General features: G+C 63.8%; 47 protein-coding genes and 7 pseudogenes. 30 read left to right on the top strand and 24 right to left on the bottom strand.

Annotated features, from left to right (window positions below):
- Positions 1-203: 203 nt before the first annotated feature.
- Entirely contained in the window at positions 204-968 is a 765-nt protein-coding gene (locus H040_RS23570) for a hypothetical protein (RefSeq protein ID WP_027918869.1), read from the bottom strand.
- Positions 969-1,057: 89 nt separating this feature from the next.
- A complete protein-coding gene (locus tag H040_RS23565) occupies positions 1,058-1,546 on the bottom strand; it encodes an isochorismatase family protein (protein ID WP_027918868.1) in 489 nt (162 codons plus the stop codon).
- A 119-nt stretch (positions 1,547-1,665) separates the two neighbouring features.
- Between H040_RS23565 and H040_RS23560 the strand changes: the two are divergent.
- Together H040_RS23560 and H040_RS23555 are read left to right on the top strand one after the other, a co-directional pair.
- Positions 1,666-2,290: pseudogene (locus tag H040_RS23560) on the top strand (diguanylate cyclase domain-containing protein); the annotation flags it as partial.
- A gap of 90 nt (positions 2,291-2,380) precedes the next feature.
- Entirely contained in the window at positions 2,381-2,677 is a 297-nt protein-coding gene (locus tag H040_RS23555; RefSeq protein ID WP_027918867.1) for a DUF3144 domain-containing protein, read from the top strand.
- Between the two features lie 3 nt (positions 2,678-2,680).
- Here H040_RS23555 and H040_RS23550 read toward each other — a convergent pair whose 3' ends face one another.
- Entirely contained in the window at positions 2,681-4,306 is a 1,626-nt protein-coding gene (locus H040_RS23550; RefSeq protein ID WP_027918866.1) for a methyl-accepting chemotaxis protein, read from the bottom strand.
- Positions 4,307-4,815: 509 nt separating this feature from the next.
- Here H040_RS23550 and mtlD point away from each other — a divergent pair.
- On the top strand, positions 4,816-6,990 hold the full coding sequence (gene mtlD, locus H040_RS23545) for a bifunctional mannitol-1-phosphate dehydrogenase/phosphatase (RefSeq protein ID WP_050437215.1): 2,175 nt from the start codon (positions 4,816-4,818) through the stop codon (positions 6,988-6,990).
- 59 nt (positions 6,991-7,049) lie between these two features.
- On the opposite strand, the gene H040_RS23540 is transcribed toward mtlD, so the two are convergent.
- The 3 genes from H040_RS23540 to H040_RS23530 all read right to left on the bottom strand — a co-directional run bounded on the left by H040_RS23540 (position 7,050) and on the right by H040_RS23530 (position 9,277).
- On the bottom strand, positions 7,050-7,523 hold the full coding sequence (locus H040_RS23540) for a pyridoxamine 5'-phosphate oxidase family protein (protein ID WP_081784284.1): 474 nt from the start codon (positions 7,521-7,523) through the stop codon (positions 7,050-7,052).
- Between the two features lie 60 nt (positions 7,524-7,583).
- Positions 7,584-8,288, bottom strand: a complete 705-nt coding sequence (locus tag H040_RS23535; protein ID WP_027918865.1) for an SDR family oxidoreductase — start codon at positions 8,286-8,288, stop codon at positions 7,584-7,586.
- A gap of 101 nt (positions 8,289-8,389) precedes the next feature.
- Positions 8,390-9,277 carry a LysR substrate-binding domain-containing protein gene (locus H040_RS23530; RefSeq protein WP_027918864.1) on the bottom strand — a complete coding sequence of 296 codons (888 nt, stop codon included), beginning with the start codon at positions 9,275-9,277 and terminating at the stop codon, positions 8,390-8,392.
- Positions 9,278-9,580: 303 nt separating this feature from the next.
- On the opposite strand from H040_RS23530, the gene H040_RS23525 reads away from it, so the two are divergent.
- A complete protein-coding gene (locus tag H040_RS23525; RefSeq protein ID WP_027918863.1) occupies positions 9,581-10,513 on the top strand; it encodes a LysR family transcriptional regulator in 933 nt (310 codons plus the stop codon).
- A gap of 10 nt (positions 10,514-10,523) precedes the next feature.
- Here H040_RS23525 and H040_RS23520 read toward each other — a convergent pair whose 3' ends face one another.
- Together H040_RS23520 and H040_RS23515 are read right to left on the bottom strand one after the other, a co-directional pair.
- On the bottom strand, positions 10,524-11,714 hold the full coding sequence (locus tag H040_RS23520) for an MFS transporter (protein ID WP_027918862.1): 1,191 nt from the start codon (positions 11,712-11,714) through the stop codon (positions 10,524-10,526).
- A gap of 103 nt (positions 11,715-11,817) precedes the next feature.
- The gene (locus H040_RS23515) at positions 11,818-12,213 is read right to left on the bottom strand and encodes a tetratricopeptide repeat protein (RefSeq protein ID WP_027918861.1); all 396 of its coding nucleotides are present in this window, start codon (positions 12,211-12,213) and stop codon (positions 11,818-11,820) included.
- Between the two features lie 124 nt (positions 12,214-12,337).
- Here H040_RS23515 and H040_RS23510 point away from each other — a divergent pair, with 124 nt between their 5' ends.
- The gene (locus tag H040_RS23510) at positions 12,338-12,511 is read left to right on the top strand and encodes a DUF2986 domain-containing protein (RefSeq protein WP_081784283.1); all 174 of its coding nucleotides are present in this window, start codon (positions 12,338-12,340) and stop codon (positions 12,509-12,511) included.
- A 4-nt stretch (positions 12,512-12,515) separates the two neighbouring features.
- On the opposite strand, the pseudogene H040_RS23505 reads toward H040_RS23510, so the two are convergent.
- Positions 12,516-12,777 (bottom strand): annotated as a pseudogene (locus H040_RS23505) (DUF3077 domain-containing protein).
- Positions 12,778-12,933: 156 nt separating this feature from the next.
- Positions 12,934-13,166, bottom strand: a pseudogene (locus H040_RS27895) (hypothetical protein).
- 406 nt (positions 13,167-13,572) lie between these two features.
- Here H040_RS27895 and H040_RS23495 point away from each other — a divergent pair.
- Positions 13,573-13,902 (top strand): hypothetical protein, encoded by a 330-nt coding sequence (locus tag H040_RS23495; RefSeq protein ID WP_027918860.1) that lies wholly within the window; start codon positions 13,573-13,575, stop codon positions 13,900-13,902.
- Positions 13,903-13,975: 73 nt separating this feature from the next.
- On the opposite strand, the pseudogene H040_RS23490 reads toward H040_RS23495, so the two are convergent.
- Positions 13,976-14,337, bottom strand: a pseudogene (locus tag H040_RS23490) (chorismate mutase).
- Positions 14,338-14,567: 230 nt separating this feature from the next.
- On the opposite strand from H040_RS23490, the gene H040_RS23485 reads away from it, so the two are divergent.
- Together H040_RS23485 and H040_RS23480 are read left to right on the top strand one after the other, a co-directional pair.
- Positions 14,568-23,213, top strand: a complete 8,646-nt coding sequence (locus tag H040_RS23485) for a GH36-type glycosyl hydrolase domain-containing protein (protein WP_027918859.1) — start codon at positions 14,568-14,570, stop codon at positions 23,211-23,213.
- Between the two features lie 92 nt (positions 23,214-23,305).
- Positions 23,306-24,025: a Crp/Fnr family transcriptional regulator gene (locus H040_RS23480; protein WP_027918858.1), complete on the top strand. Its 720-nt coding sequence runs from the start codon at positions 23,306-23,308 to the stop codon at positions 24,023-24,025.
- A gap of 688 nt (positions 24,026-24,713) precedes the next feature.
- On the opposite strand, the gene H040_RS23475 is transcribed toward H040_RS23480, so the two are convergent.
- The 5 genes and pseudogenes from H040_RS23475 to H040_RS23455 form a co-directional block, all read right to left on the bottom strand.
- Positions 24,714-25,331, bottom strand: a complete 618-nt coding sequence (locus H040_RS23475) for an alpha/beta fold hydrolase (protein ID WP_027918856.1) — start codon at positions 25,329-25,331, stop codon at positions 24,714-24,716.
- Positions 25,332-25,375: 44 nt separating this feature from the next.
- Entirely contained in the window at positions 25,376-26,005 is a 630-nt protein-coding gene (locus H040_RS23470) for a LysE family translocator (RefSeq protein WP_027918855.1), read from the bottom strand.
- A gap of 53 nt (positions 26,006-26,058) precedes the next feature.
- A complete protein-coding gene (locus tag H040_RS23465) occupies positions 26,059-26,259 on the bottom strand; it encodes a DUF1289 domain-containing protein (protein ID WP_027918854.1) in 201 nt (66 codons plus the stop codon).
- A gap of 173 nt (positions 26,260-26,432) precedes the next feature.
- A complete protein-coding gene (locus H040_RS23460) occupies positions 26,433-28,595 on the bottom strand; it encodes a methyl-accepting chemotaxis protein (protein WP_027918853.1) in 2,163 nt (720 codons plus the stop codon).
- Positions 28,596-28,725: 130 nt separating this feature from the next.
- Positions 28,726-28,947: pseudogene (locus H040_RS23455) on the bottom strand (MFS transporter); the annotation flags it as partial.
- Between the two features lie 4 nt (positions 28,948-28,951).
- Between H040_RS23455 and H040_RS23450 the strand changes: the two are divergent.
- Positions 28,952-29,149 (top strand): annotated as a pseudogene (locus H040_RS23450) (GNAT family N-acetyltransferase); the annotation flags it as partial.
- A gap of 119 nt (positions 29,150-29,268) precedes the next feature.
- On the opposite strand, the gene H040_RS23445 reads toward H040_RS23450, so the two are convergent.
- Both H040_RS23445 and H040_RS23440 read right to left on the bottom strand, forming a co-directional pair.
- Positions 29,269-30,015, bottom strand: a complete 747-nt coding sequence (locus H040_RS23445; RefSeq protein WP_027918851.1) for a PDC sensor domain-containing protein — start codon at positions 30,013-30,015, stop codon at positions 29,269-29,271.
- Between the two features lie 42 nt (positions 30,016-30,057).
- On the bottom strand, positions 30,058-30,807 hold the full coding sequence (locus H040_RS23440) for a FadR/GntR family transcriptional regulator (RefSeq protein ID WP_027918850.1): 750 nt from the start codon (positions 30,805-30,807) through the stop codon (positions 30,058-30,060).
- A gap of 216 nt (positions 30,808-31,023) precedes the next feature.
- Between H040_RS23440 and H040_RS23435 the strand changes: the two genes are divergently transcribed.
- From H040_RS23435 to H040_RS23400, 8 genes are all read left to right on the top strand, one after another.
- A complete protein-coding gene (locus H040_RS23435; RefSeq protein ID WP_027918849.1) occupies positions 31,024-32,448 on the top strand; it encodes a gamma-aminobutyraldehyde dehydrogenase in 1,425 nt (474 codons plus the stop codon).
- 143 nt (positions 32,449-32,591) lie between these two features.
- Positions 32,592-33,197, top strand: a complete 606-nt coding sequence (locus H040_RS23430; protein ID WP_027918848.1) for a dimethylamine monooxygenase subunit DmmA family protein — start codon at positions 32,592-32,594, stop codon at positions 33,195-33,197.
- Positions 33,194-34,162, top strand: coding sequence for a PDR/VanB family oxidoreductase (locus tag H040_RS23425; RefSeq protein ID WP_027918847.1), 969 nt, complete (start codon positions 33,194-33,196; stop codon positions 34,160-34,162). The genes H040_RS23430 and H040_RS23425 overlap by 4 nt, the downstream gene beginning before the upstream one ends.
- Before the next feature lie 17 nt (positions 34,163-34,179).
- Positions 34,180-35,226: a heme-dependent oxidative N-demethylase family protein gene (locus H040_RS23420; protein ID WP_027918846.1), complete on the top strand. Its 1,047-nt coding sequence runs from the start codon at positions 34,180-34,182 to the stop codon at positions 35,224-35,226.
- A 73-nt stretch (positions 35,227-35,299) separates the two neighbouring features.
- On the top strand, positions 35,300-36,505 hold the full coding sequence (locus tag H040_RS23415; RefSeq protein WP_027918845.1) for an MFS transporter: 1,206 nt from the start codon (positions 35,300-35,302) through the stop codon (positions 36,503-36,505).
- A 176-nt stretch (positions 36,506-36,681) separates the two neighbouring features.
- Positions 36,682-37,359 (top strand): histidine phosphatase family protein, encoded by a 678-nt coding sequence (locus H040_RS23410; RefSeq protein WP_027918844.1) that lies wholly within the window; start codon positions 36,682-36,684, stop codon positions 37,357-37,359.
- A gap of 2 nt (positions 37,360-37,361) precedes the next feature.
- A complete protein-coding gene (locus H040_RS23405; protein ID WP_027918843.1) occupies positions 37,362-38,183 on the top strand; it encodes a phosphatase PAP2 family protein in 822 nt (273 codons plus the stop codon).
- Between the two features lie 27 nt (positions 38,184-38,210).
- Complete coding sequence (locus tag H040_RS23400; RefSeq protein ID WP_027918842.1) at positions 38,211-38,873, top strand: class I SAM-dependent methyltransferase; 663 nt, start codon at positions 38,211-38,213, stop codon at positions 38,871-38,873.
- 131 nt (positions 38,874-39,004) lie between these two features.
- On the opposite strand, the gene H040_RS23395 is transcribed toward H040_RS23400, so the two are convergent.
- Positions 39,005-39,883 carry a hypothetical protein gene (locus H040_RS23395; protein ID WP_027918841.1) on the bottom strand — a complete coding sequence of 293 codons (879 nt, stop codon included), beginning with the start codon at positions 39,881-39,883 and terminating at the stop codon, positions 39,005-39,007.
- Positions 39,884-40,075: 192 nt separating this feature from the next.
- Here H040_RS23395 and H040_RS23390 point away from each other — a divergent pair, with 192 nt between their 5' ends.
- The 5 genes and pseudogenes from H040_RS23390 to H040_RS23370 all read left to right on the top strand — a co-directional run.
- Positions 40,076-41,047 carry an aliphatic sulfonate ABC transporter substrate-binding protein gene (locus tag H040_RS23390; protein ID WP_027918840.1) on the top strand — a complete coding sequence of 324 codons (972 nt, stop codon included), beginning with the start codon at positions 40,076-40,078 and terminating at the stop codon, positions 41,045-41,047.
- 16 nt (positions 41,048-41,063) lie between these two features.
- Positions 41,064-42,428 carry an LLM class flavin-dependent oxidoreductase gene (locus H040_RS23385; RefSeq protein WP_027918839.1) on the top strand — a complete coding sequence of 455 codons (1,365 nt, stop codon included), beginning with the start codon at positions 41,064-41,066 and terminating at the stop codon, positions 42,426-42,428.
- 132 nt (positions 42,429-42,560) lie between these two features.
- Entirely contained in the window at positions 42,561-43,397 is an 837-nt protein-coding gene (locus H040_RS23380; protein ID WP_027918838.1) for a bifunctional allantoicase/(S)-ureidoglycine aminohydrolase, read from the top strand.
- Positions 43,398-43,488: 91 nt separating this feature from the next.
- A complete protein-coding gene (locus tag H040_RS23375) occupies positions 43,489-44,088 on the top strand; it encodes an START domain-containing protein (RefSeq protein ID WP_027918837.1) in 600 nt (199 codons plus the stop codon).
- Positions 44,089-44,110: 22 nt separating this feature from the next.
- A pseudogene (locus H040_RS23370) lies at positions 44,111-44,173 on the top strand (LysR family transcriptional regulator); the annotation flags it as partial.
- A gap of 48 nt (positions 44,174-44,221) precedes the next feature.
- On the opposite strand, the gene sodC reads toward H040_RS23370, so the two are convergent.
- Entirely contained in the window at positions 44,222-44,737 is a 516-nt protein-coding gene (gene sodC, locus H040_RS23365) for a superoxide dismutase family protein (protein WP_027918836.1), read from the bottom strand.
- A 127-nt stretch (positions 44,738-44,864) separates the two neighbouring features.
- Here sodC and H040_RS23360 point away from each other — a divergent pair, with 127 nt between their 5' ends.
- The 4 genes from H040_RS23360 (at position 44,865) to H040_RS23345 (ending at position 48,422) form a co-directional block, all read left to right on the top strand.
- Positions 44,865-45,728: a LysR substrate-binding domain-containing protein gene (locus tag H040_RS23360; protein ID WP_027918835.1), complete on the top strand. Its 864-nt coding sequence runs from the start codon at positions 44,865-44,867 to the stop codon at positions 45,726-45,728.
- Between the two features lie 99 nt (positions 45,729-45,827).
- A complete protein-coding gene (locus H040_RS23355) occupies positions 45,828-46,745 on the top strand; it encodes an AEC family transporter (RefSeq protein WP_027918834.1) in 918 nt (305 codons plus the stop codon).
- 48 nt (positions 46,746-46,793) lie between these two features.
- Positions 46,794-47,405, top strand: a complete 612-nt coding sequence (locus H040_RS23350) for a cell wall hydrolase (protein ID WP_027918833.1) — start codon at positions 46,794-46,796, stop codon at positions 47,403-47,405.
- A gap of 165 nt (positions 47,406-47,570) precedes the next feature.
- Entirely contained in the window at positions 47,571-48,422 is an 852-nt protein-coding gene (locus H040_RS23345; RefSeq protein WP_027918832.1) for a CAP domain-containing protein, read from the top strand.
- 115 nt (positions 48,423-48,537) lie between these two features.
- Here the strand turns inward: H040_RS23345 and H040_RS23340 are convergent, their stop codons facing one another.
- Positions 48,538-49,515 (bottom strand): GlxA family transcriptional regulator, encoded by a 978-nt coding sequence (locus H040_RS23340; RefSeq protein ID WP_027918831.1) that lies wholly within the window; start codon positions 49,513-49,515, stop codon positions 48,538-48,540.
- Positions 49,516-49,617: 102 nt separating this feature from the next.
- Between H040_RS23340 and H040_RS23335 the strand changes: the two genes are divergently transcribed.
- Complete coding sequence (locus H040_RS23335; protein WP_027918830.1) at positions 49,618-50,229, top strand: LysE family translocator; 612 nt, start codon at positions 49,618-49,620, stop codon at positions 50,227-50,229.
- A gap of 86 nt (positions 50,230-50,315) precedes the next feature.
- Here the strand turns inward: H040_RS23335 and H040_RS23330 are convergent, their stop codons facing one another.
- Both H040_RS23330 and H040_RS23325 read right to left on the bottom strand, forming a co-directional pair.
- On the bottom strand, positions 50,316-51,515 hold the full coding sequence (locus H040_RS23330) for an MFS transporter (RefSeq protein WP_027918829.1): 1,200 nt from the start codon (positions 51,513-51,515) through the stop codon (positions 50,316-50,318).
- Positions 51,516-51,628: 113 nt separating this feature from the next.
- Positions 51,629-52,528, bottom strand: coding sequence for a LysR family transcriptional regulator (locus H040_RS23325; protein ID WP_027918828.1), 900 nt, complete (start codon positions 52,526-52,528; stop codon positions 51,629-51,631).
- A 117-nt stretch (positions 52,529-52,645) separates the two neighbouring features.
- Between H040_RS23325 and H040_RS23320 the strand changes: the two genes are divergently transcribed.
- From H040_RS23320 to H040_RS23310, 3 genes are all read left to right on the top strand, one after another.
- Positions 52,646-52,999 carry a cupin gene (locus H040_RS23320; RefSeq protein ID WP_027918827.1) on the top strand — a complete coding sequence of 118 codons (354 nt, stop codon included), beginning with the start codon at positions 52,646-52,648 and terminating at the stop codon, positions 52,997-52,999.
- Positions 53,000-53,217: 218 nt separating this feature from the next.
- The gene (locus H040_RS23315) at positions 53,218-55,635 is read left to right on the top strand and encodes a glucose/quinate/shikimate family membrane-bound PQQ-dependent dehydrogenase (RefSeq protein WP_027918826.1); all 2,418 of its coding nucleotides are present in this window, start codon (positions 53,218-53,220) and stop codon (positions 55,633-55,635) included.
- 110 nt (positions 55,636-55,745) lie between these two features.
- Positions 55,746-57,014, top strand: coding sequence for a carbohydrate porin (locus tag H040_RS23310; protein WP_027918825.1), 1,269 nt, complete (start codon positions 55,746-55,748; stop codon positions 57,012-57,014).
- Positions 57,015-57,197: 183 nt separating this feature from the next.
- On the opposite strand, the gene H040_RS23305 is transcribed toward H040_RS23310, so the two are convergent.
- Positions 57,198-57,671, bottom strand: a 474-nt coding sequence (locus H040_RS23305; protein ID WP_146746759.1) for a transposase, incomplete at its 5' end; no start/stop codon positions are given.

Here is a 57,671-nt window from a genome sequence, read left to right as displayed (position 1 = left end):
GTTTCTCCTGATAGTCATACGGTCATGCCTCAAGGGCGAAAGAGCCAGGGAACGCGGGCCGTAAGGCGTGTTCGTTCGGGCTGGCTCATTTGGCCCCAGGCATGTATCCCGGGCGTATCAGGCGAGCGCAGGATTTGTAAGCGAGTAGCGGTGGCAGGCGCATTGATACAAAGCGATACACGCACCCGCCCGATGTGCAGAAGTCAGCGGCGGTCGAGCAACTTGGCCAGGGCGAAGGTTGCCACCACGGCCAGCACCACGGCGACGGCAATGGACGGCACGCTGCCCCACTGTGCGATGGTGCTTTTGACCGCCAGGTAGAAGCCCAGTACGCCTACCGCCCCAATGGCGTTGCCACGCACGATGGCCCCCAGTTCCTGGTGCCCACCTTGAACATGGGCGAACACCGCCAGCGGCCAGGCAATCACCGGGATCGGCGCCAACAGGCCGCTGGCCACCGGCCCCAGCCACTCGGCGCTGGCAGTGATCGCCACCAGCAGCGCGGTGGCCGTGAGCATGCGCATCGGGATCACCCAGCGCGGCAGTTGCACCACCTTGGCATTGCCGGTGGGCGCCGGTTGCGAGGTGACGACGATGATCAGGCACAGCAGCACCAGCGTCACCGCCACCGACAACCCCACCCAGCCCAGATGGCTCATCAGTGCTGCCGTCGCGGCATACACCGCCAGCGCAGTGATGCAGCCGGGCAAGGCGCCAACCCGTCGCGTCACCAGGTAGTAGAACAGGTAGGTCGCCTGCACTGCCGCCAGGCCTGCCAGTGCCCCGGGCACCGCCTGCAAGGCAAAACCCGGGCCCTGCTCAAGGCTGAGAAACAGCACAACCAAAGCTGACGTGACCGGCAGCCCGGAAAGCAGGCCGCCAATTTGCGGCCCCCAGCGCCTGGCTGCCAACGAGATGGCCAGCATGAGCGTGGGGGTGATGAGGAACTTGAGGTAGAAGGCAGTCATGGGGAGCTAACGCGTTTCGACAAGGATGGGGGGCCAGGTGCATCGGCGCCCCCATGCTAAACGATGCGCGCTGGCTTTTCGCAGTTTTCTCAGTAGCCCGACTGTGCGACCTCGGCCATCACCTCGGCCCGTGTGGTCACGTTGCCGAAGTGGTGCTTCCAGAGGTCGGTGCCCAGCTTGCCGGAGCGGTCCAGCGATGAACCGACGGTGAGGTCGGTCACCAGTGTCGGGCACAACCCGGCATCGAACAGCGCAAAGCCTGCCGCCAGCACGCAAGTCTCGGTCTGCATGCCGCAAACCAGCACGCGTTCCACGCCCAGTTGCCTGATATGGGCGATGGTCTCGGCAGTCTGGCCATAGCCATGCTTGATGAACACCTGGTCCACTTCGACCAGGCACTCGTCTTCGGCCGCTGGGTGCCAGCCGAGCTGGCGCTGGAACGGCGTCACCTGTTCATCGTGCAATTCGACCGAGGCAACCGACGGAATCCTCGCTGACAAAAGACGAATGCCGTCCACCAGCCACTCGGGGGGGCTGAAGGTGGACTGGACATCGACGATGAGCAGAACCTGCTGCATGAACGACTCCTGAATACTCAAAACGACCGCGCAGTATATCTGCATCAATGGCCGCGGGTGGAACCTGCCCGCCACTGTGTAGGCTGGCCACGCCCGAGCCCGACGCACCGGACGCCCCTATGCCCGTTGACCTGCAAGCTCTTTACCCCAAGCTGATCCAGCTGATGCTGGACACCGTGTTCGTGGTCGACCGGGACAACACCATCGTGTTCGTCAGCAATGCCTGCAAGGCGTTGCTCGGCTACCGCGCCGACGAGCTGATCGGCACCCCGATCACCCCCTACATGCACCCCCGACGACCTGGAAACCACCCGCGCCTCGATCATCCGGGTGATGAACGGCCAGCCGCATTGCAACGTCCGCAATCGCTACCTGCGCAAGGACGGTGGCGTGGTGCACATCCTCTGGTCGGCCTTCTGGTCCGAAGAAGTGGGCGCGCGCATCGGCGTGGCGCGCAACGCCACGGCACTGGCCCAGGCCGAACAGGAACTGCGCTTTCTCGCTCACCACGACCCGCTGACCCGGCTGCGCAACCGCTCGCTGTTCAACCAGCGGCTGGCCAGTGCGCTGCACCATGCCCGCCCGTTCTCGCGGCTGTTCCTCGACATCAACGACTTCAAGGGCATCAACGATGTGCACGGGCATGCCGTCGGTGACCGGGTGCTGCGCGCGATCGCGCGGCGCCTGGAAGACTGTGTCAGCCAGCAGGACACGGTGGCGCGCAGGGGCGGCGACGCGTTCACCCGGATAAACCGCCACCGGTAAATGCTGCCGGCGGGGTACCCGCTGTGGCATGCTTTGCGCCCTGCACGACACGCCCACACAGGTATTCCCATGACCCAAGCCACCGACCAGGCATTCTACGACCGCGCCGATGCGCATATCGACCTGGCCAACCAGCAGATCGACACACTTGCCGACGTCGGCAAGGTCAGCGCCTCGATGACCTTTGCCACCAGCCGCTTCAGTGCCTGGCTCAGCGCCCGCAACTTCAAGTCCGGCGCCGAAATGGCTGCGGCCCGCGAGGAAATCCTGAAGTACTTCAGCGAGCAGTACCGGATGATGCTGGAAGACAACGTCGACGAGTACATCGAGCAATTCGACCGTTACGTATTGGGCAAGCAAAGCTGAGCCTCAGACCTTGAACCGCCCCACCAGCGCCGTCATCTCCCCGACCAGCCCGGACAACGCCTGGCTGGCCTCGCTGGTCTGCTGCGCTCCCGCCGCCGAATAGCTCGACAGCTCGCGGATGTTCAGCAGGTTGCGGTCCACCTCGCGCGCCACCTGCGCCTGTTCTTCCGCTGCGCTGGCAATCACCAGGTTGCGTTCGTTGATCTCGCCGATGGCGCTGTAGATGCCTTCCAGTACCTGGCCTGAGGCCAGGGTGACGTCGAGTGTCGACTGGGCCCTGCTGGTGCTGGCTTGCATCGAGGCGACAGCCGCTTCGGTGCCCTGTTGCACACGGCCGATCATTTGCTCGATTTCCTGGGTCGAAGCCTGGGTGCGGTAGGCAAGCGTACGCACTTCATCGGCCACCACGGCAAAGCCGCGCCCGGCATCCCCGGCGCGGGCCGCCTCGATGGCTGCGTTGAGCGCCAGCAAATTGGTCTGCTCGGACACCGAACGGATCACTTCAAGCACCTTGCCGATATCCCGGACCTGGCCCACCAGCTGCGCCAGGTGGGTGCTGCTGGTCTGGATCTCTTGGGTCATGGCCTGGGTGCCGTCGATATTTTCGCTGACTTGCTGACGGCTTTTTTCCGCCAGCTGGTTGGACGCGTGGGTAGCCTGGGAGGTGGTGACGGCATTGCGCGCGACCTCCTCCACCGCCGTGGTCATTTCGGTGACGGCGGTGGCGGCCTGCTCCAGCTCCTGGCCCTGCTGGCGCAGGTGGTTGGCGCTTTGTTCGGTGACCGTGTTCAAGGCAGTCGCTGCATCGGCCAGTTGCCGGGTGCAGCTGCTGATCCCGCTCAGGGTCTCGCGCTGGCTCTGCTGCATGCGCTGCAGTTCATGGAACAACTGGCCGATCTCGTTGCGCCGATGCCCTTCGACTGGCACGCTCAAGTCGCCGCCGGCAATCCGCTGAAAGTGCCGGGCAGCCTCGCGCAGTGGCTGCAGCACGCGCTGCGCGATGAACGCCCAGCACAGCCCGGCGAGCAGCAATGTCGCCGCCAGCAGCCCCAGGCTCAGCAGTTGCGCACGCCCAAGGCGGCGGTCGGATTCCAGCATGATCTGCTGGCCGCGCTCGCTCAAGGCGGCGACCAGTTGCTGGCGCAGCGCCTGCAGCCGGCCCATGGCGTTACCGGCATCGGTGTTGACCTTGAAGTATTGCTCCAGCGAACGTTGCTGCGTGGCTGCGCGTTGGCCGGCCACTGCCTTGGCATACTCACCGAACGTGGCTTGCAGCTCCTGGGCCACCGCGTGCAACGCAGGCTCCTGCACCTGGTTGACGAATTCATCGATCAGCTGCTGGCTCTTGTCGTTCAGCTCGACCGAGAGCGCCATGCGCTTGTTCGCGCTGTCGTCGTGGCCACCCAGTTGCTCGATAAAGCCCGAAGACACGTTGGCACTGGAGCGGATGGCCATCAGCAGGGCATTGTTCAACCGATCCGACTGGTGTGCGGTCTGGTCCAGCTCGGTGATCTGCTCGTCGCTGCCCAGCGCCGCCCGCCAGGCACTGACGGTGGAGAACAGCAAGGTCAGGCTGAACAGCAACAGCACCCAGAACATTCCGGTACGGATCTTCAGGTCGGCAAACATGCGGGCAGTACTCCTCTTGTGCTTGTTGGCGCCACGTCTGGTCGAGGTTTCGACGGCGGGTGAGCAGCTATCGGAGTTGCCGCTAAAGGCTTGAGTGCGCGAATGCGGCTTCTGTTCGGTAACCGAACGGATGTTGCTTGCGCCTTGCATCTGCTTGCGCATACATGCAAGGGTAAAAAAGGAACGTCAATCACCAGAAAAGGAAGAACAGCACCTCATGCTTGGAATCACACGTATCCATCGCTATGTGCGCCCATTGTCTGCCAGCAAGGCTGCAGCCAGTGGGCGTGAATCCAAAGTCAAACGCAGCCCCCGCATTGCCTCGAAGCTCGTCACCCTCCTCTGCACGCCCCGCGCCGTACCGCCCTACCTCTGGGTCAATCCCGAGCGCCCCCCTGTAGATCGCATGCCCCCTACCTGACTGCCCACACTGCAGTCGACGCGCATTGACTCGCCATTCAGTTGCTGGAGGCGAAGGATTTCACGCAAATAATCAGGGGCAACCACCAATGATCTTGTTTCAGGGTAAAAAAATTCTCAGCGCCATCTTCGATATGGATGGCACGATGTTCGACACCGAGCGCTTGCGTTTCAAGACGTTGAAACAGGCCTCACTGGAAATCTTCGGCAAGGCCTTGAGCGAGCAGACGCTGATCGGCTCGCTGGGCTTGAGTGCGAAGAAAGCCGAAGCCCTCGCCAAGGCCCACAATGGCGAAGACTTCCCCTATGCACAGATTCGCCAGCGAGCCGATGAGCTGGAGCTGGAATACGTGCGCAGCCACGGCGTGCCGCTGAAGGCTGGCTTGCTGGAAGTACTGGAGCGGCTGCGCAAGTCCGGCCTGACCATGGCGGTGGCCACCTCCAGCCGCCGGGCGATTGCCGAGGAGTACCTGATCAACGCCAACGTGCTCAAGTACTTCGACATCACCGTCTGTGGCGATGAAGTCAGCCAAGGCAAGCCGCACCCGGAAATATTCCTGCGGGCGGCCCGCGCACTCAATTGCGACCCTGCCCAGTGCTTCATGATCGAAGACTCGGAAAACGGCCTGCTGTCGGCCATCCGCGCCGAAGGCCAGGCCATTCTGATCGAAGACATCAAGCCGCCTGCACCTGAGGTGAAGGCAGGCGCGCTCAAGGCCTACCGCAGCATGCCCGAATTCCTCGCCGACCTGAGCGAGTGCGTGCCCGACCTGGGCATGCCGGAACTCACCGAGCCCTTCCCGGCCTCTCTCAACCAGTTTCGTGTGGGCATCCATGGTTTCGGCGCCATCGGCGGCGGTTACCTGACCCAGGTATTCGCCCACTGGGACGGCTATACCCGGCCCTGCGAAATCATCGCCGCGACCCGCTCGCGCATGCTCCGGGAAACCGTTGCCGCGTTCGGCAGCTACAGCGTGCGTTACGGCGCCAGCGCGTTCGACCAGACCCTTGAAAATGTGCGCATGATCGACATGGACGATGAGCACGCGGTGATCGAGATGTACAACGCCGCTGAAATCATCGGCCTGAGCCTGCCCGAGCAGGCGATCCAGCAGCAAGCCAAGGTGATTGCCAAGGGCTTGCTGCAACGTTTCGAACGCCGAGGCCGCGAGCTGACCCTGTTGATCGTGCTGAACAAGATCGGCGGCGCCGCGTTTGTGCGCCGGCAGGTACAGGCACAACTGGCGTTGCTGTGCGCACCCGATATTGCCAGGCAGGTGCTGCAGAAGACCCATTTCGCCGAAACGGTGGTCAGCCGCATCGTCTCGAAAATCAGCAATGACGCCCTGGTTCGGCAATTGCGTATCAAGTCGCAGATGTTCCAGAACAGCCTTGAGGATGAACCGGCACCTGCGGCGCCGACGGCTGAATACCAGCGCCTGATCAGCCGCTTCCGGCCCTTCACCCAGTCCAGCAATGCCCTGAGCCAAATGCATCTGGTGCTGTTTAACAGCGAACCCGACATGCCGCTGTATGTCGAGCGTGGCGGCGACCTGCTGGAACGGCTGCGGCAGGTGAAAACCGTCACCGACATCACCCAGATCCAGATCATCAAGAACCGCTTGTGGAATGGCCCACATGCCATCATCGCCTGGTACGCCAGCCTGCTGGGCTACACCTGGGTTGGCCAAGGCATGGGCGACGCCCGCGTGAGCGCGCTGGCCGAGCGCCTGATCCACCAGGAAGTAGCGCCTGCGCTGGTGGCCGAGTACCCACAGATGGCCGAGGTGGTCGAGCGCTTTGCCGCTGCCTTTCTTGATCGCTGCAAGCGTTCGTTCAAGGACCCATGTGCCCGCGTGGGCCGCGACCCGATGCGCAAGCTGCAGCGCAACGAGCGCATCCTGAGCAGCATCGACCTGGCCCGCAAGCATGGCATCGACACGCCGGCCCTGGCCTTGGGTGCGGCGCTGGCCATCCACTATGCGTTGCACTGCAGTTCCAGCAAAGACCGCGAGGCGCAATGGATCAAGCAGCTGTACAACACCAGCGGCGAGCAGGTCGAGGCTGTGCTGGCCCATGACGGCGACTACCACGGCAAGCCCTATCCGGGGCTGGACCCGATCAATGATGCGCCGATCATCGACAGCATTGCCGCCAGCTTCCGTCGCCTGCAGCGACGCGAGAGCGCCGAGTGGAACACAGCACCTGCAGCGAACAGCGGCGCGGCCAGGCACGCAGCCGGCCCTGGCGCCGTGCGCAGCTAAAAGGCTGCAGCGCCAATGCCGCGCAGTCTTGCCGAACTGCGCGGCGATGGCGGGTCAGCTCAACTCGCCAGCGCCGTCGCCTTGATCTGCATCATTGCAAAGTGCTCGAAGCCATCCACGGTGCTTGCGCAAGCGCTTTCTAGGCTTTCAATCACCTGCCCCGGCACAGCGCCATGGCGGAACAACGCCTGAGTCTTGTCACGCGCCGCCCCCCAGCAGCGTTGAAGCTGCCCGGCATCTTTCACCAGGTTGGCCAGCCCCTGCAGGCGGATCTGCATCACGCCGCAAGGGCTCAGTGCGGTCAGCGCCACGCGTGGCTCAGCAGTTATCTGAGCGCACTTGGCCGAGCGCTTGTCCACGTAGAAGTACAACGCACCCGCACCGGCATCGACGCTTCGCAGCACCACCGTGCGGGACACCGGCCAGCCTTGCTGGTCAAGCGTAGCCAGCTGCATCAGCCTGAAAGGGTGGCGTACCGGGCCGACCGGGATTGCCAACTGCGCCCAGATGCGCTTGAGCAGATCGTCCAGCATGGGGAACTCCCTGTTGCATGACGTGCAGGCCGCAGCAGCGCTGGCTGCGGCCATGGGTAGTCAGACGCTGCGTGTCACGCCACCGTCGACCCGGATGTTCTGCCCGGTGATGTAGGCAGCGCCGTCGCTGGCGAGGAAGGCGATGGTGGCGGCAATTTCCTCGCTGGTGCCATAGCGCTTGAGCGGTACGCTGTCGCGGCGCTGCTCGGTGGCCGGCAGGCTGTCGATCCAGCCTGGGAGCACGTTGTTGATGCGCACGTTATCGCCAGCGAAATTGTCGGCGAAGATCTTGGTAAAGGCGGCCAGGCCCGAGCGGAACACGGCCGAAGTGGGGAACAGGTCAACAGGCTCGAATGCCCAGGCAGTGGAGATGTTGATGATCACCCCACCCTTCTGTTTTTGCATGTACGGCGTCACCAGCCGCGTCGGGCGGATGACATTGAGCAGGTAGGTGTCCATGCCCTTGTGCCAGTCTTCGTCGCTGATTTCCAGGATCGCGGCGCGCGGGCCGTGGCCGGCGCTGTTGACCAGCACGTCGATGCGGCCCCATTTCTCGACCACGGCATCCACCAGCCGCTGCAGGTCTGCAACCGACTGGTTGCTGCCGGTGACGCCGATGCCACCGAGCTCGGCGGCCAGTGCCTCGCCCTTGCCTGAAGAAGACAGGATACCGACCTTGAAACCGTCAGCCGCCAGCCGACGTGCCGCTGCCGCGCCCATGCCGCTGCCACCGGCGGTGATGATTGCCACTTTTTCTACAGACATGTTGCCTCCTTCGATGATGGAACTGCTGTGTTGCAAGTTTCATCACACTAGCAGCCATCCATTGGACGAGGGAGGCAGGGGAAGTTTGCCTAGCCAGTAGTTTATCTTTCGCCTACCTGGGCTTTCAGCCATCCTCTGACAAGGCCCAGTGCGGGTGCCTCCTTGCGAGGCCATACCAGGTAGAACGCCTTGTCCAGCCTCAGCTGCTGGGGGAACACCTGCTGCAGCCTGCCGGCCGCGATGTCATCCTTGACGAAGGCGTAGCTGGCAAGGGTGATGCCCTGCCCGCCTATGGCGGCGTCGATGGCCAGCGAGGTCTGGTTGAAACGGACATTTTTCGACGTCGGTTTCGGATGATCGGGGAATAACGCGGCCGTGAATTGGGGCCAGAAGTTGTGGCCATCGTGCAAGGCGACATAGCCCTGCAAGGCGGCAAAGCTCTCTGGCGTGCCCATTTCAGCCAGCAATGCCGGGCTCGCCACCGCAACGATGCGTTGCTCCATCAGCAGCTCGACGTTCAGCCCGCCACCGAACGGCGGCTGACCGTAGCGCACCGCGATGTCGACGCCATCGGTCTGGAAATGGGAAAGACGGTCGGTGGCCAGCAGGCGCAGATCGATGTCGGGGTGCGCCTCAGCGAAGTGGCCGAGCCTTGGAATCAGCCACTTCGAGGCAAAGGTAGGTGTCACGCTGACCGTGAGCTGGGAGGGTGCCGGGCGCAACTGCCGGGTGGCTTCGTCGATCATCACCAGGGCACTGCGGATGCTCGCAGCATAGCCACGCCCGGCATCGGTCAGGCCAACGCCCCGTGGCAGGCGCTCGAACAGGCGCACCTGCAGGCTGGCTTCCAGCCCGCGCACCTGCTGGGCGACAGCCGCCTGAGTCACGCCCAGCTCCTCGGCGGCGAGGCGGAAATTAAGCTGACGCGCCACCACTTCGAATACACGCAGCGCATTGAGTGACGGCAACCCGGGGAAACCTGGAGGCATGGAATGGAATTTCTATCGGCTAACGTCTCCCGAGGCTACCGCCATCACGGCGGGTTGGGAAGCGATACCCGTCGATGATCCATCGCAAAGGCCCCGACTAGGGGTATTCTTCCCCCGAGGCTGGGTTTCAGGGTTTGCTGCGCCAATACAGGGTGACCGCCACCACATCCACGGCCAGTACGGTCGCGACAATGAAGTACATGAAGTAGTGGTCATGCATGAGCATTGGCCTATCCCCTGCCAGGTCAGGTTTTCAGTGTTGCGAGCAATTCCTGTTCCAATGGCACTCAAAAGGAGCAACGCATGTTTTCATCCGAACGGCTGAAGGGTCTCGACGTGTTCGTCACCGTCGCAGACCTGGGCAGTTTCACTGCAGCGGCCGAACGGTTGAACCTCACAGGCTCTGCGGTGAGCAAGAGTATCGCGCGCCTCGAGCAACGCCTGAATGTACGACTGTTCAACCGTACCACCCGCACCCTGGCGTTGACCGATGCGGGTGTCACCTTCTACCGTACCTGCACGTCGGTACTGGCCGACCTGGAGCAGGTAGAGCATGCGCTCAGCGCCGAAGGCGACGAGCCGCACGGTAAGGTGCGGATAGACCTGCCGGCCTCCTACGGCCGCTTGCATGTACTGCCATTGATCCTGGATTTCATCCATCAGCATCCGCTGCTGCAACCGCACATCTCATTTACCGACCGCTTTATCGACCCGGTACACGAAGGCATCGACATCGTTGTGCGCATCGGCGGCCCGGATGCCTGGCCTGTCGGCTTGGGCCACCAGTATTTCGGCGCCCAACGCCTGATCTTCTGCGCCGCACCCGGCTACCTTGCGCAGCACGGTGCCCCGCAAAACGAGCGTGATCTCGATCAGCATCACTGTGTCGGCTATGGGCACGGTGATGGCCAGGTCAGCCCATGGTTCTTCAAAGGCCGCCAGCCGGGGGAGATGGAGCGACGCACGCTACAGGCGCGCATCGCTGTTGGTGATGGCGAGGGCGAAGTGGCCGCAGTGCTCGCCGGGCATGGCATCGGCCAACTACCGACCTGGCTGACCCAGCGGCACCTCGACCAGGGCACACTGGTCGAGGTGTTGCCTGAGCTGGCAACGGACGGTCTGCCCATGAACCTGGTATGGCTGAAGAGCCGCGAGAACCAGCCCAAGGTACGTGCACTGCTTGACTACCTGTTGCCGAGGCTGACCGCCCATGGCAGCCAGGCTGGCGATAGCTGACCGCCCTGCCCTAACGCGCAGGCGCGAGGTTGCGAACGACCAGCGCCAGCAGCAGCGCGAGAACCGCCACAGCAGCGGCCACATAGCCGAGGTAGCCGATGCCCAGGCTCGACAAAGTCATGCCGCCGACGATGGCACCCACAGCAATGCCGGCATTGGCCGCCGAGACATTGCTGGTGCCCGCCAGCGCCTGTGCGTGGCTGACCGAACGCATGACGCGCACCTGGCTGACCGGGTAAAGCGCCGTATTGGCGATGCCCCACAGCCCAAGCGCAACACCGAACAACCAGCCGCCTTGAGCCAGCGCAGCGGTCGCGGCCATACCCAGGGCAAGCAGCGCGAGGAAGCCGATGGTGGCTTTGATCGGCGAATGGTCAACAGCCCTGCCACCCATCCAGTTACCCACCAGGCCAATGGCGCCAAAGCCCATCATCCACCAGCCAACATCGGTCGGGGCCACGCCCGCGACTCGCTCGAGGATGTCGGCCAGGTAGGTGTAGGCAATGAACATGGCACTGAACACCAGCACAGAAAGCAGTATGTTGGCCAGGAAACACGGCTCCTTGAAAATCCGCGCCTGCTTGAGGAAATCCACCTTGGCCGTGCGCGCCACACTCGGCATGCAGACCCACATGGCTGCAGCCATGATCAATGAAAGCCCGGCGAGCACCCAGAACGCCCCTCTCCAGCCGATCACATTGGCCGCGACAGTCCCTAGCGGAATGCCCAGCAGCATGGCCGCCGAAATCCCCAGGTAAACCCTTGAAATAGCCTGGCCCGCCCGCAGCGGCCCGGCCAGTTGCCCAGCGGTCTCGCTGGCAGTCCCCCAGAACACCGGCAAGGCCAAGGCAGGCAGCACGCGAGCCACGGCAAGCACCCAGAAGCTGCTTGAGGCGGCGGCAACGGCGTTGGCGGCGGCGAACAGCAGCAAGATCGCGATGAACAGCTTTTTCCGCTCCAGATGCGACAGCGCCGCCGTCAGAGGCGGACCGAACATCATCACGGTGAAGGCAAAAAGCGTCACCAGCTGCCCTGCAACGGCCATCGAAATGTCCAGTTCCCTGGCCAGCGCGGGAAGCAGGCCCACGATCAGGAACTCGGTGGTGACAATGAGAAAGGCGGAAAAGGCCAGGATCGCGATGCTGAGTCCTGCGTTTCTGGAGGTGGAAGCAACCGGTGCGGTTGTTTCGTAGGCAGACATTGGAAGGCTCCGTTCAATGGCCTTCCAGTCTATTCATTCCCAGGCACGCAATTATTGGCGAATTCTCATATATCAATGGAATTAAGTTCATCAATAACCTGCATCATCGAGCCACTGGTATCAGGCCGGAACCCCGGGCCTTCTGCGCGGCCTGGATCAGCTGATAGTTGCGATTGCGCAGCGCGATGTTGCTGCCAACGCGCTGGTTGGAGCGCACGGCCAGCACTTCAGCTTGGTCATACTGCCCCTGTTCCAGGCGCAGCACGCCCAGGTAGTGCAGCGTGGCGGGGTTGTTCGGCTGAATCTGCAGCGCACGTTCCAGCGTGGCGGCGGCCTGATCCAGCTTGCCTGCTTCATACTGGCGCGAGGCGGCCTCGATCAGCTGGATCGAGGCTTTGTTGCTGCGCGCTGGCGCCGAATATGGACCCGCCAGCACGCCTTGGCAGGCGACGGCGCTGAACAACAGGAACAATGCTGACAGCAGACGCGGGCTTGGCATGAAGGTGGGCACTCAACAGGGTCCGGGAAGCTTGGTGAATTCGGCGAGAGGCTACAGACCGGGCCCGCTGCACGAAGTTCCCGAGGTACAATGCGCGACCTAGGCTGCACTTCAGAGATGGACAATGAACCGCCAGAAAAAACTCAAACAGCTGCTCAAGGCCCACCAGAAAAAGGCCAATGCCAAGCTGGCACCCAAGAGCAACAAACCCAAGTACATCAGCAAGGCCGACCGGCTGAAGCTTGAAGCCGAGGCGAATGTCGCTGCCGGCACCGATATGCCAGACCTGAAGCCTTAGCGGTTCATTGCGTCATGCCCAGCTCGGCATCGTCCATCAACGCCTTGGCCATTGCGCTCTGGTAGTGCGAAGCTCAGATCATCATCGGCTTCTCGTCCATCAGCCCGAGGACGGTCAGTTCCCGCACATAGCCCATCAGCTCCGAGGCTTGCTCGCGGGCGTCGCGGCACAGGATGCCGGGCTCGATGCGGAACAATGGGTGGGTCTGGTTCTCACCTTCAGCAGGTGGTCTTGCCGACGGTGCATGGGGTGTTGTCTGTAGTCACTGTTCAATCTCCTTGAAATTTCTATTGCCTGATCTGGCCTCTTCGCAGGCAAGCCCGCCCCCACAGAGATCACAACAGGCCTGAAGGCTTGCGCAGTACCTGTGCGAGCGGGCTTGCCCGCGAAGAGGGCCGAGCCGCCAGCACATCACCTGAGCTTTAGTGCCATGTCCGAGGCCCGGTGGGCATCTGCACCTGGATAAGCGCTGATTCGAGCAAAGCCCGCAGCGCCTCCATCTCATGCATCGAAGCCATCATCATCGACGCTGGTGACGTGGGCTGCAGCAGCAATGCCTGATGCACCACGGTCGTCGCGCACAGGGCGTAGCCTGGATCAGGGTGTCTTCGAGGGAATGAATATCGTGGAGTGGAACGGGGGCAATCTTCAGCATATATATACCGCTGTCGATGAGGCCGACACCCATCGCTGTCACACAATGGGGTGGCAGCTGTGCATGGGTTGACAGACCGGTCGACAGAGATGCAAACCCGGCGCACACAAAGGTGCACCACGCACAGCCACCATAGAGGTAAGCCCTACCTTCACTGTCGAATACGGCCTGTCAAAGCCGTGTCGCTGATGAGCATCGACAGGCCGAGACTAGAGCGGTGCCCAAGCGGCCGCAACGAAAAAAGGCGGGAAGCGTATCGATGGGAAATGCACAACAACTAAGGGGCAAAATCAGATTTTTTTCAACCAGTATGTATAATCCCGCGTCGCCATTCGCACCCCGTGCGAACGCCCAAGGACCGGCGCCATGACCCGCGCTTGTTGAAAACACCCGATAAGGACATCCCATGCGTCAATTCAAACTCGTGCTCGCTGCGTTGCCATTCTGTGTACTGGCCGGCTGCGGCAACGATGCCCTGGAAGGCACCTATGAACAAACCACGACGGTGATGGGTATCCAGGGCCCGAAACAGAAAATCGAGTTCTCCAGCGACTACATCATCGCCAACGGCAGCAAGGTCAAGGTCGATGAGTGGGAGCGCACGGATGATGTGGTCGTCGCGCGCAACAAGGATGGCCAGGCATTGATCAACGTACGCGTGCTGGACGGCGGCAAGCGCCTGGAAGCCGTTGGCGGCAGTGATTTCGCCAAGAATGTGTTTGTACGGGTCGACTGATCAAAAAGCAAAGGCGCCCCGACCCGCTATCGGGTTGAGGCGCTACCCCGCGTGGCGCCTATCTCGACATCCTTCAAGCGCCTGAGGCCTCTTGGGTCAGCTTGGCGTGAGTATTCAGCGCTTCGGCAATCAACGCCGAGATCATGGCCCGGTAGACCTGTTCCACAACCGCTGCCGAAGCTCCTGCCTCATCGGGCAATCCACGCACCTTTCGATGACCTGCTCGACCCGCGCGGGTGCACGCAGGTCATCAGTGCTTTTCTTGAAGCTCGCAGCCTGCGTCACCCGCTTGCCACGCTGGGCGAGCAGTGAAACCAGGCTCTGGTCGATGGCATCGATGCGCTGCCGGACTTCATCCAGAGAGGTGCAAGGTACATCCCTTTTCTTGAATTCCTTTTCATGTGCTTGAGTTGGATCGTATCCGCAGTGGGTCATGACCGCCAGAAGCGACCGGCTCAATTCGACCAGTTCTCAGGAGGGGACAGGGTCAGCTCGTGAACGGCGTTCTTCGAACGCGCGCAGGTAATCGCATTGGATGTCTAAAACGATGCATGACGTCAGCTTGGGCGCCGGTCCGATGCGAGTCTGTTCGCTACCGTACAGACGCTGCTTAACAAGCGCCGCAGACTGGCAGCTGAAAGGCTAGATCGGCAAATCAGCACACCATGGACAATCCTTGGCTCAACACACTCGCCTACCTACGTCGCCTGTACGCACATGCCGCGCGTTGGCACTCACCCCCTGATATCTTCACCTATGAAAGCCTGCTGCGCTCGGAGCTGTACAACGCCGACCAGATGGCCGAGCACGGTCTCTGGCTGGCCCATCATCATCGCTTGAGCCGACTGCCGGCGGACGACACGCTGCTCGCCCGCCTGGCCGATAACGAGCGCATGCTCTGCGCCAGTTGCACTGCCCTGGCCGGCGCCCTGCCCAGCTCGCGTCCGGCATTGCCCGCTGCGCAGTGGTTGCTCGACAACTTCTACCTGGTCGAAACCCAGATCCGTATTGCCAAACGCCACCTGCCAGCCGACTACAGCCTGCAGCTGCCAAGGCTGGACAACGGCCCCTCCAGCGGCCTGCCCCGTGTCTACGACATTGCGCTTGAGACTATTTCCCATGGTGACGGGCGGATCGACGCCGAAAGCCTCAGCCGTTTCGTCGTGGCCTATCAACAGGCCGCTACCCTGACCCTGGGAGAACTCTGGGCGATCCCGATCATGCTACGCCTGGCCCTGATCGAGAACCTGCGGCGGGTGGCGGCGCGGGTCATGGCAAACTGGGCTGACCGCGACCTGGCCAATTTCTGGGCCGATCGGCTTGGCGAAACCGCCGAGCGCGATGCCAAGAGCGTGGTGCTGGTGGTCGCCGACATGGCCCGCTCGGATCCGCCGATGACCGCCGCCTTTGTCGCCGAGCTGGCCAGGAGGCTGCAGGGCCACAGCGCTTCACTGACCCAGCCGCTGCTGTGGGTGGAGCAGATGCTCAGCGAGTCGGCGCTGAGCATCGAGCGCCATGTGCAGCTCGATGCACAGCAGCAGGCCATCGATCAGGTGTCCATCAGTAACAGCATCGGCAGCCTGCGACTGCTGTCGACCATCGACTGGCGACTGTTCGTCGAGCACCTGAGCCATGTAGAGCAGACGCTGTGCCGCGACCCGGCCACCGTCTACCCAGCCATGGACTTCACCAGCCGTGACCATTACCGGCACGTTGTCGAACGCCTGGCACGCCACTGCGCCTTGAGCGAAGCCGCCGTGGCACGCACGGCCATCGAACTGGCTGAGGCTTCCGGGGCCGCCCCCGGTGAGGAGGCCGAACATGTGGGGTTTTACCTGGCAGGTGCCGGGCTGCCGTTGCTGGAGCAGCGTCTCGCTGCGCGGGTGCCGCTGGCCGAGCGCTGGCAGCGCCTGTTGCACCGGGCACCGCTAGCGTTCTATCTGGTGCCTGTGGCGCTGCTGTGCTGCCTGTTTGCGTGGGGTTTCATACGCGCCATCGACTTGGAGGGGTGGCCCATCGCGGTGCTCGCTGGCATGGCCGTGCCGATACTGCTGAGCACCAGCCGCCTGGCCATCGGCCTGGTGAACTGGCTGGTGACCCTGACCGTCAAACCGTCCTTCTTGCCGCGGTTGGACTACTCCGTCGGCATTCCCGCAGAGGCCCGCACATTGGTGGTGGTGCCAACCCTGCTGGCCACTGCCGACGATGTCGAGGAACTGCTCGAAGGTCTGGAGGTACGCTTCCTGGCTAACCGTGACGAGCACCTGCACTTCGCCCTGCTCAGCGACTTCATGGATGCCCGCGAGCAGACACGGCCCGAAGACGAAGCACTGCTCGAACTCGCCAGCCAAGGCATCCAGGCGCTCAATCACAAGTATCCAGGCCCTGGCAGCGAGCGCTTTTTTCTGTTTCACCGGCCACGCATATGGAACAACGCAGAAGGCTGCTGGATGGGGCGCGAGCGCAAACGCGGCAAGCTCGCCGAGCTGAACGCGGTGTTGCGCGGCGACGGCCATGAGTGCTTCATGCGCATCGTCGGCAACCTGCAAACCCTTGGCCACGTGCGCTATGTCATCACCCTGGACACCGACACCCAGTTGCCTCGCGGTGCCGCCCATCAATTTGTCGGCGCCATGCAGCACCCGCTGAACCGCCCGCGCTTCGACGCACATACCGGTCGTATCCAGGCAGGTTATGCAATCTTGCAACCGAGGGTGGGCATCAGCCTGCCGAGTGTGTCGCGCTCGCGTTATGCGCGGCTGTTTGGCAGCGACGCCGGAGTCGACCCCTACACACAGGCTGTTTCGGATGTCTACCAGGACCTCTTTCTCAGCGGCTCTTTCATCGGCAAAGGCATCTATGCGGTGGATGCATTCGAGCAGGCCCTGGAGGGCCGCTTCACCGACAATCGCATACTGAGCCATGACCTGATCGAGGGTTGCTACGCTCACTCAGGTCTGCTCAGTGATGTGCAATTGTTCGAAGCCTACCCGGCCCGCTACAGCGCCGACAGCAAACGCCACCACCGCTGGATACGCGGCGACTGGCAACTGCTGCCGTGGCTGCTGCCGTGGCTGCGCACTGGCACTCAAGGTCTGGCGCAAAGTTCGCTCAGCGCCCTGTCGCGCTGGAAGATTTTCGACAACCTGCGCCGCAGCCTGGAGCCGGCGGCGCTACTGACCCTGCTGCTGTGGGGCTGGTTGGCGAGTGCCACGCCACTTGCCTGGACGCTATCGCTACTGGCGTTGCTGCTGACGCGCCCACTGCTCGACTCTCTGCTCGAAGTGCTGGGCAAGACCACCGATGTACCCGTTTCAGAACACCTGCTGGCAGCTTTGCACACATCTGGCACCTATTTCTTGCGTACCGGTCTGTCACTGGCCTGGTTACCCTTCGAGGCCTACTTCAGCCTCGACGCAATCCTGCGCACCCTGTGGAGGCTCGTGGTCAGTAAAAGGCGCCTGCTGCAATGGAACCCCTCGCGCGAAGACGAACGCATTAGCGCCGACACGCTACAGGCAATGTACCGTGAGCAATGGGGGCAACCGGTTTTGGTGCTGTTGCTGGGCGGTACGTTGGCGATGCAGCCAGTGATACTGCTGATGGCATCGCCGGTCCTTGCCCTTTGGCTGCTCGGCCCGGCGCTGGCCTGGTGGCTCAGCCGCCCGAACAGCCGGGCCGAGTTAATGCCAGGGGCTGAAGACCTGGCATTCCTGCATCGACTGGCCCGCGCCAATTGGGCCTTCTTCGACAGCCACGTCGGCCCCGCCGACAACTGGCTACCGCCCGACAACATTCAGGAGTCACCCTTCGCCAGCATCGCTCATCGCACCTCGCCGACCAACATGGGCATGGCCCTGCTCTCGCACCTGGCGGCCCATGACTTTGGCTACCTCAGTGCCGGTCGTCTGTTCGAACGCCTGGCCCAGATGCTCGACAGCATCGGCCGCCTGGAGCGCTTCAGAGGGCACTTCTACAACTGGTACGACACCCAGACCCTCAAGCCGCTGTCGCCGCTCTATATCTCCAGCGTGGACAGCGGCAACCTGGCCGCCCTGTTGCTGACACTCAGGCCCGGGCTCCTTGAAATGCCCGAGACGCCGGTGCTTGACCGGCGCCTGACCCAAGGTTTGCTCGACACCTTTGACACGCTGCTGGACGTCTGCCCCAGCACAAGCTGTGACGCCCCACCGATCAAGGCAATGCGCGAACAGGTGTGGCAGGCCCACGTGCAGGCCAGCAACGTACCGGCCGCACTGCTGCCCATGCTGGTCGAACAGCTGCAGGCGCTGATCACGCAACCGGCTGCCATTGCCCCAGGGGCGCAAGCGGCTGACGACTGTGCATTCTGGCTAAATGCCCTGTATGAACAATGCCTGGACCTGAGCGGCGAATTGCAGCAACTGCACCTGCCGCCTGGCAACGATCAGCAGCCCCCGGCCCCGCTTAGCTGGCGCCATCTGGCACAGCTGGACGCAGAGCAGTGGCCGCAGCCCGAGCGACTTGCAGTGGCCAACGTCAGGGCACTTGCCCGCCAGCGCATCGCCCAGGCGCACGCCCTGGCCAGCCGCATTGAAGCCCTGGCCGACATGGACTTCACCTTCCTTTACGACAACCATCGCAACCTGTTCTCCATCGGCTACAACGCCGACGAGCATCGCCTGGATGCCGCGTTCTACGACCTGCTGGCATCAGAGATGCGCCTGACCAACTTCGTGGTCATCGCACAGGGCCAGGTGCCCCAGGACAGCTGGTTCGCACTGGGCCGGCTGCTCACCAGCAATGCCGGCGTGCCTGTGCTGCTGTCCTGGTCCGGCTCGATGTTCGAGTACCTGATGCCGTTGCTGGTGATGCCGAACTATGAAGGTACACTGCTCGACCAGACCTGCCAGGCCGCTGTCAATCGCCAGATCGAACACGGCAAGCAGACTGGCCTGCCGTGGGGCGTCTCGGAGTCGGCCTACAATGCGCTGGACGCGCACTTCAACTACCAGTACCGGGCGTTCGGCGTTCCGGGGCTTGGCCTCAAGCGCGGCCTGGGTGAAGACCGGGTGGTGGCCCCATACGCCAGCGCACTGGCCTTGATGGTGGCGCCCTCTGCCGCGCGCCGTAACCTGCAACGGCTGGCCACGCTCGGTCTGGCTGGCCGCTTCGGGCTCTACGAAGCCGTGGACTACAGCGAGGCACGCCTGCCGCCCGGGCAGGACGCCGTGATCGTCCGCTCCTTCATGGCCCACCACCAGGGCATGAGTTTCCTGGCGCTGACCGCTGTACTGCTGAACAAGCCCATGCAACGGCGTTTTGCATCCGACCCACAGTTCCAGGCCAGCATGCTGCTTTTGCAGGAGCGCGTACCGAAAACGGCTGCCCCGTACCTGCATACCCTCCAGGCCCCGCCCTTGGAGGCCGCCGAGCGCGCCGCCGAGATACGCCTGCGGGTGTTCGGCGAGCCAAACCGGCGCCACCCGGCCGTGCAGCTGCTGTCCAACGGGCGCTATCACGTCATGGTCAATCACGTGGGCAGTGGCTACAGTCAGCGCAATTCACTGGCAGTCACTCGCTGGCACGAAGACACCAGCTGCAATGACCTGGGCAGCTTCTGCTACCTGCGCGATGTTGCCAGTGGCGTTTACTGGTCCACCACCTACCAGCCGACGCGGCACCGCGCGAAAGTGCAGGAGGCGATCTTCAGCGACGGCCGCGCGGAGTTTCGCGTGCGCGAGCGCGACTTCGACTGCCACACCGAAATTGCCGTGTCGCCCGAGGACGACATCGAGCTGCGCCGCCTGCACCTGACCAACCATGGCGACCAGCCCCGCACCCTTGAGCTGACCAGCTACGCCGAAGTGGTGCTGGCACCGGCCTTGAGCGATGCCATGCACCCGGCCTTCAGCAAGCTGTTCATCCAGACCGAACTGATCCGCCCGCTGCAAGCGATTCTCTGCACGCGGCGGCCGCGCTCGCAACACGACCCCGTGCCGTGGATGTGCCACGTGCTGGCAGTGCACGGCGCCGACATCGATGCGCTGTCCTACGAAACCGACCGGGCCCGCTTCATCGGGCGTGGGCGCACGCTGGCAAGGCCGGCAGCGCTGGACCGCAGCACCGAGGTATTGTCCGGCAGCGCAGGGGCCGTGCTGGACCCGATCGTGGCCATCCGCTGCCGCATCACCTTGATGCCCGGCCATGCGGCCACGGTCGATCTGGTCACCGGCGTGGCCGACAGCCGCGACGCCTGCCTGCAACAGGTCGCCAAGTACCGCGACCGACACTTGGCTGACCGGGTGTTCGACCTCGCCTGGCCACACAGCCAGGTGCTGCTGCACCAGCTCAACGGCTCGCTGGCCGACGCCCGGCTATTCGAGCAGATGGCCGCCTCGGTGCTCTACCCCAATGCCAGCATGCGCGCCAGCGGAGCGCTGCTGGCCAGCAACCGGCGCAGCCAGTCAGGCCTTTGGGGCCAGGGCTTGTCCGGTGACCTGCCGATCGTGTTGGTGCAGATCGGCGACCCGGCCAACATCCATCTGGTCAAGCAGATGGTGCTGGCCCATGCCTACTGGCGCCAGAAAGGGCTGGCACTCGACCTGGTGATCTGGAACGAGGACCAGGTGGGCTACCGCCAGCAGTTGCAGGAACTGATCATGGGGATCGTCGCCTCCGGCAGCGAAGCCGCCCTGCTCGACCGCCCTGGCGGCATCTTCGTAAGCCCTGCGCAGCAACTGTCCGCCGAGGATCGGCTGCTGACCCTGTCGGTAGCGCGGCTGGTGCTCGACGACAGCCTCGGTTCGCTGGCCGAGCAACTGCACCTGCGGCGCCAGCCGCCGGTTCCCCCAGCCCTCCAGGCCAGTGCGCCCAAACCCAGGCCCTCACTCGCCAGCCCTCTGTCAGCGGAGCAGACGGCGCTGATGCTGGGCAATCCTTATGGCGGGTTCAGCGCCGATGGCCGCGAATACGTCATCCCGTTGCTTCCCGGCACACCGCCGCCGGCACCGTGGGTCAACATCCTGGCCAATCCGCAGTTCGGCTGCGTGGTCTCCGAGGCTGGCAGCGCCTACACCTGGTACGAGAACGCCCACGAGTACCGGTTGACGCCCTGGCATAACGACCCGGTTGCCGACCCCAGTGGCGAAGCCTTCTACCTGCGCGACGAAGACAGCGGCGAGTACTGGTCGCCGACCCCGCAGCCCTGCCCGGGCCCTGGCCGTTACCGCACCCGCCATGGCTTTGGCTACAGTGTGTTCGAGTACGCCGAAGCCGGACTGCATACGGAGCTCTGGGTGCATGTTGCACTGGATGCCCCAGTCAAGTTCAGCCGGCTCAAGGTGCACAACACCTCAGCCCGTGTGCGACGGTTGTCTGTCACCTGCTTCGCCGAGTGGGTGCTGGGCGACCTGCGCAGTAGAACCGCCATGCATGTGGTAAGTGAGACTGACCCGGTCAGCGGCGCACTGTTTGCCCGTAACAGTTTCGCAGTGGATTTTTCCACCCAGGTGGCGTTTCTCGACTGCGACTTGCCCGTGCAGGGCCAGACCTGTGATCGCAGCGAGTTCCTGGGACCCAACGGCGATTACCAGGCACCCTTGGGCATGCGCCAGACGCGGCTGTCGGGACGCACGGGCGGTGGCCTGGACCCGTGCGCGGCGCTGCAGGTGGCGCTGCAGCTGGAGCCTGGCGAAAGCCGTGAAGTGGTGTTTCGCCTGGGCGCCGCCAAGGACGCCAGCGCTGCCACCCGCTGCGTCCAGCAATATCGTGGCGTGCAAGCCGCCAAGGACACCCTCGACAAGGTCTGCGGCTACTGGCGACAGACACTGGAAGCCGTGCAGATCGAGACGCCGGAACCCGCGCTCGATGTGCTGGCCAACGGCTGGTTGATGTACCAGGTGATCGCCTGCCGGTTCTGGGCGCGTAGCGGCTACTACCAGTCCGGAGGCGCCATCGGTTTTCGCGACCAGCTGCAGGACAGTATGGCCATGGTCCATGCAGCCCCAATGGCGGCGCGCCAACACCTCCTGACCTGCGCCGCGCACCAGTATGCCGAAGGTGATGTGCAGCACTGGTGGCACCCACCGCTGCAGCGAGGCGTGCGTACCCGCTGCTCGGACGACCTGCTGTGGCTGCCACTGGCAGCCAGCCGCTACGTGGAAGTCACTGGGGACTACAGCGTGCTCGACGAGCCGGTCGGTTATCTGCAGGGGCGTGTACTCAACACCGGCGAAGAGTCCTACTACGATATGCCCACCCACTCGGAGCGGGTCGAGAGCCTTTACCAGCATTGCCAGCGCGCCCTCACCCATGCTCTGCAGTGCGGGGCTCACGGCTTGCCATTGATGGGCAGCGGCGACTGGAATGACGGCATGAACCGGGTCGGCGAACAAGGAAAAGGCGAAAGCGTATGGCTGGGCTTCTTCGGCCACGAGGTGCTGCGGGCTTTCGGCAGCGTCGCCCTGCGACACGGCGACAGTGGCTTTGCGCTGCAGTGCGCCAACCAGGCCGGCGCACTCGCGCAAGCACTGGAGGCACATGCCTGGGATGGCGGCTGGTATCGTCGCGCCTGGTTCGACGATGGCCAGGTGCTGGGTTCAGCGAGCAACCAGGAATGCCGAATCGACTCGCTAGCGCAAAGCTGGGCCGTGCTGTCCGGGGTCGCCTCGCCCGAACGTGCCCGCCAGGCCATGGCTGCACTGGACAGTCACCTTGTACGCCGCGACATCGGCATCGTCAAACTGCTCGACCCGCCCTTCGACCAAGGTGACCTGGACCCTGGCTACATCAAAGGCTACCTGCCAGGCGTGCGTGAAAACGGCGGGCAGTATACCCATGCGGCCATCTGGGCAAGCATGGCCCATGCTCGCCTGGGCGATACCCATGAAGCCTGGGAACTGCTGCGCCTGATCAACCCGGTACGTCAGGGCTGCAGCGCGTTGATCGACACCTACAAGGTCGAGCCCTATGTCATGGCCGCCGATGTCTACGCCGTTGCGCCCCACGCCGGGCGGGGTGGCTGGAGCTGGTACAGCGGATCTGCCGGCTGGATGTACCGGTTGATCATCGAGAGCCTGCTAGGACTGAAACGCGATGGCGAAACCCTGCGCCTGCAGCCTTTGTTGCCGGCGGGCTGGCCGGGGTATGTCCTGCATTACCGTTTTGGCAGCACCCGGTACCGCATCGAGGTGCGCAACGGCACTTGCGGCGAACTGGCCCTGAGCCTTGACGGCGAGGCGCTTCCCGAAGCCTGGCTGCAGCTGGAGGACGACGGGCGCCTGCACCACGTCATCGCCCAGTGCCAGATCTGCGCCTTGCCCATCAACTGAACCGTCGGGCGAGCAACGGCCTGACGGACGCAAGACTCAGCCTGACTAGGCTAATCTTGTTCCGACACCCGTTGCCGTCAATGGTCCCACGTATGCACCGCACGCCTCCCCGCTTGCAGAACCACTTGCTGGCTGCACTTTCAGCAGAAACGTTCAGCCGGCTGGAGCCGCACCTGGAGCGCGTGGACCTGCCCCTGGGCAAGGCTCTGTACGAGTCCGGCGACACCCTGCGACACGTGCACTTCCCGGCCGATGCGATCGTTTCATTGCTGTATGTAATGGAAAACGGCGCATCAGCCGAAATCTCGGTAGTGGGTAACGAGGGGCTGGTGGGCATCGCCGTGTTCATGGGCGGAGAAAGCACACCCAGCCGGGCCATCGTGCAAAGTGCAGGACATGCCTACCGCCTACCCGTGCAGAAGCTCAAGGACGAATTCAACCGCCATGGCGAGATGATGATGTTGATGCTGCGCTACACCCAGGCACTGATTACCCAGATGGCACAAACGGCAGTGTGCAACCGCCATCACTCTATCGACCAGCAATTGTGCCGCTGGTTACTGCTGTCGCTCGACCGCCTGCCAGGCGATCGCCTGTGCATGACCCAGGAGCTGATCGCCAACATGCTGGGAGTGCGCCGCGAGGGCGTGACCGATGCTGCAGGCAAGCTGCAGCGTCTTGGGGTGATCGAGTACAACCGCGGGCAGATCAAAGTGCTCGACAGGGCACGCTTGGAGCTGTTGAGTTGCGAATGTTACGCCGTGGTAAAGAAAGAGACCGAACGACTGCTGCCCTACATGCCAGTGCCTTGAGTCAGCACAAGGTGCTATGTCCGGGCTGCCGAAGCAGCGCATCAGCCATGCTGTCAGATGCCGACCTCTAAATTACTCCAATGGGCGCTTGTGATAGCTATAGCGCTCGGCATTGGAGGCCCGCGATGGGTCCGGCGGCCCCTGCCTCTGCTCGCGACGAAAGGGGCGCTTTTCGATGTAGTCATCGCGATCCTCGGGGAGCGTTTTTTTCCCCTCGCCACCTTGGCCCTGCGACGAACCGTCGCTTTTGGCTGGGCTACTCAACCGATTATTGTCTAACCCATATCTGTCTCTGGTCATACACACCTCTGGATGCTCAGAATTTCTGAGCTACATCGAGTGTGCGCCCACGCTGACCAGAGAAGTTTTATATCAGACCGCCGGGCCCCATCGACCATTCGGGCATGGTTATATCGGCGTGAAGGAGTGCCGCATGAATAAAAGGGGACTTTTCTCCAGAAGCCGGCACCGCGGTGGATGGCACCGGCTGTGACGGTGTTCGCCGCGGTGCGGCGATCCGACAAGCCCGCTCTCACAGGTCCGTGCAAACCAGCCTGTCATGTACCGTGCTGTGAGAGCAGGGCCGCTTTGCGGCCCATCGCCGGCAAGCCCGGCTCCCAGGGAGGGTGCAGATCTGAAGGCCGGTGATATCCCTGTGGGGGCCGGCTGCCACAACCGAAGCCTTCGATCAGGCATACAAAAACAGATGCTCGTCAATCAACCGAGCAACTTCGATGGCGTGGCTGTTACCCAGGTCATGCCCGGCTTCGGGGAACACCTCCAGCCTTGCCCCGGGTATCAGTTGCGCCAGCCGCTTGCCAACAGCGACCGGGCTGATCGGGTCGGCGTCCCCCCACAACAGCAGTACCGGCATTCTCAATTCGTGCAGGCGGGCCGAGAGGTCGGTGCGGTCATCCAGGAACCAGCGAGGCAGGTTCGGGTTCTGGGTCTCGAACTCAGCACGCCAGTCCTCGGCGCCGGAGTCAGCGAGGTTCACGCCTCCTGAAGTGACGGTCAGGATCAGATGGGTGATCAGTTCAGGTCGCTTTAGCGCCATGTGCACGGCAACGACGCCGCCCATGGACTGCGCCACCAAGGCGGTGGGGCCGTCGAGTTCGGCGAGTGCCAGGGCGGCCAGGTGCTCAAGGCAGGTGATGTCCGGGTTGGGCGGCGTCTCACCGAAGCCGGGCCAGCCCCTATGCTGGGTAATGGCAGGCGTTTTGAGGGCATCGGCGACGGGGTGCCAGAACCGGGTGTTGCCGGAGGCACCAGGCAGGAACAGGAGTTTTTCAGCGGCAATCTTCATGGCTCAGTCCTTGAGTCAGTGTCGAAACATCGTGGGTTAACGGGTTACTGCCGGCGCATCGTGAGAATCGCCGCACCAAAGCCGATGAAGGTAGTCCCTACAACCCGGCTCACCCAGCGCGACAGCGCCGGCCGGGTCAGCACACCCTTGGCCCGTGCGGCCAGCGCGGCATACAAGCTCAGCGATGTCAGCGACAACGCCACGAAGATCCCGGTCAGGGTCAGGAACTGCGGCAGCAGCGCCGCCCCCTGGTCGATGAACTGCGGGAACAGTGCAGTGAAAAACATCGTCGCCTTGGGGTTGGTGACAGCGGTCAGGAACGCCGACTTGTACAACTTCAACGGGGTCGGCCTGCTGACCTTCGCCGCCGTCTGATCCACCAGCATCGGGCCTTTCTTGAGCAACTGACGGGCACCGAGGTAGAACAGGTAGCCGGCACCGATCAGCTTGACCGCGTTGAACAGCACCTCAGAACTGGCCAGTAAGGCCCCGAGCCCGAGCATGGCTGCCGCCGACAGGCAAAACAGCCCCGTGCCATTACCCAGCGACGACCATACGGTGCTGCGCTGGCCATGGTTGAGGCTGTTGTTGATGGCCATCAAGGTGGCAGGCCCGGGGCTTGCGATAGCGATGGCAGCGACCAGGGTAAAGGCGAGTAGCGAGTGGGTTTCCATGGGGCAGGCTCAGGCAAGGTGCGGAGCCAGCATCTTACACAAGCGCAGCAGCTTCAGTCGCTGCCCTGGCGCTTGGCGTTCTTCTTGGTGATTGCCTTCATCCGTGTAGCTGCGCGTTGCACGGTGGCCATCTTCTCCGGGCGCTTCATGCCACGCCACTTGCGGATTTCTTCACGGGTACGGCCGCAGCTTGTGCACAGCTCGCTGTTGAGCTGGCAAAGCGAGACGCAGGGGTTTTCGATGTCTTTGGCCATGGCGGGCTCCAATCACGGCCGCGGATCATACCCTGTGGGAGCGGCCTTGTGTCGCGAAAGGGCTGCGCAGCGGCCCCGGCAATCTATGGTGTTCCACAGATCCTGGGGCCGCTGCGCAGCCCTTTCCGACCGGTCCGGCGCCCCGGCAAGGCCGCTACACCGACCGTGCACATTCAGGCGGCAGCGCCTTCGCACTTGCTGCTGACCTCGAACTGCCCCACCAGCTTCTGCAGCTTGCTGGCATTGACCTTCACCGTCTCGGCACTGCTTTGCAACACCACGGCCGTCTGGCGCATCTCGCTGGAGGACTGGTTGACCTGCTCGATGGTCTTGCCATATGCCAGGCTGCGCTGGTTGAGCTGCTGGATGATTGCGAACATCGCCTCCACTGCCTGATGCAGCTGCACGTTCTCCGAAGAGGCGTCCTCGGCCAGGCGCAGGCTGTGATCGACGTCTTGTACCCCCTCCTCCATGAAGCTTACGGCTTGCTGTGTTTCGTTCTGCAGGCCTTCGACCATGTGCCGGATGTCATCGGCCGCACGCGAGGTGCGCGCGGCCAGGCTACGCACCTCATCGGCCACCACCGCAAAGCCACGCCCGTGTTCCCCGGCCCGCGCAGCCTCGATGGCGGCATTGAGGGCCAGCAGGTTGGTCTGGTTGGTGATGTCGCTGATCAGACCGGTGATGTTGCCGATCTGGCCCATGCGGCTGTCGAGCAACTGCACACTCGACGAAGAACGCGCCACCACGTCGCGAATCGACTGGGTGCCAGTCTGCACCGCCAGGAACTGCTCACGGGCGCGGCTGACCACCTCGTCCATGGCCTGTTTCATCTGCTCGGCGCTGACCGAAGCCTGCTGCAGCTCGCCCAGTTGCTCTTCCATGATGATCATCATCTGGTGCACCGCATCGGCCACGTCGGCGCAAGTCCCGCTCGCTTCCTGGCTGCGGCCCAGCATGGTCTGGTTGGTGGCGCCAACCGTGCGGCTGGCCTTGACCACCTGCCCGACCACCGCGTCCAGGCGGTCGATGAAACTGTTGATCCAGCGAGCCATGTCGCCACTTTCGTCATTGGCCAGGGCGTTGATGTCCAGGCGCTGACGCAGGTTGCCTTCCCCCTCGGCAATGGTACGCAGCACCGCGCTCATGCCGTTCAGGCGTGCGGCCAACGGTTTGGGCCCGAGCACGCTGAACAGCAGCGTTGCAGCCACCATGCAGAGCGCCTCGACGGCGTCGTTCAGCCCTTGTGGCAAGCCGGCATAGTGCTGCACAAGATAGTTGCAGCCGAACAGCCCGGCCATGGTTGCTACATAGGGTTTCATCAGCCCGTAGCTGAGCGAGCGACGGCGGTAGACTTCTTCCAGGTCAGCTTCGCACATCATCCCCCAGCGGTCTGGCGAGCCGGGCAACTGGAAGGTGACGCCCTTGCCGATCACCGGCACATGGCGATAGTCCGAGTAGCCTGGGTAGGTCACGAACAGGTTGGCGCCATTACGGATGGTTTCCCGCACGCCAGGGTGCAGATCGCGTGTCGATGGGTCGGTGAAGCGCAGCTCCAGCTCGGTGTGGCGCTGGATCTGCACCGTGGTCCAGGGCGTGTGCACGCCGCCCTTGAGGTTCTCGCCATGGGTGAAGGTGCCGTCCTCGAACCGCGAACGGGACAAGGCCGTGCCGGGCTGGATGGTGCGGTCGAAGTGTGACTGCGCCATGAACAGGTAGTTGTCGCCAGATTCGGCAAAGATATGCCCGGCCTCACGCTGGATCAGGTCACCCAGCACATCGTTGGGCACCCGGCCACAGAGGCAGCCGACGGCTTTGCCATTGTGTTTCAGCGGCTGGTAGAACATCAGCGTCACTTCATCGTGGAAACGCGACGATGACGGGCCGATCTGCAGGGTCAGCGGGTCGCTATAGGGGCCGTGCAGGAACGGCGCCTCGAGGCCTTGGGCCAAAGCCTGCATCTGATCGATCCGCGCGTTGCCCCGCTGTGCCCAGGTAGAGACGATGACATTGCCGGCGGTGTCGATCACGCACAGCTCGGAAAAATCTTCAGCCTGGGCCAGCTTGTCGAGCAACAACGGCCGGTCGACCTCGGTGCCGCCGGGTGCCAAATGTTCCGCCAATTCAGCCAGATGCTCCCACTGCTCGCGGGCCCAGTTGTGCAGCAACTGCACGCGGGTCTGGGCAATGGCTTCAAAGGTTTGCTCGACCACCGGGTAGTTAGCGCGATTGAGGTGGCAGGCCCAGCCCATGCTGAACTTGCCGGTCTTGCCAAACCAGGGCAACCACCCCTTTTCACGCGATGACAACTGCATGGAACTGCTTGAAAGCGACATCATTTTCACCATACGCGACATCGGAATGGCAAAGTGACAGCAAGTTGCACGCCAACTCGTATGCAAGCTAACTATTCGCGCTATCCAGCGTTCGACGCGCCCCGCAAGCGCACCGCCATAGTGCACTTGCTCAGGCGCGCCCCATTACAGGGCGATTGCTCCAGCGCCGCCAGACCAAGCGCCCGAAGGTGATCGACCAATTGGCCAGGGCAATCACCAACAGCAGTTGCAGCAGCGCGGGCAGGCCTGCGTGGACGATGACCTTGCCGGCCAGCAGGGGAAACCCGAACACGCCGACAAAATAGGCCAAGCTGAACAGTACAAGCGACTGCGCGGTCTGCCCGGTGGGTGAGTGCAAAGGCCAAGGGATCGGCAAGATGCTGATGCAGCTGAGTGAAACCCGCACGCGCCAGGCTGGGTGCAGCGCGGTCAGGCTCTATACCCACGAGCGGATGACCGAAAATATCGAGATTTATCGCAAGCTGGGTTATGTCGAGACTCACCGGGCCGAGGAGCAGGGGTTTTCCCGAGTGTTCATGCGCAAGGCGCTGTAAACGTGCGCCGGCCTCTTCGCGGGTAAACCCGCTCCCACAAAAAAAAGTTGCTCGCACAGGGTCATCACAATCCCTGTGGGAGCGGGCTTGCCCGCGAAGAGGCCAGAGCAGTCAATCCGTTACTTGCGCCTGAGCACCGGCAACCGCACCAGCGACCACCCCGCCTCGGATTCGGCCAGCGCCAGGCGAATGCCATCGCGCGGCAAGGTGTTCAACAGGGTCTGGGCCAGGTCACCGACCATCCAGTTCGCTGTGTTCGAGGCAATCACCCGCCCGTCCGCCGAGATCAGCACTGCCTCGTGCTCCAGGCGCATCAGGCTGCGCACCAGCAGGCGTTCGACATTGTGCAACGACAGGTCCAGCCCGGCCACGCCGATGAACCGGCCCTGCACCTCGATCGGCATGGTGAAGGTCAGCACATACATGTTGGTGCCGTACAGGTCCACATACGGCCCTTCGACCACACTCTTGCCGGTCTTCATCGGCCGGCTGTACCAGGGCATTTCGGTGTAGTCGTAGTAGTTTTCGCGGCGCCGATCGAAGTTCGGGCGCAGCGGCAGGGTCTTGCCGCCGTCGGCCAGGTACCACCATTCAAGGTGCATCTCGCGGTCGGCCAGGCCATTGGGCTCGACGATGATGCCGCCGCCACAGCCAAAGGCACCGGTGGTCAGCAACTGCTGGTCGATGGCCGGGCGCAGGGTCGCCAGGTCCTTGGCACTTGGCTGGCGGCCTTCGGCCAATACCCGCTCCCATAACGCTCGGGTTTCTTCCACCAGCTGGCGGACCTGGCCGAAGATGGTCCCCAGGGTGTGGTCCAGCTGCTGGGCACAGGCTGACAGCGGGTCGTTGTCGCTCAGGGCAAACATGGCATTACCTCACGCAGGTACAGCTTTGTTGTTATGCACGGCTCAATCCTGCTCGTCGGCCAGCAGCTCCAGGCGCAGGCTGATCAGGCGCTTGATGCCACGGCTGACGTGGGCTTCGGCCAAAGCGCCGGCCAGCACTGCATCCCCGGCGACCAACGCTTCGAGAATCGCCCGGTGCTCGTGCTCGACCACGGTCACATCACCACCGCCAGCGGCCTCCATCCACAGCAGCTCGCCGGCCTCCGACTGCAGGCGCATTTCCGCGCTGGTCAGGCGCAGCGACTGGGCGGCGGCGGCCACTTCGATATGAAAGCGCGCATCGGCGCGGTGGCGGGCCAGGCGCGAACTGGCCTGGCTGAGGGTTTCGATATGCTGGGCGATGCGCGCCTGCTGCTCCGGCGAGCTGCGCTTGGCGGCCAGGCGCGCCGCCGTACCGGAAATTGCGGTCTGTTCATCGCCCAGGTCACGCAGGTCGGGGCCGCTCATGTCACGCAGGCGTTGCAGCAGCAGCGCCTCGGGCAGCTCCACTGGAGCGCAGACAAAGCTGCCGCCATTGCGCCCGCGGCGGGTCTCGATCAAGCCACGCTGGCGCAGCACCACCAGCGCTTCGCGCAAGGTCACCGTGGCGACGCCCAATTGCAGGGCCAGTTCCGATTCGCTGGGCAGTTGCTGCCCTTCAGCGAACATCCCCAGCTCGATCGCCTCCACCAGGCGGCGTGCCACTTCATCGGTCCGCCCTTCCTGGCGCAACCGGATGAAGGCGGTGTTACGAGCACTATTCAGGGCAGTCATTGCCTCTCCCTATCGAGCATTGCAAGGCTTGGCGCGGGCCTCGGCTAAAAGGTTCAGTTTCGCATCTTATAGCGAACGGGCCAGCGCCCGATACCGATTGACGAGCCATTCTACCGCCTGGAAGCGGGTTTTCGCAGTGGTTGGCAAACTAAAAATATTAAGATATGGTTTCATAGGTTTAGATTTCTACCAATAAGACCGACCAAGGAATCCGCCATGCAAACCAAACTCTTGATCAACGGCCAGTTGGTCGACGGGCAAGGCAGCCCGTTCGCCGTGTACAACCCGTCCGCAGGCACGGTGCTGGTGAATATCGCCGAAGCCAGCGCTGCCCAGGTCGATGCCGCAGTGCAGGCCGCCGACCAGGCTTTCGCCGGCTGGTCGCAGACCGCGCCCAAGGATCGCGCCCAGTTGCTGCTCAAGCTGGCCGACCGCATCGAAGCCGAAGCCGCCAACCTCGCCCGCCTGGAGTCGCAGAACTGCGGCAAGCCTTACCTGGCGGCACTGAATGACGAAATCCCCGCCATTGCCGACGTGTTCCGCTTCTTTGCCGGCGCCAGCCGTTGCCTGTCGGGCGCGGCCGGTGGCGAGTACCTGCCGGGCCACACCTCGATGATCCGCCGCGACCCACTGGGCGTGGTCGCCTCCATCGCGCCGTGGAACTACCCGCTGATGATGGTCGCCTGGAAGCTCGCCCCTGCGCTGGCCGCCGGCAACTGCGTGGTGCTCAAGCCCTCCGAGCAAACCCCGCTGACCGCCCTGGCGCTGGGCGAGATCATGGCCGAGCTGTTCCCCGCCGGCGTGATCAACATCCTGTTCGGCCGCGGCCCGAGCGTTGGCGAGCCACTGGTCAACCACCCCAAGGTGCGCCTGGTGTCACTGACCGGCTCCGTGGCCACCGGTGCACGCATCATCGCCAGCACCGCCAGCAGCGTGAAACGCACCCACATGGAACTGGGTGGCAAGGCGCCAGTACTGATCTTCGATGACGCCGATATCGATGCTGCAGTCGAGGGTATCCGTGCGTTCGGTTTCTACAACGCAGGCCAGGACTGCACTGCGGCCTGCCGCCTGTATGTGCAGCAAGGCGTCTACGAGCAGTTTGTCAGCAAGCTGGGCGAGGCCGTGGCCAGCCTGCGCATGGGCCTTCAGGACGACCCGCACACCGAACTCGGCCCACTGATCACCCGCGAGCACCTTGAGCGAGTCGAAGGGTTCGTCGAACGCGCCAAGGCCCAGCCGCACATCCGCTTGGTCACCGGTGGCCAACGGGGTGCAGGCGACGGCTTCTTCTTCGAGCCGACCGTACTGGCCGATGCCCGCCAGGACGACGAGATCGTTCAGCGCGAAGTGTTTGGCCCGGTGGTCAGCATCACCCCGTTTACCGACGAAGCCCAGGCCCTGGCTTACGCCAACGACTCTGACTACGGCCTCGCCTCTTCGGTATGGACCCGCGACGTCGGCCGCGCCAACCGCCTGGCTGCGCGCCTGCAATATGGCTGCACCTGGGTCAACACGCACTTCATGCTGGCCAGCGAAATGCCCCACGGCGGCATGAAGCAGTCGGGCTACGGCAAGGACATGTCCATGTACGGCCTGGAAGACTACACCTGCGTGCGCCACGTGATGTTCAAGCACTGATTGTCGACTTTGGTCATAAAACATATAAAACCATAGGCAATATGGCATGGGTTCTGCTTTCACCCGTGCCCGAGCCTGAAATCAGCCCTCAACGTTACCTTCCGGCACAAGCCGGGGGTATCGGGCTTACGAGGTGTGTCACCATGCTTATCACCGGCATCAAAAGCCGCCCGGTCTATGACCAGTTGCGGCCCATGGCAGGCGGCCTGCGCCACCTGATCGCGGGCCAGGGCAGCGGCGGCGCGGCCATGCTGCGCCTGGTCGCGGACATGTCCCCCGCGCAGCGCGCGCACAGCACCCTGCTCTACTCCACCGAGTCGTTCTCCGGTCACGACCACCTGCAGGCCCTGCAAGCCGCACAAGCGGCCGGGCTCGAAGTGTTCCCCAGCAACCAGGCGCTGATCGCCGCCCTGCGCGAACGGCTGGGCCAGGCCCACATGGGTACTCGCCTGTACCTCAGTGGCTCGGAAAGCTTCATCGGCACCGCCATGCAGGCCGCCAATGCGGTCGACCTGAACCGCGATGAAGTCCTGCGCGAACACAGCGGCACCTTGGTCCGCCGTGTGTGGTGCGCACACTGCGACACCTACACCGAAAACGTCACCCAGCGGGTGTTCAGCTGCCCCGGTTGCCAGCTTGACCTGGTGGTGCGCGACCACTATTCCCGCCGTCTGGCTGCCTTCCAGGGCATCAAGGCCGATGGCGAAGTCCCGGGCGAACTGCCAGCAGCCGAGGAACTCGACACATGAACACCCACAACGGCACCCTCAGTGTGCGCGTCGCCCGCATCGAAGCGCTCACCCCGGAAATTACCCGTTTCACCCTGCTCGACCCGGCCGGCAAGCACCTGCCGGCGTTTTCCGGCGGCAGCCACGTGGTGGTGGTCCTCGAAGACGGCGACAAGACCCACCGCAACGCCTACTCGCTGATGAGCTCGCCCTACGACTCCAGCGCCTACCAGATCGCCGTGCGCCGGGTCAGCGAGGGCCGGGGCGGCTCGCGCTACCTGCATGACCAGGTAGCTGAAGGCGACCTGTTGCAGATCCTGCAGCCAGCCAACCTGTTCCCGCTGGCCAAGCATGCCCGCCAGCACGTGTTCATCGCGGGTGGCGTGGGCATTACCCCGGTCTATTCGCAGCTGGAAGAACTGCAGCTCAAGCAGGCCACCTTCGAGCTGCACCTGGCCGTGCGCGGCCCCGAACACACCGCCCTGGGCCTGGAGCTGCAGGCACGTTACGGCGAGCGTGTGCACCTGTACGTGCAAGGCGTCGATGCGCGCATGGACATCCGCCACATCCTCCAAGACCGCCCGCTGGGCAGCCATGTGTATGTCTGCGGCCCGGACAGCATGATCGACGACACCCTCGACAGCGCCCACGCGCTGGGCTGGACCGACAGCCACATTCACTACGAACGCTTCGTCGAACAAGGTTCCAGCGGCCAGCCATTCAGCGTCACCCTGGCGCGCCAGGGCGTCACCCTCGAAGTGCCGGCCGAACAGTCGCTGCTCGAAGCCGCCGAGCAGGCAGGCTACAAGGTGCCTTACCTGTGCCGCGGCGGTGCCTGCGGCTACTGCGAGACCGAAGTACTGGACGTCGATGGCGAGCTCGACCATCGCGATGACTGGCTCAGCGAGGAAGACAAGCTGAGCAAGCGCAAATTCATGCCCTGCGTATCCCGCGCCAATTGCAGCCGCCTGGTCGTAGACCTCTGAGACAGGAAAACAACAACATGACCGTATTCAAGCCGATCGAGACCTACGCCGACGCAGGCCAGGGACACACCTACAGCAACAGCCGCGAAGCCGTGCTGCGCCTGCCCTTCCCTTATCCGGAAGACCAGTACATGTACTCGATGAATGTCGAGCCACACGTGCCGTTCGGTACTGGCGCGCTGCGTGGGCAGTTCGACATCGACGAACACTACATCTCCGAGTGCCACCACCGTGCGCACACCCTCGACAGCCAGCCGGGTGTGCACTACGCCGCCCTGCCGCACATGATGGAAGCCCAGTGGGACCTGCTGGAGCTGCTGATGGAGTCGTATTCGCGCGACTACCCCGAGCACTTCACCCTGGAGAAGAACGGTAGCCAGTGGCACTGGATCAACCGCCCGCTGCAGATCGACCAGACCTTCACCTTCGGCGACGCCAGCACCCTGCCGATGGAGCCGATGGAGTACATCACCCGCCAGGCCCAGGGCGAGTTCATTCTTCTTGAGGAGCGTGACGACACCCTGGTGATGGGCGCGGGCATGGCCACCCAGCGTGCCGACTACTCGCTGCGTTTCAACCTCGGCATGAGCTTCATGGAGTTCCACGGCCCGGTACCCAAGCTGCATGAAATGGGCATCCTGCAGCGGGCGTTGAAGTTCCTCCTGCGCCTGCGCCCTGGCCACCCGGTGCGCCGCACCAACTGGTCGATCACCGTCAACCCGCGCCTGGAAACCTCTGCCGAAACCCTGCCCGACTGGGCCCCGGAGCGCACCACCGTGACTGCCGAAAACGCCGGCGAACTGGTCAACCTGCGCATCGAGCTGCAACCCCTGCACCGCTTGCCACGCAGCAACGCCGTACTGTTCCCGGTGCGCACCTACCTGGTCAGCCTGCAGGAACTGGCCGAATTCGCCCCGCAATGGGCCAAGCGCATGCACCGGGTTATCCGCGACCTGGACCAGCAACTGGTCGACTACAAGGGCTTCACCCGTTACCGCGATGCCATGGTCAGCTGGCTGTCGCAGTACGACGACGGCACCCCGGTCGACGAAAGCCAGCAGTAACCCGTACCCTGCGCGCGCCAACCAACGGCGCGCGTCTACCCAACGCTGTGCATGCCATTCAGGGGTTACCCCAATGAAAACAATAAAACACTGCTTGCCCGAGAGCTGGAGCCTGGTGTTCTCCGCCGCCGCGTCTGCCTACGGCGTCGGCCTGCTCGGGCTGTGGGCCTTGCCGTTCCTGATCAGCGCCATCATTCACGATTTGCAGCTCAACGAAGCCCAGGCCGGGCTGCTGATGTCGGCCGAGTTCGGCTTCACCATGCTCGCCTCGCTGCTGGTCGCCCCATTCATGGGCCGCGCACCACGGCGCACCCTGGCGCTGGCCGGCACCGTGCTGGCGGTTGCCGCCAACCTGCTCAGCGCCAATATCGACAGCATCTATGCACTGGCGGCGGTACGCTGCATTGCCGGTATTGGCGCCGGCCTGGCGCTGGCCTGTGGCAATGCCGCGGTGTCCAGCGCCAAGCACCCCGACCGGGTCGCCGGGCATATGAACGTGCTGTCGGTGCTGTTGATGATCGTGGTGATGCTGGGTTACGCCAAGGTCATGGCCAGCCATGGCTTGCACGGCTTGTACTACGCGATGGCAGCGACCATGGCGGTGATGCTGCTGGCCATCCCGGCGATGGCGCAACGCGCGCCGCTTGCCGAGCCTGCATTGCAGGCGCCTGCCGGCAAACCTGAGTCGGGCAATATCCTTCTGAGCCTGCCGGCCCTGTGCATGATGCTGGCGATGTTCGTGTTCCAGGCCCGCGACACCATGGGCTGGGCCTTCGTCGAACGGATCGGCACCATGGTCGGCTACAGCGGTGATGAACTGGGCGTGCTGCTGTCGTTCCAGTCGTTCGTCGGCCTGATCGGGCCGTTGATCGCAGCCATGGTCGGCAAGCGCTTCGGCATGAGCACGCCGGTGATCCTGGCGATCCTGCTGACCGGTGCAACCAGCCTCAGCTATGTGCTGGGCGAGCATTCCAAGACCTTGTACACCGCTGGGGTGATGACCATCTGCATCACCTATTTCTACGCGCTCAGCTACCTGACCGGCCTGGCAGCAGCGCTGGACCGCGAAGGCCGTGTGGTAGCGGCAGCCGGCAGCTTCCTCAGCCTCGGGCTGGCGGTGGGCCCGGCGATTTCCGGTGGGTTGATTTCGCTGGGTGGTTTCAGCCTGGCGGCCTGGGGCATTGGGGTAACGGTGGTGCTGACCTTGCTGCTGGTGGCGGTGCCGCTGGCCAGCATTCGGCGCGAGCAAGCACCCTTGCCGGTTGCCGCGACCGCCTGATCACGGTGGCAGCGAGCTTGTCGGGTCACCGCACCGCCGCCGAGTGTCCGACAGGGCACACCCTGTCGGACACTCGGCGGCGGCTGGCAGGGATAAGACAATTTTCACATCCGCTTCACTGTCGGGCCACAAACCCGAGGATAAGGTGCTGCCAGCCTTGTCCCCGGAGTGGCCACATGCTGGAAAATGTAATTGCGACACACTCGCGCCTCCCGCGCCCGAAACGCCGGAAACTGCCTGCAGTCTGGCTGCTGGCCGTATTGCTGGCGGTGGCGGCACTCGGCCTCTGGCACGTGTTCAGTACGCATGTCACCAACCTGGGCAGCTCCCACTTGATGAGCGAGAATGGTGTCTACAGCGCCTGGAACAGCGGCAATGTGATTGTTCTGGTTCGCCACGCCGAACGCTGCGACCGCTCCAATCATGCCTGCCTTGGCGACCCTGCCGGCATCACCGTGGACGGCAGCCAGGCTGCAACCGCCGTGGGCGACGGCATCCGGCACCTGGGCCTGGCCAATGTGGATATCCTCAGCAGCCCGGAAGTCCGCACCCAGCAGACCGCTTCGTTCGTCTTCGGCAAGGCCATCGAAACCCAGGAGTGGCTGGCGCGCTGTGACAGCACCTTTGCCAATGCCGCCCTGGCGCACAAACGCGAGGGTCACAACCTGGTGCTGGTCACCCACAGCGGCTGCATCGACCACCTCGAACGGCAACTGCGCGTAGCCGGCGGCGAACGCGTTGCCGGCTATGCCAGTGCGCTGTTCGTCAGCAAAGACAGCAATGGCAAAACCCACCTGCTCGGCCAACTCAACGCCAGCCAATGGCAGACTCTCAACAGCCTCACAGGGAAGTAAGCATGCCCGTTTCTTCACGCACCACGTTCTACGTCAACAACCTGCTAGTGCCACTGCTGCTGGCAGCGATCGTGTTCGTGCTGTTCGACCTTACCGAACTGGATCGCTGGATCAGCAACCTGCTGCTCGATCCGGTCACTGGGCAGTTCCCGCTGTTGCATGACCAGCTGTTCGAGAAAGTGACCCACAAATGGCCGCGCATCCTGCCGAACTGGACCGGCGAAGCGGCGATCATGGGTTCGCTGCTGTCGTTCATCTGGCCACGCCTGGCGAACCACCCCGACGCGCTGATCACCCGCGGCCTGAATGCCGCCAGAATCAGCCCGGTGCTGCGCTTCACCAGCCGTCATCGCCGTGACTTTCTGTTCGTGGTGGTCGCATTTGCCCTGTGCACCACGGTCATTCACTACCTGAAAAGCCACACCAGCGTGTATTGCCCGGTGGAAACCACCCTCTACGGCGGCCCCGAAGCGCGCGTGGAGTGGTATGAGAACTTCAGCTGGTTCAGCAAGGCTGGCGAAGGCCGATGCTGGCCAGGTGGGCACGCCTCCAGCGGCTTTACCCTGCTGGCGCTGTACTTCGTGGCGCTGCGCCACCGCTGGCAGCATGCGCGCAAGCTGCTGGTGGCCATCCTGCTGATCGGTTTCATCTACGGCACCACCCGTGTGCTGCAAGGTTGGCACTACATGTCGCATACCTTCTGGGCCGGGATCTTCGTGTGGTTGACCACGTGGGCCACCGCCCTGGGCTTCTACGGGCGCCAGGCGCTTCAGGCACCGGCACGTGCAAGCGCAGACAAGGCAGCGGTGAATGCCTATGCTTGAGCAGTCCCACTGCTCAGGAACAGCAACATGGCCAACCCCGAAGACGCCCTGCTGCACAGCTGGCAGCACAACGCCCAGGCCTGGATAGACGCTGTGCGTGGCGGCGCCATCGAGAGCCGCCAGCAGGTCACCGACCAGGCGATCCTGCTGGCGATTCTCGGTCGCCAGCCTGAGCGGGTGCTGGACCTTGGCTGCGGCGAGGGCTGGTTGCTGCGGGCGCTGAGCGACCGCGGCATCGAGGTGACCGGCGTGGATGGCGACGCTGCGCTGGTCGAGGCTGCGCGGGCTGCCGGCTCGCCTCAGGTGCACCAGGCCAGCTATGCGCAGCTGGCCGAAGGTAAAGTGGATATCGGCAGCGGCTATGACCTGGTCTGCGCCAATTTCGCACTGCTGCAACAAGACATCATCCCGTTGCTGGCGGCCATCAAGGGCCTGTTGCTACCCGGTGGCGCGCTGGTGATCCAGACCCTGCACCCCTGGAGCGTGGCGGGCGGTGACTATCAGGACGGCTGGCGCGAAGAGTCGTTCGCCGGGTTTGCCGGCAACTGGCGGCCAATGCCGTGGTACTTCCGCACCTTGGCCACTTGGCTGAATGCACTGGACATGGCGGGGTTCAGGTTGCTCAGCCTGCAGGAGCCGCAGCATCCGCAGAGCCCGGGGCCGCAGTCGTTGCTGCTGGTAGCTGGCTAACCTGTTGCCCCCGAAGAAGCCGGAACGGGAAACATCAATCTTGTAGTCCTTGGCTGCAACCCTAGCCCGCGCGCTCCCTTTATTGGGTCGTCCCTGCCCCACGCAGCCACGCGATATCGCCGCCTGCCCAGTTAGCGCTGGGCGGTGGCCTCGTCGGCGGGCGGGGTCAGCTGCAGCACGCGATTGCGCCCGCCCTCGGCGAGCAGGTAGCCGCCTTTGCCATCCGCCACGATCGACTGCGGCGCCTTGAGGAAGGTCAGCACGGTGTGCTGTTTACCCTCGGCGTCCACACGCAGCAGGCGGGCGCGGTGGGTGTTGTCTTCGCTGATCCACAGGCCGCGCTGGTCGCACATCAGGAAGGTGGGATGGCGCAGGCCCTGGACCACCACCGGGTCTTCACCGTCGTCGGACAATGCACGCACGATGCCGGTGCCCTTCTCGGTGTACAGCAGGCGGCCGTCGGCGCAGCGGGTCAGGCCTTCGGTTTCGGTCAGCCCGGAGCGCAGCACGTCGAGCTGGCCGCTGGCCCAGTCATAGCGCATCAGGCGCCCATTGCCCTTGCGGTCTTCGATGGCATACAGATGATCGCCATCGTTCCACAGCCCCTGCACGCTGTCCCCGTCGAACAGGCGGGTGAGCTGGCCATCGCGCGACAGGCTCACCGGTGCACGGCCGCCTTCCTGGCTGAATACCCAGCCACCCTGCACCGCGGCCATGCCGTCGGGTTTGGACAGGTTGTCGATCAGCACCACGCGGTCGCCGCTGGCGGTAATCTTGAGAATACTGCCTTTGCCGTCATCCAGTTCGCGGCTGACCAGCAGGCTGCCGTCGGCCTGGGGCAGCAACGAAGCGGCTTTGGCCAGGTCACGGTGCAGCACCTCGACACGCCAGCCACTGGCGGCCTGCACCGGGTAAAACGACTGCCAGGCGAAAAAGCCCAAGGTCGCGGCAATCAGGCCGGTGGTAGCAGTCAGGGCGATACGGGTGCTGCGCCGGCGCAGGATGGGCATGTACGGGGCTCCTCAAGGTTGGCCCGAATCCTAACAAGAGGATGTGAAAAATTCGTCAACAGTTGGGGCAAACACAAAAGGATATAAAAAGAACAAAACAATCTAACAAAATGGAATTAAAAAATTGAAAGCCAAACGCCACCTCCTTAGGCTGGGGACACCGTTTCCCACCCCGTTCAAGGAGCGACGCCCATGCCCTTTTCTCCCCTGCGCCGCCTGCTGGTAGGCGGTCTCCTGGCGACTGTCGCCAGCAGCCTGCTACCGTGGTCCAGTGCCTTGGCCGAAGACGCCAAGACCCTGCGCATCGGCTATCAGAAGTTCAACAGCATCAACATCCTCAAGGGCAGCGGCGAGCTGGAAAAAGCGCTGGCGCCTCAAGGCGTGAAAGTCAGCTGGCACGAATTTGCCGCCGGCCCGCAACTGCTTGAAGCGCTGAGTACCGGCGCGATCGACCTGGGCCACGCTGCCGACGCACCATCGGTATTCGCCCAGGCCGCCGGCAAGCCGGTGGTGTACCTGGCCGCCGAACAACCCTACCCACGCGGCATCGGCCTGGTGGTGCGCGAGCAGGACCATCTCACTACAGTGCAGGACCTCAAAGGCAAGCGCGTGGCCACCGGCCGCGGCTGGAACGCACAATACCTGCTGGCGGTGGCCCTGGAACAAGCCGGCCTGAGCTATCAGGACATCACCCCGGCCTATGTCAACAACGCCGCAGATGCCGTCGCCGCCCTGCAATCAGGCAGCGTGCAGGCCGTGACCCTGTGGGACCCGTTCCTCGCTGCGGCCGAAAGCCAGCCGGGCCTGAAGAACCTGCGCGATGGCAGCGGCCTGTCCAACAACCGCACCTTCTACCTGTCCACTGCAGCCTTCGCCGACCAGCACCGCGACCTGCTCAAGACCTTCTTCGGTGAACTGGGCAAGGTCAGCCAGTGGGCCAACGCCAAGCCCGCGGAAGTCGCCGCACTGCTGGCACCGCAACTGGGCATCAACGCCAACGTCCTGGAAGTGGCCAGCGAGCGGCGCAACTACAACGCCGTGGCCATCACCCCGCAGATTGTCGCCGAGCAACAGAAACTGGCCGATACCTTCCAAGGCCTGGGCCTGATCCCGCACAAGGTCCAGGTGGCCGATGCGATCTACCCGGCTTCTGTATTGCCGTGACCAGGGAGTGAAGGCAATGCCCCGCCACATCCGTTTCAACGCGTTCAGCATGAACGCCGCCAGCCACCAGTCCCCGGGGCTGTGGCGCCACCCGCGCAACACCAGCGTGGCGTTCAACCGCCTGGGCTACTGGACCGACCTCGCCCGCCTGCTGGAACGCGGGCTGTTCGATGCGCTGTTCATCGCCGACGTGCTGGGTATCTACGACGTCTACCAGGGTGGCCCGCAAGCCGCCCTGCGCGGCGGCGTGCAGGTACCGGTCAACGACCCCCTGCTGCTGGTGCCGGCCATGGCCGGGGTCACCGAGCACCTGGGGTTCGGCGTGACCTTTTCGCTGACCTACGAACACCCTTATCCATTCGCCCGGCGCATGTCAACGCTCGACCACCTGAGCAATGGCCGGGTCGGCTGGAACATCGTCACCGGCTACCTCGACAGCGCCGCGCGCAACCTGGGCCTGGCCCGCCAGCTGGGCCATGACCAACGCTATGACCTGGCCGAGGAATACCTGGAAGTGCTGTACAAGCTCTGGGAGCAGAGCTGGGAAGACGATGCCGTGCAACTGGAACGCGAAACCGGCCGTTACATCGAACCCTCGAAAGTGCACGCCATCCGCCATGCCGGCGAACACTTCCAGGTGCCCGGCATGCACCTGTGCCAGCCTTCGCCACAGCGCACCCCGGTACTGTTCCAGGCCGGCGCCTCGGCACGTGGCCAGCAGTTCGCCGCCCGGCATGCCGAATGCGTGTTCATCAGTGGCCCGACGCCCACGGTGCTGCGCCGCTACGCCGACGGCATCCGCCAGGCCAGCGAGGTGGCCGGGCGAGGCCGTGACGAGGTGCTGATCTATGCCCAGGCGCTGCTGATCGTTGCGCCGACCACGCAAGCGGCCCAGGCGCGCTTTGCCGAATACCGCCGCTACGTCGACCTGGACGCCGCCCTCGCCCTGCTTTCGGGCTGGACCGGCATCGACTTCGCCGGCCTCGACCCGGATGCACCCATCGAGTATGTCGAGAACGATGCTGGCCGTGCCGCCCTGGCCGCCTTCACCGCCGCCGACCCGAACCGCCGCTGGACCGTGCGCGAAGCCGCCGAATTCGTCGGCCTGGGCGGGCGTGGCCCGGTGCTGGTCGGCTCGCCCAGCGAGGTTGCCGACCAACTGGAACACTGGCTCGACCAGACCGGCATCGATGGTTTCAACCTCACCTACGCCGTGCAACCAGACGACCTGGCCAACGTCGTGGAGCTGCTGGTTCCGGAACTGCAGCGCCGCGGCCGCTACCCACTGGCTTACACCGACGGCACCTTGCGGCACAAGCTGTTCGGCCAAGGCGACCGGCTGCCCGAGGCCCATGCAGGGCGTAAGGTTCGCATTCAGTAGCTGAATGTCGAGTATTTCAACATTTAATTTGTGGATGACGCGGGCTGCCCCCTATGCTGTCCGCACATCCCCTGCACGCACCGGCCGGTGTGGTCCAAGGCACGGGGAGAGAACAACAAGTCGAGACCGCTCATGTCGAACCACTCCTACTTCGCCCCCCACGGTGGGCACCCAGCTCAGACCGAGCTGTTGACTGACCGTGCCATGTTCACCGAAGCCTATGCCGTCATTCCTAAAGGCGTGATGCGTGACATCGTCACCAGCCACTTGCCGTTCTGGGACAAGATGCGCATGTGGGTCATCGCCCGCCCGCTGACCGGTTTTGCCGAAACCTTCTCGCAGTACATCGTCGAAGTGGCCCCGGAAGGCGGCAGCGAGCGCCCTGAGCTGGACCCGAACGCCGAAGCCGTGGTGTTCATCGTCGAAGGCGAACTGGACATCACCGTCGAAGGCAAGCACCACACCCTGACCCCAGGCGGCTATGCCTTCCTGGCCCCGGGCGCCGAGTGGAGCCTGCGCAACAACAGCAAGGCCAACGTCACCTTCCACTGGCTGCGCAAGCACTACCAGAAAGTCGAAGGCCTGGCCGTACCTGAGTCGTTCGTCACCCACCGCGACAACGCCACCGTCATCGAAATGCCAGGCACCGAAGGCCGCTGGGTCACCACCCGCTTCGTCGACATGGCCGACATGCGTCACGACATGCACGTCAACATCGTCACCTTCCAGCCGGGCGGCGTAATTCCGTTCGCTGAAACCCACGTCATGGAACACGGCCTGTATGTGCTGGAAGGCAAGGCGGTGTACCGCCTGAACCAGGACTGGGTCGAAGTGGAAGCCGGCGACTTCATGTGGCTGCGCGCCTTCTGCCCGCAGGCCTGCTACGCCGGTGGCCCAGGCAAGTTCAGCTACCTGCTGTACAAGGACGTCAACCGTCACGTTCACCTGACCCTCAACCCACAGCGTTGAGTTCAGGCTGATGCCCGAAAGCCCGCCACCTGGCGGGCTTTTTGTTTGCCGCGCATACTGAACAGCCCGGACCCGTCGCGCGGTACTCACCATGAACCGCTGCCTGATACTTGCCATACTGCTTGTCTGCACCGCCAGCCTGGCGGCCGACAACTGGAAGATCGCCTACGATCGCGAGGGCATCCGCGTGTACCTCAGGGGGGTGGCCGACTCGCCCTACCAGCAGTTTCGCGGCGTCAGCACCATGAAAGCCAGCGTGCGTACCCTCACCGACCTGCAGGAGAACCTGCGGGTTGCGTGCAAATGGCTGTACGCCTGCGAGCAGATGCGCTTGCTGGACGTGGATGGCGACAGCACCTGGGTTTACCTGACCACCAACCTGCCGTGGCCGACCCTGCCGCGCGACGTCATTCTCAAGGTCCGCACCGAGCGCCTGGATGACGGCACCCTGGTGCGGCACCTGAGCGCCGAGCCGGGCCGCTTGCCCGAAGAGCCAGGGTTGATCCGCGTGCAGCACCTGTCGGGCGAATGGATCATGAAGCCACTCGGCGAGCGGGAAACCGAGGTGACCTACCAGTTGCAGGCGGACCCTGCCGGGGACGTGCCGGGCTGGCTGGCCAACCGCTTCGTCGTCGACGCCCCGGTGGTGACCCTGCGTACATTGCGTGCAGTAGCCGAGCGCCAGCCCTGAGCAGCCCTACAACAGTGTCACCCTGGCAGCCCGCGAGCTGGGCGTGACCCAAGCGGCGGTAAGCACGCAGATCAGGCAACTGGAAGGCAACCTCGGGGGGGCCAGCTGCTCCACTGCCTGGCCCTGTCGCGCTTCACTGAACCACACCGCAGGCCACACGGGCGCCGCCACCACCGAGCTTCTCGGGGTGGTCGCTGTGGTTGTCGCCACCGGCATGCACCATCAGTGCATGGCCTTTGAAGTCGGTAGCCTTGAGGCGGGGTGCCAATACCGGGTAAGTGGCCTTGCCGTCGGCACCGACATACAGTGCCGGCAAATCGCCGCGGTGGCCGCTGTCGTCATAGGGGCCTTTGTGTGCATTGGTGGAATCCGGGTCCCAGTGCCCACCCGCCGCGCCCGCTGGCACCGGTTTCCCGTTTTCCTCTGCCGCTGCACAGGAACCCTTCTGGTGCAGGTGGAAACCATGCACGCCCGGCGGCAGGTCCTTGAGGTCGGGGGTAAGCACGGTGCCGTACGTGTTCTGCTCAATGCTGATGGTACCGATCGACTTGCCAGGGCCATCCGCCCCGGCCAGCTTCAGTTCCACCGTCTGCGCGGCCTGGGCGAGACCGGCCGAGGCCAGCAAAGCGGTGAAGACTACTGCTTTCATGTCGTTTCTCCATGGCTTGGAATAGGCGGGTTTCGTACCCACGTGACTTATCAGACTGTGCAGCTTGCCAGGCATTCCATCCAGCCACAGACTGAAACACTTCCCTTGCCGCCCGGAGCCCGTTCGCGTGTCCCTCAAAGCCCTGCGCACCCTGGTGACCATCGCCCGCCACGGCACGTTCGCCCGTGCCGCCGACCTGCTCAGCCTTACCCCTTCAGCCGTGAGCCTGCACATCAAGACCCTTGAAGACGAACTGAAGGTCGCGCTGTTCGACCGCAGCCGCCGTCAGGTGGTGCTGACCGAGGCCGGGCAACTGGCAGTGGCGCGGGCCGAGCACATCCTGGCCGCCTACGACGAACTGGCCGATGCCATGGCCAGCGGCGCGAGCCTGCGTGGCCGGCTACGCCTGGGGGCGATTCACACCGTACTGGCCCGACGCCTGCCCAAGGCCCTGGTATGGATCAAGGCTCATCACCCGGAACTGCACATCAGCGTCAACTCCGGGATGTCTGCCGAGCTTGCACGGCGCGTCGAAGATGGCGAGCTGGATGCGGCGATCACCACGGAACCGGTCAGCCCCTACCCACAGAGCCTGGGCTTCACGCCCCTGTTCGAAGACCGCTTCTGGGCAATCGCCAGCCCCGACCTGGCAGGCCAGAGCCTGCCGCAGCTTCTGGCCAGCCAGCCATTCCTGCGCTTCGACAAGCGTGCCTGGGCCGGGCGGCAGATCGAGCAGGAGCTGCGCCGCCAACATCTGCAGGTCAGCGAACAGATGGAGCTGGACAGCCAGGAAGCGCTGGCGCGCATGGCCGTGATGGGCTTGGGGGTGGCGATCATTCCCATGGCCGATGACGACCTGCAGCGCTTGCCAGCGGCGACCTGCCTGCCATTTGGCGAGCCGCAACTGGTGCGGCGGGTGGTGTTGCTGGAACATGAAAAGAGCCAGCGGCGGCACCTGACTGCCGTCCTGAAGACCGCCATGGAGGCCTGAACGTACAGTTTTTCTCAACAGTCACTGCAGAATTCAACGTTTTTCCCAACCAGTCAGCCGCGCTAACCTGTGCCCGTACCCGACCACGGAATCACACCCATGCTCCACCTGCTGCTGACCACCTTGGTACCCATCATCCTGCTGATCGCCCTGGGCACCTTCCTGCGCATCCGTGGTTTCCTTGCCGAGTCGTTCTGGCCTGGTGCCGAACGCCTGAGCTACTACGTGCTGCTGCCCTCGTTGTTCCTGCATGGCCTGGCCACGGCCGACCTCGATGGCGTGCCGGTGCTGGGCATGGTCGGCGTCCTGATGCTTTCGACCTTGCTGGGTGCCGTGCTGCTGGTGCTCTATCAGGGTGCGGTGAACCACGAGGGCGCCGACTTCACCTCGGTGTTCCAGGGCGGCGTGCGCTTCAACAACTACATCGGCGCCACCCTCGCCGCCGGTATCTACGGCAGCGCCGGGATTGCCCTGGCAGCCGTGGCCAACGCCGCCATCGTGCCCTTGGTCAATCTGCTTTGCGTGCTGGTGTTCGCCCGTTTCAGCGCGCGCCACAGCGCGCCAGCCACCGTGTTGCGGGCCATTTTCGCCAACCCGCTGATTGTCGGCTGCGCCGGTGGCCTGTTGCTGCGGGTCACTGGCCTGGGGCTGCCAGCAGGCCTGGAGCCAACGGTCAAAGCGCTGGGCCAGGCCGCCCTGCCCCTGGGCCTGCTGTGCGTGGGTGCCGCCCTCGGCGGCGCCAGCCTCGGCCAGCACGTGCGGCCACTGCTGGCGGCATCGGCCTTCAAGTTCCTGGTCATGCCGCTGACCACCTGGGGCCTGTGTCGCCTGCTTGGGCTGGGTGGCCAGGCAGCGGTAGTGGCGGTGCTGTTTCAGGCCCTGCCGACCGCTTCGTCGTCTTACGTCATGGCGCGGCAGATGGGCGGCAACGCGCCGCTGATGGCCACCATCATCGCCTTGCAAACCGTGTTGGCCGCCGTGACCTTGCCTTTGGTGCTAATGCTTGCGCTGAAGTGAAGCCGCTTGGCTAGACTGTGATTCAGCCCACACTTCGGAAGCTCGACCATGCGCCTCTCGTGGATGGTGATCGCCTTGACCTCGACCCTGCTTGCAGGCCCGTTACATGCCGCCGACAGCGCCAAGGCCGCAGTGGCCGAAGACAAGGCAGAAAAGCTGGAGAAAAAGGTGGTGGAGGATGCCCCGCCGCCGAAAAGAACGGAAACCATCACCTCAGGCGAGGTGCAGGCGGTGGACCCGGCAGGCCAGGCGCCGATGGACGACAGCATCACCTGCCTGGCTCGTACCATCTATTGGGAAGCCAAGGGCGCCGATGCCCAGGACATGACCGCGGTGGCCAGCGTGGTACTCAACCGGCTAGGCCACGATGGCTTCCCCGACACCATTTGCGGCGTGGTCAAGCAGGGTGTGGAGACCAAGGCCTGCCAGTTCTCCTGGTGGTGTGACGGGCGCCCCGACCAGGTCGAGGAAGCGCAGCGGTACGACGTGGCCAAGGAAATCGCGCGCAAGGCATTGAACCAGCAGCTCAAGGACCCGACCGGGGGCGCGCTGTATTTCCATGATCGCAACGTGCATCCGGACTGGGCCAAGGCTTATCGCAAGACGGCCGAAACCCGGCACTTTCTGTTCTACAAACCGAACCAGGCACTGGCGCGTTGACACGCCATCGCACTTTTCTGGCGCTCACCGGTCTACTCCCTCTTTTGCCGCCAGCAAGTCATTGCTGGCGTTTCCTTTGCTTTGCACGAGACTGGGCCAAAAGCCTTGCGCTTGTGTAGGATGAGCAGCGCATACCAAGACGCTGCCAGTCACAGGGAGATCCACATGCGCGTCGTGTCAACCGTTGCCGCCTTGTCGCTGGGCCTGGTCATGTCAACCGGAGCCCTGGCCGTCACCGGCGAAGAGGCGCAGCTGATCGCTTCGATCAATACCTACCGCAGCCAGGCCCAGCGCTGCGGCGACGAGGTGTCGGTGGAACTGCCGCCGCTCAACAGCGATACGCGCCTGGCACTGTCGCCGGAAGGTACACGCGACCTGCAGCAGGCCATGAGCCGTGCGGCCTACCCGATGGTCAACGTCCAGGCCATCAGTTTGTCTGGCCCGCGTGATGCGAACGCGGCCATGAATGCCATCAAAGAGAGCTTCTGCCAGGTGGTGCTCGACCCGCAGTTCGTCGATATCGGCGTCAGCCAGGAAGGCCGCGACTGGCGCATCGTGCTTGCCCGGCCCCTGCTCAGCGGGCGCCTGGGCGACTGGCAGGCCGAAGGGCAGAAGTTGCTGCAGGCCATCAACAGCGCGCGCAAGGCCCCCCACCAGTGCGGTGGCCAGCCATTCCCCGCAGCGCCGGCGTTGAGCTGGAGCACCGCACTGGCGGGCGTGGCGGCGAACCACACGCGGGCGATGGCCAACCAGAACTTCTTCGACCATATCGACAAGGACGGGCGCACGCCTGGTGACCGGGCAGAGCTGGCTGGTTATCTGTATCGGCAGATTGGCGAAAACATCGCTGCCGGCCGTGACACGGCGCAGAAGGTGGTGGATGGCTGGCTGGACAGCCCCGGGCACTGCGCTACCTTGATGAACGCAGATTTCCGCGAGATGGGCGCGGCCTATGCGGTGGACCCGAAGAGCGATGCGGGCATCTACTGGACCGGCTTGTTCGGCACACCGCAATGACCCTGTAGGAGCGGCCTTGCGTCGCGAAAGGGTCGCGTAGCGGCCCCAGGGCTTCAGCGTTGCAACTGATATCGCCGGGGCCGCTACGCGACCCTTTCGCGACGCAAGGCCGCTCCTACACGGTGTGCGAAGTACTTTTGCGCAACGCTAGCGCCGTGCAGCCAAACCGCCGGCGTACACACTTGCCCAGGTAACTGGCATCCCCCAACCCAACCTCATCGGCGATCTGCGCCAGGCTGTGGCTGGAGTTGAGCAATCGCCAGCGTGCCTGCTGCAGGCGCATTTCCAGCCACCAGGCCTTGGCGCTCATGCCGTGGCTGGCCTGAAACTGACGATCCAGCTGACGCCGGCTGATGCCCAGCTCCGCAGCCAGCTGTTCGATCGACCACTGTGCCCCCAGGTGATGGCGCATCAGCGCCAGCGCGCGCTGCACCTGGCGCCCCTGCCCCGCAACATTTTCCAGCGAACGCAGGGCATGGCGACTGTCACGCGATTCGTCGACAAGCATGTCGGCCAGGCCCTTGAGTGCCCGGGCGCGCCCACAGGTGCGCGCCAGCAGTTCCACCGCCAGGTCGATGGCTGCCGTGCCACCGGCGCAGGTGATGCGCGCGCCATCCATGCAGTACAACTGCTCACGCAGCACTTGCAGGTGCGGGAAACATGCCCGGAACTCTGCCTCATGGCGCCAGTGCACCACGACCTTGTGGCCGTCCAGCAGCCCGCAGGCGGCCAGCAAGAAGGCGGCGTTGTCGATGGCGACCAGTTTCACCCCCGCCTTGGCTGCACGCTTGAGCATGCGCTTGTAATGGGGCGCCAATGCGGCGGTGGCTTCGGCATTGCGGCTGCCGAACAGCACCAGGTAGTCGTAGTCATCCCACTGCAGCTGTTCGGTAGTGGCCTGCACCTGCATCACCGCGCCACTGCTCGACGGCACCGGCTCGCCGCTGAGGCTGGCCAGGGTCCAGCTGCAGTAGCGCTGCTGGCTGTAGTCCTCGTCGTCTGCGCTGAAGCGCAGCTTGTCAAGAAACGCACCGAACGGCAGCAAGGCGAAATCCGGCAACGGCAGGATCAGCAGGCGGATATCAGGGGGCATTCGAAACAGGTCCAGAAAACACCATTGAATGTCCAGATCATACCCTTCACTTGCAGCGCCGTCGCATAGACTGGCCGCTCGTGAATACCGAAGGCACACATCATGGCTCTGGATACCTGGTTCATCTACCTGCTGGCGAGCATCGGCCTGTCGTTGACGCCAGGCCCGAACAGCCTGCTCGCCATGACCCACGGCGCACGGTATGGCGCGCGCCGCACGCTGTTCACCATCTTCGGCGGGGTGTTCGGCTTCAGTGCCCTGATTGCCCTGGCGATGTTCGGGCTGACGGCACTGCTGCAGACATCAGCCTCGGTGCTGACTGTGCTCAAGTGGGTGGGCGGCGCCTATCTGGTGTGGCTGGGCATTCAGCTCTGGCGCAGCCCTGCTCTGCATCTGGAGATGACCGAGCGCGCTGCACGCCTGAGCAACCTGGGGATGTTCCGTCAGGGCCTGCTGTCTGCCATCGCCAACCCCAAGGTACTGCTGTTCTACGGTGCCTTCCTGCCGCAGTTCATCGATCCGCAGCGGGGGCTGTTGGTGCAGTTCGTGATGATGGCTGCGACCTTTGCCAGCGTGGAATGCGTGGTCGAATACCTGCTGGCGCGCCTGGCGTTTCGTATCCGGCCATGGCTGGCCAAGGGCGGCAAAGGCTTCAACCGTTGCTGCGGCAGCCTGTTCGCTTTGATTGGCGTGGCCTTGCCCTTGGGCCGGTGACACTGGTAGCCCCATCGCTGGCAAGCCAGCTGCCGCCTTCCTGTGGGAGCCGGCTTGCCGGCGAAAGGGGCGCTGAGCGCTCCCTCTCAAGCGCGCCGCGACACCCACAGGAAGACCACCAGCGCCATGCCCGGCAATGCCGCCCCTACCAGCGCCACCCCCTGCCAGCCCTGTTGGGCGAACACCGCACTGGCCACCGCCGACCCCGCTGCCCCGCCCAGGAAGATGCTGGTCATGTACAGCGCATTCAGCCGCCCGCGGCTGGCCGGGTCCAGTGCATACACCTCTCGCTGGCCGATGACCATGTTCATCTGCACCGCAAAGTCCAACAGCACGCCGGTCAGCCCCAGCCCAATCACGCTATAGCCGGGCGTGGTCAACCCCATCAGCAGTGCCACCGGCGCCAACACCAGCGCCAACAAGGAACCGGCACGGGCATGACCGGCGTCGGCCAGGCGGCCCGCCATGGGCGCAGCGATGGCGCCCACCGCGCCGACCAAGGCAAACAAGGCGATCTGACTTTGCGACAGGCCATGCTCGGTGGCCAAGGCCAACGGCACCGCGGTCCAGTAGAGGCTGAACGCTGCGAACATCAACGCCTGGTACAGCGAGCGCTGACGCAGCACCGGGTATTGGCACAGTAGCGCAACCAACGACAGCATCAGCCCGGCATAACTCGCCTTGTGCTCAGGCACCCGGCGTGGCAGCGTGAACGCCAGCAACAGGATGATGGCCAACATCAACCCGGCAGCGCCAATGAACACCGTGCGCCAGCCAAAGTGGTCGGCGACCAGGCTCGACAACGGCCGCGCCAGCAGAATGCCCAGCAACAGGCCACCCATGATGTTGCCTACCACCCGCCCGCGCTGTTGCTCGGGCGCAAGGTGCGCGGCCAATGGAATGAGCATCTGCACGGCCACCGAGCTGAAACCGATCAGCAAGGCATAGCCCAGGAACAGTTGCCCCTGGCCGCTGCTGCTGGTCCCCGCCAGCAACAGACTGACGCAGGCCAGCACGGCGGTGATGATCATCAAGCGGCGGTTTTCCACCAGGTCGGCCAGCGGCACCAACAGCAGCAAGCCCAGCGCGTAGCCCAGCTGGGTCAGCGACACGATAAGGCTGGCACGCTCGGTGGACAGGCCCAGGTCCGGGGCGATCAGCCCGACGATGGGCTGCGCATAATAGATATTGGCGACAATCGCGCCACAGCAGAACGCCAGCAGCGCGACCAACGCACGGCTGAGGCCGGCATGGGCTGGCTGGGCAGCGGCAAGGGAGGAATTCATGCGAGGTACCTCGGCATCGGGTTGGTGTATGCCGGGCACCTTACCGGGCGCTTGCCGGTGAGAGAATCCGGCCTTGGCGCAACGGGGCTTTGCGCCAGGCGCAACGGCAGGGATCAGGGCTTGAGCAGGCCTTCGCAAAAACCGATGAAGGCGTTGACCCGCCTTGAGCCACGGTGGTTCGGCAAGTACAAGGCATTGATGCTGTCGTTGGCATTGCCCGGGCTGACTTGCCAGTCCGCGAGCAGCCGTTGCAGCCGCCCGGCGGCGACCTCTTCACGCACCAGCCAGTCGGCCAGCAAGGCGATACCGCTGCCGGCCAGCGCTGTTTCACGCAACAGGTCGGCGTTGGCGCTGCGCAACGGCCCACTCACTTCCAGCTCCAGCACCTCATGAGCGCGTTGCAGGCGCCAGGCGCGCGCCTTCTGCCCGTAGCGAAAACGCAGGCAGGCATGCTGCAGCAACTGCTCGGGGTGCAGCAGTCCACCACGTCGGGCCAGGTAATCCGGGCTTGCCACCAGCCAGCGCTGGAAGCGGCCGAGTTGCCGGCACACCAGTTCGTCGTTCGGTTGCGGATCGCCCAGGCGAATGGACAGATCGTAGCGGCCGTCGAGCAAGTCATCGAGCCGATCGCTCATGTCGATGTCCAGCTCCAATGAGGGGTGCCTTGCCAGGAATGTACCCAGGTGCGGCGCAATCACACGGCGACCGAACTCCACCGGGAGGCACAAGCGCAGCACGCCGACCGGCTCATCACCACGGTCGGCGACGCTGGCATCGGCTTCTTCCAGCGCGTCGAAGATGTCCCTTGCCCGCGCATAATAACGTGCACCCGCTTCGGTCAGGCTGACCTGGCGCGTGGAGCGGTTGAGCAAGGTGCTGCCGAGTTCCGCCTCCAGTGCATCGACCAGGCGCGTCACCGACGACGTAGCCACGCCGAGCCTGCGCGCCGCCGCGGAAAAGCCCTGGGCATCGACTGTCGCGGTAAACATCTTCATCGCCAGGAGCTTGTCCATAGGCACTCCAGTTTTAGATTTCAGAACACTCCTACAATCCACAAGGCGGGTCAAGAAGCGCACAGCAGAGCGATCAGGTCCATAGTGGAAATACCTCCACCGGCGCGAGAACAGCCCATGACCATCAGCAATCTGCTCCATGCCCTGCCCCATTGCGACCCTGCCGCTGGCGAGCGGGTCGATGCACTTCTGCAGCGCCCTGGCTTGCGCGTGGAACGTATTGTTTCCTGCGGTCAGGCGAGCCCGCCCGGCTACTGGTACGACCAGGCCGAAGGCGAATGGATCATGTTGCTGGCCGGCAGCGCGGGGCTCCGTCTTGAGCATGAGGCCTACACCCGCCTGCTGGTGCCTGGCGATTGCCTGGACATCCCTGCGCGTTGCCGGCACCGCGTGGAATGGACTGCCCAGGGGCAGCCGACCATCTGGCTTGCAGTGTTTTATGGCATCGGCACTCCATGGCCGAGCCATTGAAACACCCTTCGTTCATGCTACAAAAGTCTAAGCCGTCACATTCACATGCCGCTCAAGCACCCTGTTCACTGCATTTTTTGGCGCATGATCTAAACTTTTTGCCACATCTTCGCAAGTTCAGCCCTGCGACAATCAGTCTCATAAAATTATGTACTAACTTGTTAATTAGCAAGCTAAGGGCTTAAACTGCGCACATTCCACCTGCTGAGATCCCTGGCATGAACGAAACACCGCGCGCCTCTGGCGCCACAAACATCATCCTGGTCGGTTTGGGCGTAATCGTCGCCCTGCTTGGCCTCCTCCTGGCTGCTGGCGGCGTCAAGCTCGCCGGGCTGGGCGGTTCCTGGTACTTCCTGATCGGCGGCCTGGCCATGGCCATCGCCGGTATTCTCATCGCCCGTCGCAAGCAGGCCGGCGCCTGGCTGTATGCGGCGTTTCTGGTCGGTACCGCGATCTGGGCGCTGATCGACGCTGGCCTGGTGTTCTGGCCGCTGTTCTCGCGCCTGTTCATGTTCGCCGCGATCGGCATGGTGGTGGCGCTGGTCTACCCGATGCTGGCTCGCGCCAATGGCGCCAGCGCCGGCCGCGGTGCCTACGGCATCGCCGGCGTGCTAGCCGTGGTGCTGGTGATCGCCGCTGGCAACATGTTCGTCGCCCACCCAAGCGTTGCCCCTACCGGCAAAGGCCCGGGCATGACCCCGGTAGAAACCGGCAAGGAGCAGAAAGACTGGGCCCACTACGGCAACACCGAGGGTGGCAGCCGCTTCGCCGCGCTGGACCAGATCAACCGGGACAACGTAAACAAGCTCAAGGTGGCCTGGACCTACCACACCGGTGACGTCGCCATCAGTGACGGCAACGGTGCCGAAGACCAGCTGACCCCGCTGCAGATCGGCAACAAGGTGTTCATCTGCACCCCGCACAACAACCTGATCGCCCTCGACGCCGACACCGGCAAAGAGCTGTGGAAGAACGCGATCAACGCCCAGTCCAAGGTCTGGCAGCGTTGCCGTGGCATGGCCTACTTCGACGCCACTGCCGCGATCGCCCAGCCGACCCAGCCGAACAGCTCGCCGATCACCGGCGGTAGTGTCGCGCCCGGTGCCAACTGCCAGCGCCGCCTGCTGACCAACACCATCGACGGCCGCCTGATTGCCGTCGACGCCGACAACGGCGAGTTCTGCCAGGGCTTCGGCAACAACGGCCAGGTCAACCTGATGGCCGGCCTGGGTGACGTGCCGGACTCCTACTACCAGCTGTCTTCCGCACCGTTGATGGCCGGTACCACCGTTGTGGTTGGCGGCCGCGTCGCCGACAACGTCCAGACCGACATGCCTGGCGGCGTGATCCGTGGTTTCGACGTGATCACCGGTGAAATGCGCTGGGCCTTCGACCCGGGCAACCCGGAAGACCGCAAGGCGCCAGAAGGTGACAGCACCTACGTGCGCAGCACCCCGAACAGCTGGGCACCGATGTCGTACGACCCGGCGATGAACACCGTGTTCCTGCCAATGGGCTCGTCGTCCACCGACATCTATGGCGTTGAACGCAACAAGCTGGACCACACCTACGGCGCGTCCGTACTGGCCCTGGATGCCACCACCGGCAACCAGAAGTGGGTCTTCCAGACCGTGCACAACGACCTCTGGGACTTCGACCTGCCCATGCAGCCAAGCCTGATCGACTTCACCAAGGACGACGGCAAGTCCGTGCCTGCGGTGGTGATCGGCACCAAGGCCGGGCAGATCTACGTACTCGACCGTGCCACCGGCAAACCGCTGACCCAGGTCGACGAAGTACCGGTCAAGCCAAGCAACATCCCCAACGAGCCGTACTCCCCAACCCAGCCCAAATCGGTAGGCATGCCGCAGATCGGCGCGCAAACCCTGAGCGAATCGGACATGTGGGGTGCCACTCCGTATGACCAGCTGCTGTGCCGTATCGACTTCAAGAAGATGCGCTACGACGGCCTGTACACCGCGCCGGGTACCGACCTGTCGCTGAGTTTCCCAGGTTCGCTGGGTGGCATGAACTGGGGGAGCATCTCCACCGACCCGGTACATGGTTTCATCTTCGTAAACGACATGCGCCTGGGCCTGTGGATCCAGATGATCCCGTCGCAGAACAAAGGTGACGCCGCATCCGGTGGCGAAGCGCTGAACACCGGCATGGGCGCCGTGCCGCTCAAGGGCACCCCGTACGCGGTGAACAAGAACCGCTTCCTGTCGGTTGCCGGCATTCCCTGCCAGGCCCCGCCATTCGGTACCCTGACCGCCATCGACATGAAGTCGCGCCAGATCGCCTGGCAGGTACCGGTCGGCACCGTGGAAGACACCGGTCCCCTGGGCATCCGCATGCATCTGCCAATCAAGATCGGCCTGCCGACCCTCGGCGGCACCCTGTCGACCCAAGGCGGCCTGGTCTTCATCGCCGGCACCCAGGACTTCTACCTGCGCGCCTACGACAGCAGCAACGGTAACGAAATCTGGAAAGCCCGCCTGCCTGTGGGCAGCCAGGGCGGCCCGATGACCTACGTTTCGCCGAAAACCGGCAAGCAATACGTGGTGATCACCGCTGGCGGTGCACGCCAGTCGACTGATCGTGGCGACTATGTGATTTCTTACGCACTGCCGTAAGACCGCGTCGCTGCATTCGCGGGCTAGCCCGCTCCCACAGGTTCTCTCCTGATCCCTGTGAGAGCGGGCTTGTTCGCGAATGGCCCCCGAAAACAACACGAGACACAGCAATGCCATCCGCTATCCGCATTACCCCAACCCTGCTACTGGCCCTGGCCAGCACGTCTGCCCTGGCCGACGCCGACCTGCTGAACCGCAGCACCATGACCGGTGACTGGGGCGGGCTGCGTCACCAGCTCGAGGAAGACGGCGTCAAGATCACCGGCGACTACAGCGGTGAAACCGCCTACAACGCCCACGGCGGTTTGCACCGCTCGGCGCGCTATTCGCAGAACATCAAGCTCGGCGCACAGTTCGACCTGTCGAAGCTGTACGGCCTGGAAAACGGCGGCAAGGTCCAGTTGACCATCAACGACCGCCGCGGCAACAGCGCCTCGGAAGACCTGGTCGGCAACCGCCTGCCGATCCAGGAAAACTACGGTGGCCTGTACACCCGCCTGACCGAACTGAGCTACGAGCGCACCCTGTTCACCCCGGCACTCAACGTCAAGCTCGGCTACATGGCCATGGGCAACGACCTCGGCGGCCTGGACAGCGGCATCCTGTGCAACTTCATGAACGCCGGCTTCTGCGGCCACCCGCTGAACATGTCTGGCGGCAGCGGCTGGACCAACTACCCCAACGCCCACCTCGGCGTGCGCGTGAAGTACGACCTGTCACCATCCTGGCAGCTGCGTGTGGCGGCGTTCAACGTCGACCCGCAAAGCAATGGCAACTCCAGCCGAGCCTGGCACCTGGGGCCCAAGCACACTACCGGTACCGTGGTACCCGTGGAGCTGGTTTACAAGCTGCAGGGCGAACTGCCGGGTGAATACAAGCTGGGTTACTACTACGACAGCTCCGACGTGAAGCGCGTCGACAGCACCAAGGAAGTGTCCGGTCGCGGTGGCCATTACCTGCTGGTCGACCAGGCAGTATGGAACGACGCCGGTTCGCCAGGCCGCAGCCTGCACGCCTTTGGCCAATACTCGGCATCGAGCGAGGCCGCCTCGCCGTTCACCAAGTGGTATGGCGCTGGTGTGGTGCTGTACAAGCCGTTCGAAGGCCGCCCGCGCGATACCGTGGCCCTGGGCTATGGCCGCGCCGTGCCGAACCCGCGTAGCCGTGATGTGCTGGAAGACGCTGCATTCAATGCCGGGCAGCAGTTCCCCAACATCGACAATGCCGAGCAGCTGATCGAACTGAGCTATGGCTACCAGGCCACGCCGTGGCTGAACCTGCGCCCGGATGTGCAGTACATCATCGAGCCAGGGGCGTTCTCCGGGAAGGACATCGACAACGCGCTGGTGGTTGGCCTGCAGGTCAAGGCGACCTTCTAAGCCATCAGGGCCGCGCTGCGGCCCATCGCCGGCAAGCCGGCTCCCACAGGTACAGCGCTGCCCGCAAGGGCTGTGATTTCACTGTGGGAGCAACTGTCTTCTTATGGAAGCTGGCCTTGCCAGCGATGGGGCGCGTAGCGCCCCGAGCCCGACGCTGTCAGGCATCGCCAGCAAGGCTGGATCCTATGAGTGAACTACCTGTTCCTGCCAGGGCGTTCCAGTCTTGAGCATCGCGTTCAGCCGCACTATCAATACCCGCATGCACGCCACCACTGCTACCTTCGCGCATTTCCCCTGCGCTCGCAGCGCGTTGTAACGCTCGCTGAAGTCTTTGTTATGCCGGATCACCACCCAACAGGCCATATAGAGCGCCCGCCTGACTTGTGAGCGCCCACCCCAGATTGAACGCTTGCCCGACTGCTTGCCGCTGTCCTGATTGAATGGCGCAACACCGACCAAGGCGGCAATTTCCTTCTTATCCACCTGACCCAGCTCTGGCAGCAAGGCCATCAGCTTTCCGGCAGTAATCAGACCAATTCCTTTGACTTGCGTGAGCTGTTTGACACGATCATCAGGCAAAGCTGCTGCCTGCTGTGCGATCTCCTGTTCCAGCGCTCGAATTTCACCCTTCAGATAGGCAATGTGTTGTTCCAGCCG

This window comes from Pseudomonas sp. URMO17WK12:I7, from assembly GCF_003269045.1.
Classification (GTDB): domain Bacteria; phylum Pseudomonadota; class Gammaproteobacteria; order Pseudomonadales; family Pseudomonadaceae; genus Aquipseudomonas; species Aquipseudomonas putida_J.
This window is presented reverse-complemented; position numbering and strand designations above follow the sequence as displayed.

Bases quoted from the DNA above. Each gene is read 5' to 3' on its own strand.
- H040_RS23535 (WP_027918865.1), bottom strand. From the start codon at position 8,288: ATGTCTGTAGAAAAAGTGGCAATCATCACCGCCGGTGGCAGCGGCATG.
- H040_RS23410 (WP_027918844.1), top strand. From the start codon at position 36,682: ATGCTGGAAAATGTAATTGCGACACACTCGCGCCTCCCGCGCCCGAAA.
- H040_RS23400 (WP_027918842.1), top strand. From the start codon at position 38,211: ATGGCCAACCCCGAAGACGCCCTGCTGCACAGCTGGCAGCACAACGCC.
- H040_RS23420 (WP_027918846.1), top strand. From the start codon at position 34,180: ATGACCGTATTCAAGCCGATCGAGACCTACGCCGACGCAGGCCAGGGA.
- H040_RS23550 (WP_027918866.1), bottom strand. From the start codon at position 4,306: ATGTTTGCCGACCTGAAGATCCGTACCGGAATGTTCTGGGTGCTGTTG.
- H040_RS23385 (WP_027918839.1), top strand. From the start codon at position 41,064: ATGCCCCGCCACATCCGTTTCAACGCGTTCAGCATGAACGCCGCCAGC.
- H040_RS23330 (WP_027918829.1), bottom strand. From the start codon at position 51,515: ATGAATTCCTCCCTTGCCGCTGCCCAGCCAGCCCATGCCGGCCTCAGC.
- H040_RS23395 (WP_027918841.1), bottom strand. From the start codon at position 39,883: ATGCCCATCCTGCGCCGGCGCAGCACCCGTATCGCCCTGACTGCTACC.
- H040_RS23465 (WP_027918854.1), bottom strand. From the start codon at position 26,259: ATGGCCAAAGACATCGAAAACCCCTGCGTCTCGCTTTGCCAGCTCAAC.
- H040_RS23555 (WP_027918867.1), top strand. From the start codon at position 2,381: ATGACCCAAGCCACCGACCAGGCATTCTACGACCGCGCCGATGCGCAT.
- H040_RS23375 (WP_027918837.1), top strand. From the start codon at position 43,489: ATGAACCGCTGCCTGATACTTGCCATACTGCTTGTCTGCACCGCCAGC.
- H040_RS23485 (WP_027918859.1), top strand. From the start codon at position 14,568: ATGGACAATCCTTGGCTCAACACACTCGCCTACCTACGTCGCCTGTAC.
- H040_RS23425 (WP_027918847.1), top strand. From the start codon at position 33,194: ATGAACACCCACAACGGCACCCTCAGTGTGCGCGTCGCCCGCATCGAA.
- H040_RS23405 (WP_027918843.1), top strand. From the start codon at position 37,362: ATGCCCGTTTCTTCACGCACCACGTTCTACGTCAACAACCTGCTAGTG.
- H040_RS23355 (WP_027918834.1), top strand. From the start codon at position 45,828: ATGCTCCACCTGCTGCTGACCACCTTGGTACCCATCATCCTGCTGATC.
- H040_RS23520 (WP_027918862.1), bottom strand. From the start codon at position 11,714: ATGTCTGCCTACGAAACAACCGCACCGGTTGCTTCCACCTCCAGAAAC.
- sodC (WP_027918836.1), bottom strand. From the start codon at position 44,737: ATGAAAGCAGTAGTCTTCACCGCTTTGCTGGCCTCGGCCGGTCTCGCC.
- H040_RS23340 (WP_027918831.1), bottom strand. From the start codon at position 49,515: ATGCCCCCTGATATCCGCCTGCTGATCCTGCCGTTGCCGGATTTCGCC.
- H040_RS23445 (WP_027918851.1), bottom strand. From the start codon at position 30,015: ATGTTTGCCCTGAGCGACAACGACCCGCTGTCAGCCTGTGCCCAGCAG.
- H040_RS23430 (WP_027918848.1), top strand. From the start codon at position 32,592: ATGCTTATCACCGGCATCAAAAGCCGCCCGGTCTATGACCAGTTGCGG.
- H040_RS23335 (WP_027918830.1), top strand. From the start codon at position 49,618: ATGGCTCTGGATACCTGGTTCATCTACCTGCTGGCGAGCATCGGCCTG.
- H040_RS23525 (WP_027918863.1), top strand. From the start codon at position 9,581: ATGTTTTCATCCGAACGGCTGAAGGGTCTCGACGTGTTCGTCACCGTC.
- H040_RS23510 (WP_081784283.1), top strand. From the start codon at position 12,338: ATGAACCGCCAGAAAAAACTCAAACAGCTGCTCAAGGCCCACCAGAAA.
- H040_RS23440 (WP_027918850.1), bottom strand. From the start codon at position 30,807: ATGACTGCCCTGAATAGTGCTCGTAACACCGCCTTCATCCGGTTGCGC.
- H040_RS23460 (WP_027918853.1), bottom strand. From the start codon at position 28,595: ATGTCGCTTTCAAGCAGTTCCATGCAGTTGTCATCGCGTGAAAAGGGG.
- H040_RS23530 (WP_027918864.1), bottom strand. From the start codon at position 9,277: ATGCCTCCAGGTTTCCCCGGGTTGCCGTCACTCAATGCGCTGCGTGTA.
- H040_RS23325 (WP_027918828.1), bottom strand. From the start codon at position 52,528: ATGGACAAGCTCCTGGCGATGAAGATGTTTACCGCGACAGTCGATGCC.
- H040_RS23475 (WP_027918856.1), bottom strand. From the start codon at position 25,331: ATGAAGATTGCCGCTGAAAAACTCCTGTTCCTGCCTGGTGCCTCCGGC.
- H040_RS23390 (WP_027918840.1), top strand. From the start codon at position 40,076: ATGCCCTTTTCTCCCCTGCGCCGCCTGCTGGTAGGCGGTCTCCTGGCG.
- H040_RS23470 (WP_027918855.1), bottom strand. From the start codon at position 26,005: ATGGAAACCCACTCGCTACTCGCCTTTACCCTGGTCGCTGCCATCGCT.
- H040_RS23540 (WP_081784284.1), bottom strand. From the start codon at position 7,523: ATGCTGGACGATCTGCTCAAGCGCATCTGGGCGCAGTTGGCAATCCCG.
- H040_RS23435 (WP_027918849.1), top strand. From the start codon at position 31,024: ATGCAAACCAAACTCTTGATCAACGGCCAGTTGGTCGACGGGCAAGGC.
- H040_RS23565 (WP_027918868.1), bottom strand. From the start codon at position 1,546: ATGCAGCAGGTTCTGCTCATCGTCGATGTCCAGTCCACCTTCAGCCCC.
- H040_RS23345 (WP_027918832.1), top strand. From the start codon at position 47,571: ATGCGCGTCGTGTCAACCGTTGCCGCCTTGTCGCTGGGCCTGGTCATG.
- H040_RS23570 (WP_027918869.1), bottom strand. From the start codon at position 968: ATGACTGCCTTCTACCTCAAGTTCCTCATCACCCCCACGCTCATGCTG.
- H040_RS23480 (WP_027918858.1), top strand. From the start codon at position 23,306: ATGCACCGCACGCCTCCCCGCTTGCAGAACCACTTGCTGGCTGCACTT.
- H040_RS23495 (WP_027918860.1), top strand. From the start codon at position 13,573: ATGCGTCAATTCAAACTCGTGCTCGCTGCGTTGCCATTCTGTGTACTG.
- H040_RS23315 (WP_027918826.1), top strand. From the start codon at position 53,218: ATGAACGAAACACCGCGCGCCTCTGGCGCCACAAACATCATCCTGGTC.
- mtlD (WP_050437215.1), top strand. From the start codon at position 4,816: ATGATCTTGTTTCAGGGTAAAAAAATTCTCAGCGCCATCTTCGATATG.
- H040_RS23415 (WP_027918845.1), top strand. From the start codon at position 35,300: ATGAAAACAATAAAACACTGCTTGCCCGAGAGCTGGAGCCTGGTGTTC.
- H040_RS23320 (WP_027918827.1), top strand. From the start codon at position 52,646: ATGACCATCAGCAATCTGCTCCATGCCCTGCCCCATTGCGACCCTGCC.
- H040_RS23380 (WP_027918838.1), top strand. From the start codon at position 42,561: ATGTCGAACCACTCCTACTTCGCCCCCCACGGTGGGCACCCAGCTCAG.
- H040_RS23310 (WP_027918825.1), top strand. From the start codon at position 55,746: ATGCCATCCGCTATCCGCATTACCCCAACCCTGCTACTGGCCCTGGCC.
- H040_RS23350 (WP_027918833.1), top strand. From the start codon at position 46,794: ATGCGCCTCTCGTGGATGGTGATCGCCTTGACCTCGACCCTGCTTGCA.
- H040_RS23515 (WP_027918861.1), bottom strand. From the start codon at position 12,213: ATGCCAAGCCCGCGTCTGCTGTCAGCATTGTTCCTGTTGTTCAGCGCC.